The organism is Alkalimonas collagenimarina, assembly GCF_030717845.1.
In the GTDB taxonomy this organism is placed as follows: Bacteria; Pseudomonadota; Gammaproteobacteria; order Enterobacterales; family Alteromonadaceae; genus Alkalimonas; species Alkalimonas collagenimarina.
Map to the genome: position 1 here is coordinate 55,644 of NZ_JAUZVZ010000014.1, position 52,532 is coordinate 108,175.

At 48.9% G+C, this 52,532-nt stretch carries 52 protein-coding genes and 1 riboswitch (1 of these 53 only partly in view); of the genes, 26 read left to right on the top strand and 26 right to left on the bottom strand.

Annotated features, from left to right (window positions below; genetic code table 11):
- On the bottom strand, positions 1–410 hold the 5' portion of the coding sequence (locus tag Q3O60_RS11130; protein ID WP_305894008.1) for a hypothetical protein. Its footprint begins 22 nt before the window's first position; only the first 410 of its 432 coding nucleotides appear in the window; its start codon is at positions 408–410; its stop codon lies beyond the left edge, outside the window.
- Positions 411–486: 76 nt separating this feature from the next.
- Entirely contained in the window at positions 487–981 is a 495-nt protein-coding gene (locus tag Q3O60_RS11135; RefSeq protein ID WP_305894009.1) for an SEL1-like repeat protein, read from the bottom strand.
- A 187-nt stretch (positions 982–1,168) separates the two neighbouring features.
- Here Q3O60_RS11135 and Q3O60_RS11140 point away from each other — a divergent pair, with 187 nt between their 5' ends.
- Positions 1,169–1,876, top strand: coding sequence for a DUF3581 family protein (locus Q3O60_RS11140; protein WP_305894010.1), 708 nt, complete (start codon positions 1,169–1,171; stop codon positions 1,874–1,876).
- A 1-nt stretch (position 1,877) separates the two neighbouring features.
- Here Q3O60_RS11140 and wecA read toward each other — a convergent pair whose 3' ends face one another.
- Complete coding sequence (gene wecA / locus Q3O60_RS11145) at positions 1,878–2,945, bottom strand: UDP-N-acetylglucosamine--undecaprenyl-phosphate N-acetylglucosaminephosphotransferase (protein WP_305894011.1); 1,068 nt, start codon at positions 2,943–2,945, stop codon at positions 1,878–1,880.
- Positions 2,946–3,057: 112 nt separating this feature from the next.
- Here wecA and Q3O60_RS11150 point away from each other — a divergent pair, with 112 nt between their 5' ends.
- Genes Q3O60_RS11150 through Q3O60_RS11170 form a run of 5 tightly spaced genes read left to right on the top strand, consistent with a single transcriptional unit; the run spans position 3,058 to position 7,734 of the window.
- Positions 3,058–4,110, top strand: a complete 1,053-nt coding sequence (locus Q3O60_RS11150) for a glycosyltransferase family 4 protein (RefSeq protein ID WP_305894060.1) — start codon at positions 3,058–3,060, stop codon at positions 4,108–4,110.
- On the top strand, positions 4,107–4,835 hold the full coding sequence (locus Q3O60_RS11155) for a WecB/TagA/CpsF family glycosyltransferase (RefSeq protein WP_305894012.1): 729 nt from the start codon (positions 4,107–4,109) through the stop codon (positions 4,833–4,835). Before Q3O60_RS11150 ends, Q3O60_RS11155 begins: the two co-directional genes overlap by 4 nt.
- Positions 4,832–5,743 carry a glycosyltransferase gene (locus Q3O60_RS11160; protein WP_305894013.1) on the top strand — a complete coding sequence of 304 codons (912 nt, stop codon included), beginning with the start codon at positions 4,832–4,834 and terminating at the stop codon, positions 5,741–5,743. Before Q3O60_RS11155 ends, Q3O60_RS11160 begins: the two co-directional genes overlap by 4 nt.
- Positions 5,744–5,762: 19 nt before the next feature.
- Positions 5,763–7,025 carry an O-antigen ligase family protein gene (locus Q3O60_RS11165; protein ID WP_305894014.1) on the top strand — a complete coding sequence of 421 codons (1,263 nt, stop codon included), beginning with the start codon at positions 5,763–5,765 and terminating at the stop codon, positions 7,023–7,025.
- Positions 7,018–7,734 carry a YdcF family protein gene (locus tag Q3O60_RS11170; protein WP_305894015.1) on the top strand — a complete coding sequence of 239 codons (717 nt, stop codon included), beginning with the start codon at positions 7,018–7,020 and terminating at the stop codon, positions 7,732–7,734. Before Q3O60_RS11165 ends, Q3O60_RS11170 begins: the two co-directional genes overlap by 8 nt.
- Positions 7,735–7,770: 36 nt before the next feature.
- Here Q3O60_RS11170 and fur read toward each other — a convergent pair whose 3' ends face one another.
- A complete protein-coding gene (fur, locus tag Q3O60_RS11175) occupies positions 7,771–8,208 on the bottom strand; it encodes a ferric iron uptake transcriptional regulator (protein WP_305894016.1) in 438 nt (145 codons plus the stop codon).
- A gap of 169 nt (positions 8,209–8,377) precedes the next feature.
- On the opposite strand from fur, the gene Q3O60_RS11180 reads away from it, so the two are divergent.
- A complete protein-coding gene (locus tag Q3O60_RS11180; RefSeq protein WP_305894017.1) occupies positions 8,378–8,842 on the top strand; it encodes a DUF4442 domain-containing protein in 465 nt (154 codons plus the stop codon).
- Between the two features lie 50 nt (positions 8,843–8,892).
- Here the strand turns inward: Q3O60_RS11180 and fldA are convergent, their stop codons facing one another.
- From fldA to Q3O60_RS11200, 4 genes are all read right to left on the bottom strand, one after another.
- Entirely contained in the window at positions 8,893–9,423 is a 531-nt protein-coding gene (gene fldA / locus Q3O60_RS11185; RefSeq protein ID WP_305894018.1) for a flavodoxin FldA, read from the bottom strand.
- Positions 9,424–9,435: 12 nt separating this feature from the next.
- Positions 9,436–9,708 (bottom strand): LexA regulated protein, encoded by a 273-nt coding sequence (ybfE, locus tag Q3O60_RS11190; RefSeq protein ID WP_305894019.1) that lies wholly within the window; start codon positions 9,706–9,708, stop codon positions 9,436–9,438.
- Positions 9,708–9,926, bottom strand: coding sequence for a DUF2788 domain-containing protein (locus Q3O60_RS11195; protein ID WP_369812661.1), 219 nt, complete (start codon positions 9,924–9,926; stop codon positions 9,708–9,710). The genes ybfE and Q3O60_RS11195 overlap by 1 nt, the downstream gene beginning before the upstream one ends.
- Positions 9,927–10,002: 76 nt before the next feature.
- Positions 10,003–10,770, bottom strand: a complete 768-nt coding sequence (locus Q3O60_RS11200) for an alpha/beta fold hydrolase (protein WP_305894020.1) — start codon at positions 10,768–10,770, stop codon at positions 10,003–10,005.
- Positions 10,771–10,917: 147 nt separating this feature from the next.
- Here Q3O60_RS11200 and seqA point away from each other — a divergent pair, with 147 nt between their 5' ends.
- The 4 genes from seqA to Q3O60_RS11220 all read left to right on the top strand — a co-directional run bounded on the left by seqA (position 10,918) and on the right by Q3O60_RS11220 (position 17,716).
- A complete protein-coding gene (gene seqA / locus Q3O60_RS11205) occupies positions 10,918–11,451 on the top strand; it encodes a replication initiation negative regulator SeqA (RefSeq protein WP_305894021.1) in 534 nt (177 codons plus the stop codon).
- A 10-nt stretch (positions 11,452–11,461) separates the two neighbouring features.
- Positions 11,462–13,111 (top strand): phosphoglucomutase (alpha-D-glucose-1,6-bisphosphate-dependent), encoded by a 1,650-nt coding sequence (gene pgm, locus Q3O60_RS11210; RefSeq protein ID WP_305894022.1) that lies wholly within the window; start codon positions 11,462–11,464, stop codon positions 13,109–13,111.
- A 179-nt stretch (positions 13,112–13,290) separates the two neighbouring features.
- On the top strand, positions 13,291–15,777 hold the full coding sequence (locus tag Q3O60_RS11215; RefSeq protein ID WP_305894023.1) for a glycogen/starch/alpha-glucan phosphorylase: 2,487 nt from the start codon (positions 13,291–13,293) through the stop codon (positions 15,775–15,777).
- Positions 15,778–16,000: 223 nt separating this feature from the next.
- Positions 16,001–17,716 (top strand): potassium/proton antiporter, encoded by a 1,716-nt coding sequence (locus Q3O60_RS11220; RefSeq protein ID WP_305894024.1) that lies wholly within the window; start codon positions 16,001–16,003, stop codon positions 17,714–17,716.
- A 31-nt stretch (positions 17,717–17,747) separates the two neighbouring features.
- Here Q3O60_RS11220 and rnk read toward each other — a convergent pair whose 3' ends face one another.
- The 4 genes from rnk to Q3O60_RS11240 all read right to left on the bottom strand — a co-directional run bounded on the left by rnk (position 17,748) and on the right by Q3O60_RS11240 (position 21,535).
- Complete coding sequence (rnk, locus tag Q3O60_RS11225; RefSeq protein WP_305894025.1) at positions 17,748–18,158, bottom strand: nucleoside diphosphate kinase regulator; 411 nt, start codon at positions 18,156–18,158, stop codon at positions 17,748–17,750.
- A 169-nt stretch (positions 18,159–18,327) separates the two neighbouring features.
- Positions 18,328–18,681, bottom strand: a complete 354-nt coding sequence (locus Q3O60_RS11230) for a YdbL family probable chaperone protein (protein ID WP_305894026.1) — start codon at positions 18,679–18,681, stop codon at positions 18,328–18,330.
- 10 nt (positions 18,682–18,691) lie between these two features.
- On the bottom strand, positions 18,692–18,886 hold the full coding sequence (locus Q3O60_RS11235) for a YnbE family lipoprotein (RefSeq protein ID WP_305894027.1): 195 nt from the start codon (positions 18,884–18,886) through the stop codon (positions 18,692–18,694).
- 21 nt (positions 18,887–18,907) lie between these two features.
- Complete coding sequence (locus Q3O60_RS11240; RefSeq protein ID WP_305894028.1) at positions 18,908–21,535, bottom strand: intermembrane phospholipid transport protein YdbH family protein; 2,628 nt, start codon at positions 21,533–21,535, stop codon at positions 18,908–18,910.
- A gap of 299 nt (positions 21,536–21,834) precedes the next feature.
- On the opposite strand from Q3O60_RS11240, the gene Q3O60_RS11245 reads away from it, so the two are divergent.
- The gene (locus Q3O60_RS11245) at positions 21,835–24,693 is read left to right on the top strand and encodes a M16 family metallopeptidase (RefSeq protein WP_369812662.1); all 2,859 of its coding nucleotides are present in this window, start codon (positions 21,835–21,837) and stop codon (positions 24,691–24,693) included.
- Between the two features lie 96 nt (positions 24,694–24,789).
- Here the strand turns inward: Q3O60_RS11245 and Q3O60_RS11250 are convergent, their stop codons facing one another.
- From Q3O60_RS11250 to upp, 4 genes are all read right to left on the bottom strand, one after another.
- Positions 24,790–25,890 (bottom strand): copper resistance protein NlpE N-terminal domain-containing protein, encoded by a 1,101-nt coding sequence (locus Q3O60_RS11250; protein ID WP_305894030.1) that lies wholly within the window; start codon positions 25,888–25,890, stop codon positions 24,790–24,792.
- An 89-nt stretch (positions 25,891–25,979) separates the two neighbouring features.
- Complete coding sequence (locus tag Q3O60_RS11255) at positions 25,980–26,864, bottom strand: alpha/beta hydrolase (RefSeq protein ID WP_305894031.1); 885 nt, start codon at positions 26,862–26,864, stop codon at positions 25,980–25,982.
- 73 nt (positions 26,865–26,937) lie between these two features.
- Positions 26,938–27,432 (bottom strand): hypothetical protein, encoded by a 495-nt coding sequence (locus tag Q3O60_RS11260; protein WP_305894032.1) that lies wholly within the window; start codon positions 27,430–27,432, stop codon positions 26,938–26,940.
- A gap of 182 nt (positions 27,433–27,614) precedes the next feature.
- The gene (upp, locus tag Q3O60_RS11265) at positions 27,615–28,241 is read right to left on the bottom strand and encodes a uracil phosphoribosyltransferase (RefSeq protein ID WP_305894033.1); all 627 of its coding nucleotides are present in this window, start codon (positions 28,239–28,241) and stop codon (positions 27,615–27,617) included.
- A 134-nt stretch (positions 28,242–28,375) separates the two neighbouring features.
- On the opposite strand from upp, the gene Q3O60_RS11270 reads away from it, so the two are divergent.
- A complete protein-coding gene (locus tag Q3O60_RS11270) occupies positions 28,376–28,816 on the top strand; it encodes a DUF2059 domain-containing protein (RefSeq protein ID WP_305894034.1) in 441 nt (146 codons plus the stop codon).
- Positions 28,817–28,993: 177 nt separating this feature from the next.
- Here Q3O60_RS11270 and thiH read toward each other — a convergent pair whose 3' ends face one another.
- From thiH to thiC, 5 genes are read right to left on the bottom strand one after another with little or no spacing between them, the layout of a single operon-like run.
- Positions 28,994–30,142 carry a 2-iminoacetate synthase ThiH gene (gene thiH, locus Q3O60_RS11275; protein ID WP_305894035.1) on the bottom strand — a complete coding sequence of 383 codons (1,149 nt, stop codon included), beginning with the start codon at positions 30,140–30,142 and terminating at the stop codon, positions 28,994–28,996.
- Positions 30,139–30,918 carry a thiazole synthase gene (locus Q3O60_RS11280; protein WP_305894036.1) on the bottom strand — a complete coding sequence of 260 codons (780 nt, stop codon included), beginning with the start codon at positions 30,916–30,918 and terminating at the stop codon, positions 30,139–30,141. The genes thiH and Q3O60_RS11280 overlap by 4 nt, the downstream gene beginning before the upstream one ends.
- A gap of 1 nt (position 30,919) precedes the next feature.
- Positions 30,920–31,120 carry a sulfur carrier protein ThiS gene (gene thiS / locus Q3O60_RS11285; RefSeq protein ID WP_305894037.1) on the bottom strand — a complete coding sequence of 67 codons (201 nt, stop codon included), beginning with the start codon at positions 31,118–31,120 and terminating at the stop codon, positions 30,920–30,922.
- Positions 31,104–32,681, bottom strand: a complete 1,578-nt coding sequence (thiE, locus tag Q3O60_RS11290) for a thiamine phosphate synthase (RefSeq protein ID WP_305894038.1) — start codon at positions 32,679–32,681, stop codon at positions 31,104–31,106. Before thiE ends, thiS begins: the two co-directional genes overlap by 17 nt.
- Positions 32,671–34,488 (bottom strand): phosphomethylpyrimidine synthase ThiC, encoded by a 1,818-nt coding sequence (thiC, locus tag Q3O60_RS11295; RefSeq protein ID WP_305894039.1) that lies wholly within the window; start codon positions 34,486–34,488, stop codon positions 32,671–32,673. Before thiC ends, thiE begins: the two co-directional genes overlap by 11 nt.
- 142 nt (positions 34,489–34,630) lie before the next feature.
- Positions 34,631–34,752, bottom strand: a riboswitch (TPP riboswitch).
- A gap of 231 nt (positions 34,753–34,983) precedes the next feature.
- Between thiC and Q3O60_RS11300 the strand changes: the two genes are divergently transcribed.
- Positions 34,984–35,229 (top strand): DUF4282 domain-containing protein, encoded by a 246-nt coding sequence (locus Q3O60_RS11300; RefSeq protein WP_305894040.1) that lies wholly within the window; start codon positions 34,984–34,986, stop codon positions 35,227–35,229.
- A gap of 72 nt (positions 35,230–35,301) precedes the next feature.
- On the opposite strand, the gene sbcB is transcribed toward Q3O60_RS11300, so the two are convergent.
- Positions 35,302–36,735, bottom strand: a complete 1,434-nt coding sequence (sbcB, locus tag Q3O60_RS11305; RefSeq protein ID WP_305894041.1) for an exodeoxyribonuclease I — start codon at positions 36,733–36,735, stop codon at positions 35,302–35,304.
- A gap of 167 nt (positions 36,736–36,902) precedes the next feature.
- On the opposite strand from sbcB, the gene Q3O60_RS11310 reads away from it, so the two are divergent.
- From Q3O60_RS11310 to Q3O60_RS11325, 4 genes are all read left to right on the top strand, one after another.
- The gene (locus tag Q3O60_RS11310) at positions 36,903–37,193 is read left to right on the top strand and encodes a YkgJ family cysteine cluster protein (protein WP_305894042.1); all 291 of its coding nucleotides are present in this window, start codon (positions 36,903–36,905) and stop codon (positions 37,191–37,193) included.
- Positions 37,171–38,343 carry a GNAT family N-acetyltransferase gene (locus Q3O60_RS11315; protein ID WP_305894043.1) on the top strand — a complete coding sequence of 391 codons (1,173 nt, stop codon included), beginning with the start codon at positions 37,171–37,173 and terminating at the stop codon, positions 38,341–38,343. Before Q3O60_RS11310 ends, Q3O60_RS11315 begins: the two co-directional genes overlap by 23 nt.
- A gap of 88 nt (positions 38,344–38,431) precedes the next feature.
- The gene (locus tag Q3O60_RS11320) at positions 38,432–38,689 is read left to right on the top strand and encodes a type II toxin-antitoxin system Phd/YefM family antitoxin (protein ID WP_305894044.1); all 258 of its coding nucleotides are present in this window, start codon (positions 38,432–38,434) and stop codon (positions 38,687–38,689) included.
- A complete protein-coding gene (locus Q3O60_RS11325; RefSeq protein WP_305894045.1) occupies positions 38,677–38,988 on the top strand; it encodes a type II toxin-antitoxin system RelE/ParE family toxin in 312 nt (103 codons plus the stop codon). Before Q3O60_RS11320 ends, Q3O60_RS11325 begins: the two co-directional genes overlap by 13 nt.
- 43 nt (positions 38,989–39,031) lie before the next feature.
- Here the strand turns inward: Q3O60_RS11325 and Q3O60_RS11330 are convergent, their stop codons facing one another.
- Complete coding sequence (locus Q3O60_RS11330) at positions 39,032–39,646, bottom strand: DUF938 domain-containing protein (protein WP_305894046.1); 615 nt, start codon at positions 39,644–39,646, stop codon at positions 39,032–39,034.
- Positions 39,647–39,718: 72 nt separating this feature from the next.
- On the bottom strand, positions 39,719–40,819 hold the full coding sequence (locus Q3O60_RS11335; protein ID WP_305894047.1) for an alkane 1-monooxygenase: 1,101 nt from the start codon (positions 40,817–40,819) through the stop codon (positions 39,719–39,721).
- Between the two features lie 163 nt (positions 40,820–40,982).
- Here Q3O60_RS11335 and Q3O60_RS11340 point away from each other — a divergent pair, with 163 nt between their 5' ends.
- From Q3O60_RS11340 to Q3O60_RS11370, 7 genes are all read left to right on the top strand, one after another.
- Entirely contained in the window at positions 40,983–42,023 is a 1,041-nt protein-coding gene (locus tag Q3O60_RS11340; RefSeq protein ID WP_305894048.1) for an AraC family transcriptional regulator, read from the top strand.
- 72 nt (positions 42,024–42,095) lie between these two features.
- Entirely contained in the window at positions 42,096–42,602 is a 507-nt protein-coding gene (locus Q3O60_RS11345; RefSeq protein ID WP_305894049.1) for a TspO/MBR family protein, read from the top strand.
- A 27-nt stretch (positions 42,603–42,629) separates the two neighbouring features.
- Positions 42,630–43,403 (top strand): MipA/OmpV family protein, encoded by a 774-nt coding sequence (locus tag Q3O60_RS11350; RefSeq protein WP_305894050.1) that lies wholly within the window; start codon positions 42,630–42,632, stop codon positions 43,401–43,403.
- Between the two features lie 224 nt (positions 43,404–43,627).
- Positions 43,628–44,635 carry an isoaspartyl peptidase/L-asparaginase family protein gene (locus Q3O60_RS11355; RefSeq protein ID WP_305894051.1) on the top strand — a complete coding sequence of 336 codons (1,008 nt, stop codon included), beginning with the start codon at positions 43,628–43,630 and terminating at the stop codon, positions 44,633–44,635.
- Between the two features lie 118 nt (positions 44,636–44,753).
- On the top strand, positions 44,754–45,173 hold the full coding sequence (locus tag Q3O60_RS11360) for a CBS domain-containing protein (RefSeq protein WP_305894052.1): 420 nt from the start codon (positions 44,754–44,756) through the stop codon (positions 45,171–45,173).
- 55 nt (positions 45,174–45,228) lie between these two features.
- Positions 45,229–49,116 carry an ATP-dependent RNA helicase HrpA gene (gene hrpA / locus Q3O60_RS11365; RefSeq protein ID WP_305894053.1) on the top strand — a complete coding sequence of 1,296 codons (3,888 nt, stop codon included), beginning with the start codon at positions 45,229–45,231 and terminating at the stop codon, positions 49,114–49,116.
- Between the two features lie 100 nt (positions 49,117–49,216).
- Positions 49,217–49,516, top strand: a complete 300-nt coding sequence (locus Q3O60_RS11370) for a PilZ domain-containing protein (RefSeq protein WP_305894054.1) — start codon at positions 49,217–49,219, stop codon at positions 49,514–49,516.
- A 35-nt stretch (positions 49,517–49,551) separates the two neighbouring features.
- On the opposite strand, the gene Q3O60_RS11375 is transcribed toward Q3O60_RS11370, so the two are convergent.
- Together Q3O60_RS11375 and Q3O60_RS11380 are read right to left on the bottom strand one after the other, a co-directional pair.
- Positions 49,552–50,145, bottom strand: coding sequence for a YceI family protein (locus Q3O60_RS11375; protein WP_305894055.1), 594 nt, complete (start codon positions 50,143–50,145; stop codon positions 49,552–49,554).
- A gap of 125 nt (positions 50,146–50,270) precedes the next feature.
- Positions 50,271–51,488: a class I SAM-dependent rRNA methyltransferase gene (locus tag Q3O60_RS11380; RefSeq protein ID WP_305894056.1), complete on the bottom strand. Its 1,218-nt coding sequence runs from the start codon at positions 51,486–51,488 to the stop codon at positions 50,271–50,273.
- A gap of 259 nt (positions 51,489–51,747) precedes the next feature.
- Here Q3O60_RS11380 and Q3O60_RS11385 point away from each other — a divergent pair, with 259 nt between their 5' ends.
- Positions 51,748–52,470: a GntR family transcriptional regulator gene (locus Q3O60_RS11385; protein ID WP_305894057.1), complete on the top strand. Its 723-nt coding sequence runs from the start codon at positions 51,748–51,750 to the stop codon at positions 52,468–52,470.
- The last annotated feature ends 62 nt before the right edge of the window (positions 52,471–52,532 follow it).

Below are 52,532 nucleotides of genomic sequence, written 5' to 3' on the forward strand. Positions count from 1 at the left end.
GCATGGCTGAACCAATAAACTGTGCAGCCATAATGCTTCGCCAGCGAAGTTAACTCATAGTGCTCTGCCGTACTAAGCAGCTCGCCAAAGCTAATAATGGTGCTGCAGGTGCCTGCCAGAATAGCTTTTTTCAGCGTATCAGCCAGGTGATGGATCTGTTTCCGGTGAATAAGTAGGGTTCGATTTTGTTGTGCCGCCTCAGCTTCAGCCAGTACCTTCAATGATTCACTTTCAGGAGCCAGAATTAAGGTCCAGCCCCGATCAGCCTGGTGGCGCTCAAACAGGGCAGTAAGTTGTTGGCTGGTGGTGGTCGCGGCCTGTTGTTGGCAATAATGAAACCCGGGACCTTGCTGATAGAACCCCTGATGACTTGACGCTGAAGGGATCATGCTATTCGTTGAACGACTCATAGAAACTCCTGACTGTTGTTTTGTACAGTGTATGGATATACAGTAGTTGTTGCCCGAGTAAAAATCAAGCATTTTTTTACAATACAGCCATGCGTCTGTCTTCGATGTATTCATACCGTTCAGCAGCAAGCTCTGTGGCTTGCTGAACCAGAGTTTCTGAGAGTTGTTGTTGCAACGATTTGACAAGTTTTAGTGCGGCATCCTCACGCTGTTTGGCCGCTAATAGTAGCCAGCAGTAGGCATGCTTCGCTGAAGCGGGTAGCCCTTGACCTTTTAAAAACATCAAACCTAAATAATACTGCGCCTTACTATGACCAAGCAGGGCAGTCTGACGAAATAAACGAGCGGCATGGTGATAGTCTTTTTCGGCGTAACTTTTTAAGGCTTGAGTTAAAATCGTCTTGCATTGTTCGGATAAGGCAGGGGCTTGCAGCATCCTCGGCAACAACATGCCGCTGTCTTTAACAATGGCGTTTAACAGTTGTTGGTGCTCCAACAGCTTATCTTCCAGCTCAGCAAGACTGAGCTTTTTCATGGCGGCCAAATGTTGTCGGCTTGTTTTCAAGGTCATTGCATGGTCTCTTCATACCTATTATGGGATCACGACGATGAAAGGAGATCAATCATGGACGTATGTTTGCTGTTTTGACCAGATGCATAACTCCTGCCAAAAATAAAAATTAGTACTGGCAAGACCAATATACTGGAAAATTGAGGTAGACTAAGTTAGATTTTTTGCCATCTAACACGGAACTTTCATGTTTTTGACGCCATACATTACCCGGCAGGGTGAAGAGTTTTCTTTCAGTCGCGCTCAGGCGAGTAATTTTGCAAAGAAAATTGCCAGTGACTTTAATCCATTGCATGATGAAGATGCGAAGCGCTTTTGTGTCCCCGGTGACTTGATGTTTGCCTGGTTTGCTAGCCAGTACGGTATTAGTGAGCAGTTATGCTGCACATTTTCGGGTATGGTTGCATCGGATATCTGGTTGCATTTTAGCCAGCAGGGCGATGAGATTCATATTTGTGATCGACAAGATAAAGTCTATTTATCTCTTCGTCAGCAGGGTAAGGTCATTCGGGATGAAGCCCTGATCGAATCGATTGTGACCGATTATGTCCGTTTTTCTGGTCAGAATTTTCCGCATATCTTGCAACCATTAATGCAACAGCATGACGTGATGATCCATACCCAACGGCCCATGGTGATTTATGAAAGTATGGCCCTGCATTTGGATCAGTTGCCAACGGAGTTGCCAGACCTGGCCTTGACACAAAGCAGCTTAGAAGTCACAGGTCGGCGTGGCAATGTTGCTCTGGACTTTAGCTTAAGCAGCCATGGCAAGAGCATTGGTCATGGCCGTAAACATATGATCTTGAGTAATTTATCGCCCTATGATGGGGATGCGATGCAAGCTATGATCAATGAGTACGATCGTCGTAAGGCTTTGTTTTTCTCAGCTTAGACTAGCTTGAACTTCTGTCATGCCTTCTACGTTTTCGTAACGCCGACAATAAGCGCCAGATATGGGCTATCAGGTAGTAGTAGAAGGCTGCTAACGCGAGAAACAACAATAATACCAGCCCTTCAGGTAATAGCAGGTATTCAGCCAAAGCGCCTATGCTGGCACAAATACCAGCCAAACCTGCGATCAGCATCAAAGCCTGACGCGAGTTAAGTCCCATCCGCAATGAAATATGATGCAGATGTTCTCGGTCGGCTTTAAAAGGAGACTGTCCTTTACGAAGCCGCCGGATCATGATTACGGCCATGTCTAACAGTGGAATGGCAATGATCCACAGTGCTGTCACTGGGCGGAAGCTACTCGCCGGACTTTGGCTGCCTTGCAACAATAGCCAGATGACTGTCAAACCAATGAGCATGCTACCAGCATCGCCGAGAAAGACTTTTCGTAGACCAAACCATTGCAGATTAGCAGCCAGATAAGGGATTAATGCCATCATCATCAACAGAGGTATGATCGCCAGTTCTTGTTGCCCCCACATCAGCATAAAAAAGCTGAGCATGGCCATGCAGATAAAACTAAGAGTTCCGGCCAGACCATCAATACCATCGGTCATATTAAATGCATTGATGGCGGCGATGACTGCAATCACCGTTAAAGGCGGTCCAAACCAGCCTAAATCGATGGACCCCGCACCAAATAGGTTGCCCAGATGCGCCAGATGCAAGTCGAGACTCAGCATCATGGCAATGGCCACTATGGATTGAACCAGCAAACGAATACTGACGGATAAATCCAGTGCATCGTCAAAAGCACCTAATACCACAATGACGGCAGCACAGCCAATAAACTGCCAGTGAGCGATTGAGCTGATGTCATGACTTAGCAAGCCTGCAGCTAAGCCTGTAAAAAGGGCAAGGCCACCAATCAAAGGAATTTTGCCTTGATGCTGCTTTCTGCCTTTGGGAATATCGATCAATTGCAAACGGCTCGCGACGGGGCGGAGTATCCACAGCATTATGGATGTGATCAGCAGAGTCGTTAAAAAAGGCCAAAGAGGCAGGTACATAGGATCCCTTTTTTTGGTAAGCTGTTGTCATGGTTCAGCTTACAGTCATTAGCCTGTCGCTACGCTGAACAAACCTAGCCAACTTTAGATGAAGAATGAGCGAACCATTTTGATGCAAATCTTGCTGATCAGCAATATGGGGCCCAAACCATCGGCCCCAGTACAAGGGCAGTTTATTGAACAGCAGCGTCGTGCCTTGCCCATGAAAACGGATTATCATTTCATGCGCTGGCATCAGGATACGTTATTAAATCGTTGTTTTAAATACCCGGTATGGGCACTGTCTTTTTTCTGGCGTTACCTGTGCCGACGAAAAACCTATCAATTGCTGCATGTTCATTTTTATTACCCAACCATTTGGCTGGCCATCCTTTATAAAGTACTGCGCAATCGCAAGGCGATTATTGTGGTGACGTGCCATGGCAGCGATATTTACCATTATCAGCCAGCAAGCTTCGCTTATCGCTGGTGCACGCGCTGGGTGGACCACTGGATCTTTACAAGTTCAGCCTTGCAGCAGCGGTTTAGCCAACCCGTTCGTTCTGCTTGTGTCCTCTCTGCCGGTATTGCTGCCGACTTTGCCGATGTTGAGCCACTCTCTTGGAGGGAAAAAGACATTGATCTGTTGTTTGTGGGGAGTCTGGATCACAATAAAGGGCTGGACCGATTAAAACGATTGCTGCCGCAACTGGCTCAGCGTCAAGTGGTGATTATCGGACAGGGCGCGATGCAGCACGAAGTGGAAGGCTGGACCAAGCAGTACCCAACCATACGCTGGCTGCCGATGCAGTCGCAAACCCAGCTGATCAGTTGGTACCGACGAAGTAAGGTACTGCTGAGTTTATCAAGGCAGGAATCCTTTGGTTTGGTGATGACCGAGGCGCTGGCTTGTTCAACCCCCGTTATAGCAACGGTTACGGATGGCTCAACAGCTCAATTGCAGGCTGAATATGGTGTGCTTATTCCTCAATATGAGCAGGAAGACGAGCTTATAGTTCGCTTAGAACAGACATTGCAGCAGTTTTGGCAGTTGCCGGAGCCAAGCTATCAAGCCATGCAACAGCATGGTCGTTGTTACGCAGAGGGGCAGCTGTTATCGGTCATAGCTCAAAAAGTAGCCCAGCTGTATCAACAGCTGGCAGTCATCAAGGATACCGCGGTATGACAAAGGATAATGTAGATTCGGTGCTTATTGGTCCGTTGCAGATCGGTGCTTATCAGGACCAGCAGCAACTGCTCGAAACCATCGTCGATCAGCAAGGTTTTGTGTTTGCGGGTTCAGCCATTGCTATTAATCCGGAAAAAATCATGACGGCACGCCAAGATAGTTCGGTTGCCAGCATGTTGCAGCAGGCTGAAATCCGCTATGCTGATGGTATCGGTGTGGTGGCCGTGATGCGGCAACGTTTGAAGCGGCCGATCCAACGGATCCCCGGCTGTGAGCTATGGCAAGCCTTAATGCTTCGTTGCGCTGAATTTAAGGTGCCGGTGTATCTGGTGGGCGCTAAGCCTGAAGTTTTGGCGCAAACCAAAGCGAAGTTACAGCAGCAGCATGTGCATGTGGTGGGAGCAACCGATGGGTACTTCGGCGATGAACAGCAGGTCATTGAGTCCATAAAGCAAAGTGGGGCTCAAGTGATATCCGTAGCGATGGGATCTCCGAAGCAGGAGCAATTTATTGATCGCTGCAAACAGCAATTGCCTGCTTGCTTTTTTATGGGAGTAGGGGGCAGCTACGATGTGTTTACGGGCAATGTAAAACGAGCCCCGGCTATCTGGTGCAAACTCCACCTTGAGTGGGCCTATCGTTTGCTAAGTCAGCCCAGCCGTGTTGGTCGGCAGGGTAAGTTATTTCATTATCTATGGCTGGTACTTCGAGGACGCTTATGAATAGCGACAGTAACATGGCTGAGCAACCCCCTTTCATCACGGTATACATGCCAACCCACAATCGCTGGCGTATGGCGGTCAGTGCCATTGAGTCGGTATTGGCACAAGACTACCCTCACTTTGAGTTGATTGTGGTGGATGATGGCTCCACCGATCAGAGCTGGCAGGAGCTGAATCAGCGCTACGGCAGCGAGGAAAAAATATCGCTGCTCCGCCATGAACAAAGTCGCGGCGCCTGTGCTGCCCGTAATACCGCGATAGCGATAGCAAAAGGTGAATTTGTCACTGGTTTGGATGACGATGATGTTTTCTATCCGCATCGGTTATCCAGCCTGTTAGCGGCCTATCAACCAGAAGATTCGATGGTATGCTCAGGTTACTTGTGGCATTACGGCAAAGTGAGTAAGACATGCTATGCCAGCGATGAGATGGTTGATCTTCAAACCTTACTCGATGTTCACAATTTATCGAATCAAGCCTTGGTACCAACCCGCTTTATGCAGGAGTTAGGTGGCTTTGATGAACAACTGGCTGCATTTCAAGATTACGATATGTGGGTGCGGGTTGTTGCCCGGTTTGGGCCTGCCCGACGCATTGCCGAGATCAGTTATCAGGTGAATGCCGGACACGAAGCCGGGCGAATTACTGGCTCACCGAAACGATTGCAGGCTCATGATGACTTTGTAAAGAAACATCAACCGCAGATGACGGAGCGCAATAGACAAAATCAGCGTTTTTACCGGCATAGTATGCAGCAGTTACCAATGTCACTTCCACAATTAGTGGCTACCTGCCGCTTTGGCTTGATCCGGCTTAAAATCCGCTATTATCTCAAAATGAAGTTGAGTTGGTTAAGCCAGTTGCGACTGCGGCTGCTGCAAAAGGGCTGGCGAGGTTTCTTTGGCTGATTACTCCGTAGCTTGCCGAATGCCTGCTTGGTGCAAAGTCATTTTTCTTTGTGCCTCTTGTTATTTGCTGCTTGATATTACCCAAGGCGCCTTGTCTGCCGCAGACTGGCTGCACTGGCCGTTATCGGTGGTGTATAAGGCGATACTGTTGTTGTGCATGCTCGGCGTGATCTGGCAGGTTGAATCTCGCCGTTGGCTCTCACTATGCCTACTGCTAGTCCCTGTCATCATGCTTGTGGGGCCGGCCTTGAGCCAGCATCTGTATCAGCCTGTCTTGCCTTTTAGTCAAGATGCTATTTTAGCAGGCAAGCTGATGGCTCCAGCCATCGTTTTATTGTGCTTTTGGCATTATGCCCGGCAACAACCGGAGGATGCGCAGGCTATGTTGCAGTTGATCATGCATATTAGCTCGGTAGCCTTATTGTTTAGTTTTGTATTTGGCTTTATGGGGTTTGGCTATGCGGCTTATAGTCCAATGGATCAGATAGAGCTGGCGGCACTGGGTAGCAGCGGGTTTTTGCGAGCTGCTAATGAGGTATCTGCTTTGCTACTGGTACTGACTGCCTTTCAATTGCACCAAAGCTGGCAACGCTATCGTGGGCTTTATGTGCTGTTAAGTACGGTGGCATTATTTTGTGCGCTGCAGTTACTGACTAAGACGGCCCTGCTCGGTGTGGTGAGCATCATCCTTTTCGTTCCTTTATTGCATCTGAGAGCTGCAACGCGCAAAAAAGGGCTCTGGTGGATGGGGATTAGCGTGCTGCTGTTGCTTGTTTTAAGCCCCTGGTGGCTTCAACCAGTGCTGACAGGATTGGGGTTGTATGACAAGCTAAGCTGGGTGTATCAGGAAAAAGGCATGATCGGTCTGATCTTATCATCGCGTGATCTTTATATGCAGCACATTTGGCAAGCTTTTCGTGAACAGTTTGCCATCTGGCATCAGTGGCTTGGAGTTGGTCAGGCTGGTATTCAATTGCATGTCAGAAAATACTTTGCTGAATCCGATGCATTTGATGTGATGGTATTTTTTGGTGTGGTAGGTATGAGCTGGCTGCTTTGCTTGGTAGCATTTCTACTGTGGCTCGGTTGGCGTTGCCGTGGGGCGGCAGAGGGGCGTATTGTCCTGATGTTAAATCTGATGCTCGTGTTACTTGCTCTGGTTGCTGGCCATGTGCTGACATCTGGCATGCTCTGGTTGCCATGGATGATGTGGAATGCCTGGTTGTTAAGTGTTGCCAAACGCTCATTTACACCATCTGAAAAGGAGCTGGCACATGACTGACTTTATTCAACTGGCATTGTACCCACAGAATTTATTTTTGTACGGTTTGCTGCTAGCGGCTATCGCCTACCGTAAAAAGGGTTTATGGCTGTTATTTTTGTGGTTTTATCTTCTCGGCAACAGCTTTCTCGCCAATCAAGTTCGCAGCTGGCAACAACAGCAGATACAACCAGCCACGACGTTAAACCAAGACCGTTCTCGTGAGCCTGGCACTCTGGTGGTGATGGGGTGCGGTGGTTCCCCCAGTTCTTTACCTGCCTGCGCCCGTAACCGGTTAGATCATGTCGTAACCTTGCTAGCAGATAAGCCTCAACCCTCAGGCATTGTTATTACAACCAGACACTGTACGCCTTATACCGACTACTTGTTACAGCAGGGGATCAGTGGTGTGATCGATTGCTTTGATGGTGGCGACAATACCTACCAGGAGTTTTATCAATTGGCTGAGCGCTTTACTCAAGTGCAGCCATTGTTATTTGTCAGTAGCGATTATCATGGCTGGCGGATACAACGTTTGATTGAGCAACATCAATTGAATGGTGAGTTTTTAGCAGCGAGTACAGCGACCTTTAGGCCGCTGAATTGTCCATGGCATTGCTGGTTGACAGTTAATTTGAGCAATTACGACTTTTATGCCAAGCTGACGACTGAATGGTTTAGTTACGCCAGCTACCGGCTTAGTAAGCGTTGGCTCGATTGGCAGGAGTGACCCGACGGCCAACGGCGTTTTCTGGCAGGCTTGTATTTAATTGTCTGTATTGTGCGGGCAGCTATTTTTTTGCTCGCATTCGCCATACAAGTACAAACTATGGTTGGTGAGCTTCAAGCCATTGCGGTTCGCAATTTCCAGCTGTTTGCGTTCAATGGTATCGTCTTCAAACTCAATCACACGACCACAATTTAAGCAGACAAGATGGTCATGGTGGCTGGAGCCTGTCAATTCAAATACCGACTTACCGCCTTCAAAGTGATGGCGTGTTAAGATACCAGCATCATCAAACTGGTTCAGTACCCGATACACGGTCGCCAAACCAATATCCTCGCCAAGATCGAGCAATAATTTATAAACATCCTCTGCACTGATATGCTGGTTATTCGGATCCTGCAAAATCTCCAGAATTTTAACTCGGGGCAGGGTGACTTTCAGGCCAGCTTTGCGAAGTTCAGTATTATTATCAGTCATAAGATGCTTCTGTTGCTACTAGATACCATCGATTATAAAGCCATTGCAGCTTTTATCAAATGCTAAATGGATTGACTGCTCAGGCTCTATGCAATCGCTTTTGCATGCTTGGTGTTTTATTGTCATTATCGTACAATACCTTATCAGGTCATACCAGTGGGCGCGAGTTATGCAATGGGCAATGAAACCAAGGTTCTTACAGTTTGTACTAAACTGTTGGCCGCCTTTTTTATTCAGTGGCATTAAGGTTGAACGGATCAGGGATGATTTTTGTTATGTGCGCGTCAAGCTGAAATCGCGGCCATGGACCAAAAACATCAATCGAACTCAATTTGGCGGCTCGATGTTTGCGATGACCGATCCAATCTACCCATTGATGGTGATGGGCGCGCTGGGGCCGGATTACCATGTTTGGGATAAAAAAGCAGATATCGATTTTATTGCACCGGGTCGCGGAGTGCTAACGGCCGAATTCTGGCTATCGGATAGTGTGTTACAGGCTATTAAAGCCGCGACGGACGACGGAGATAAACACTTTCCTGAGTTTCTGGTACATATCAAAGACAAGCAGGGCAATATAGTGTGTGAAGTAAACCGGACGATTTATGTGCGCAAGAAAAAGAGTTGTCGTTAGGGCAGTTGTTGCTAAACAGGGCATGCATGGCATGCCCTTGTTCTTATAGCTTATAGACCTTCCAGCTCTTTTAAACACATTTCTTCGTAGACTTGTTTGCACCAGTCTTTCACCCGCTGCTCGGTCAGCTCGGGTTGACGATCTTCATCAATACCCAGCCCGACAAAATGGTCATCATCTGCCATGGCTTTTGATGCAACAAAGTCATAGCCTGCAATCGGCCAGTTGCCAACCAAAATAGCACCTTTTGGCTCAATGATGTCACGCAGGGTACCCATTGCATCCAAAAAGTATTCTGCATAATCTTCTTGATCGCCGCAGCCAAAAATAGCAACCAGTTTGTTATTGAAGTCGATGGCTTCAAGATCGGGAAAGAAATCATCCCAATCGCACTGTGCCTCACCGTAATACCAGGTTGGAATCCCCAGCAGCAGCAAATCAAACTCAGCAATATCTTCTTTACTGCTTTTGGCGATATCTCGTACTTCTACCAGATGCTTGCCCAGCTCTTTCTGGATCATTTTGGCGATGTGCTCCGTGTTACCGGTATCACTGCCGAAAAAAATACCTACTGTTGCCATGAATGTTGCCTTTTACTTAACTAAAACGGTGGTTAAAATATGCTCTAAATAAGCGCTGCGCGTCATTTTCTGCTGATTGGCTGCGCCCGATAAACGGTCGTACAGCTCAGCTGACAATTTAAACTCTATACGCTTCAAGCCCTTTTCCCGATCGCGTTTAATCTGATTGCGCTTATTAAACTTTAACTGCTCTTGCCGGGGCAGCGGATTGGTACGCGGCCGGCCTGGACGTTTTTCCAGTGCGAATAGATCGGGCGTAGTGCGGTCGTTATTGCTTTTTGCCATTACCCCAAGCCTTGGGTTTCATAAAAAAACTGGATCACGCCTTTAGCAATAAAACCAGCACAGCCAGCAAACAAGACGATCCAGACGAAGACCCTGCCGAATAGTGGCACCTGGCCTTTTTTTAGTACATCCTGAATAGCCATGCCAATAAAGAAGAATAGCACCGCTAATCCAACCCACAGCGCTAACGACTCGTACAGCTCAATATCATGACCCATAATGCTCACACTGGTGAAAAAAAATCGCGCGCACTATAGCATAAATTTGGCTGACTTTTATTGTTTTATCACAAAATCACGCTTGGTTCTTCTGCAAAAAATCCAATACCAGCTTGTTAAAGGCTGCCGGTTTCTCGGCATGCAGCCAATGGCCGGCACCGTGAATGATTTTTGCCCCGGCTTTTGGAAACAACTGCCGAATAGGTTCTTGATGCTCAGGCAGGATGTAATCGGAGTTGGCGCCTTTAATAAACAACACTGGTTTTTCATAGCTGCTCGTGCTTTCAGGGGCTTTTAAAACCTCTGGGTAACAAGCTGCAATCGCTGGTAAATGGCAGCGCCAGACAAAGCGATCATCGTGCTTTTGTAGATTCTTCAGTAAAAACTGCCGAACCCCTTTTTCCGTAATGGTGCGCGCTAGTTGCTGGTCCGCGTCACTGCGTTGTGTGATTTGATCGATGTCTACACTTTGCATCGCCTTGATGATGCTATCGTGGCGTGAATCATAGACCACTGGCGCAATATCAGCCACGACCAGTGCTTGCACACGCTCAGGCTGCTCCAACGCCAGTTGCATGGCAACTTTTCCTCCCATGGAGTGACCAAGCAGGAAAAATGCCTCGATATCAGCAGGCAGGGTGTCGAGTACATCGGCAGCCATTTGCGAGTACGTCATGCTATCGCTATGTGGCGATTGACCGTGATTACGTAAATCCATACTAATGACGGTAAAATCGGCCTCTGCTGCTCTGGCAATTCCCGCCAAATTATCTTGGCTACCGAACAAACCATGCAGTAATACCAAGCAAGGCCCAGAGCCTCGTTGTTCGTAGTGAAGTTTCATGAAGGATCCGTTTTATCTTACTGTGCTTGTACTTTAAACTGTGTCAGGTATATATGGTAACAGAACTCCAATTGAGGATGATACCAAGCTGGTATCTGGCAGGCGGGATTTGTATACTACTCTGAATTATTGAAACAGGCTTAACGCATGAAAACTATCGAAATTGATGATGATTTATACCAATACATAGCCAGCCAAACCCAGCAAATTGGCGAAGGTGCTTCAGAGATTTTACGGCGTTTATTGCTTGGTTCCGCCACTGCGGAGGTGCCACCACCAGAAGAAACTGCTGAGCAGCCGTCATCTCCTGCACCGTCGCCAAAGGCAGCAAGCACACCAGTAACCGGACGTATTTTTGATCGTATCAGCCGGCAAGACTTGCAAGCTGAGTCGAGTATTGTCGGGCGGTTTTTACTTATTCTATCGGCCTTGGCTAAAACGCATCCGACGCAGTTCAGTGCGGTTTTGGATATTAAAGGTCGCGATCGTCAGTACTTTGGACGTAGCGAAAGTGAGTTGCTGCAATCGGGTAGTAGCACCAACCCCAAGGCCATACCCGATACTGATTTTTGGGTGATGACCAACTCCAACACCACCCGTAAAAAGATGATGCTGACAGAAGTGGCGCTTACACTTGGCTACACGGAAGCAGAAGCGGAACAAATTCGCGATATGGTATAAGGAAACCGCAATGTCAATTCATCCCCAAGCAGGACAAGTCGCCACAGCCGAGCAGTTGGTCAATGTTTGTCAGTTGCTGACAAGCTACTACGAACTAAAGCCAGATGTGCAGCAAGCCAGTCATCAAGTCAGCTTTGGTACATCAGGCCATCGGGGCAGTGCTCTGGCGCATTCCTTTAATGAAGCACATATTCTGGCTATTACTCAGGCTATGGTCGAGTATCGTCAGCAAGCGGGTATTACAGGCCCTGTCTTTGTGGGAAAAGACACCCACGCCTTATCTGAGCCTGCCTTTGCCTCTGTGGTTCAAGTGTTGGTGGCCAACGGCGTTGAGATATACATTCAGCAAGATGCTGGTTTTACGCCGACTCCAGTGATTTCACATGCTATTTTATGCTTTAACAAAGCCAACAGTGTGCAAGCCGACGGTTTGGTGATTACGCCTTCGCATAACCCACCGCAAGATGGTGGCATTAAATACAATCCGCCGCATGGTGGCCCGGCCGATACTGATGTGACCAATGCAATTCAGCAACGTGCTAATGCGCTTATGGCCAAAGGCTTAACCGATGTCAAACGCATTGATTTTGAACAAGCCTTGGCATCGCCACTTTGCCATCAATACGATTACATCGGCCCTTATGTCGATGATCTTGCCAATGTGGTGGATATGGCAGCTATCGCTAAAGCTGGCATCCGCATTGCGGTTGATCCTTTAGGTGGCTCAGGTATTGCGTATTGGCCGGTGATCGCTGAGCGCTATGGCTTAGATTTAACGGTCGTCAATACCAAGTTGGACCCAACTTTTGGCTTTATGCCATTGGACAAAGACGGGGTCATCCGCATGGACTGCTCCTCTGCTTATTCGATGAGCAGCCTGATCCAGTTAAAAGATCAGTACGACATCGCTATAGGCAATGATCCGGATTTTGATCGCCACGGCATTGTGACCCGAAGTGGCGGCCTGATGAACCCGAACCATTACCTGGCTGTGGCCATAAACTATTTATTGAGCAATCGCCCGGATTGGTCCACTGACCTGAAAATTGGCAAAACGCTGGTATCAAGCGCCTTGATCGACCGGGTAGTCGCGGCCCGTGGCCGCAACTTGTTCGAAGTGCCGGTTGGCTTTAAATGGTTTGTCGATGGCATGCATCAAGGCACAGTGGCCTTTGGTGGTGAAGAGAGCGCGGGAGCCAGCTTCCTGCGCTTTGATGGCACGGTCTGGAGTACCGATAAAGATGGCTTTATTCTGGGCCTTTTGGCAGCAGAGATTCTGGCCACTACCGGAGTCGACCCATACCAACAATATCAGGCATTAACCAAAGAACTGGGCAACCCACTGTACCGACGGTTGGATGCCGCCGCTACGCCGGAGCAAAAGCAGGCGTTAAAGCAATTGGATGTTAACAGCGTCACACAAACGACGCTGGCCGGGGATGCCATTCAGGCGGTGATGACCGAAGCACCGGGCAATCAGGCTGGTATTGGCGGAGTAAAAGTGGTGACTGCCAACGGTTGGTTTGCGGCCCGGCCATCTGGTACGGAAAATACCTACAAGATTTATCTGGAAAGTTTTGTCGATGGCAAGCATTTGGCACTGCTGGAAGCCGATGCCAAGGCTTTTGTTGAGCAGGTTTTTGCCGCCAGTACCGCTTGAACGGTCATTAACCTGTAATAATATTACGATATTTCATTGTCAATGGCACTGCAAACGTATTCCCTCCTTGTTTTTTGTAATATTTTTACATCTAATAGGAGGAAATATTTCACTTGTCTGCATCTGGCGAATGACTAAGCTTAGATGGGCAGGTGATTCACTAACCAACAGGATTGGCAATGACTAAGAAACAGACCAAATCGCTTGTGGCCGCTATTGAGTCACAGCCTACCGCTGAGCAATTAAAAGAGCGCATCATCCGTCATCTGCATGCCAGTTTAGGCACCGACGTCAACAAAGCCAGTGCACAAGCCTGGTGGCGCGCTACCTGTGCCGCTGTTAACGAAGTGGTTTATGATGGCCTTCGAACCACTCAGCGTGCCCATTATGAGCAAGATACCCGCGCCGTACACTATTTTAGCCTTGAATACCTGATGGGCCGCCTGTTCAGCAACAATTTACATAACTTAGGATTGTATGCGCAGGCTAAACAGGCGTTGTCGGAGCTGGGACACGATATCGCTGAGCTGGAAGATCAAGAAGAAGATATGGCGCTCGGCAATGGTGGCTTAGGTCGTTTGGCTGCGTGTTTTATCGACTCACTTGCCACGATGAACTTGCCAGCTATCGGCTATGGCATTCATTACGAGCATGGTTTGTTTCAACAAGCTTTTCAAAATGGCCGGCAAATAGAGCGGCCCGATAGCTGGCGTGAATACGGCAACCCATGGGAAATTTGCCGGCCAGAGTCCGTACAGGAAATATCGGTTTATGGCTATGTTGAAACCGTATACGACTTGCAGGGCCAAATGAAAAAAGTGTGGCACCCGGGGCGTATCATTAAAGGTGTGCCATGGGATATTCCGGTGGTTGGTTATCAGGGCAGCTCTGTCAACGTGTTGCGTTTGTGGGAAAGCCGGGCCAGTGACTTCTTTAACTGGGATGTGTTTAACTCGGGCGGTTATGTTGATGCGTCTCGTGAGAACATCGAAGCCGAAACGATTTCCAAAGTATTGTATCCAAATGATGATACTGACGCCGGCAAAGAGCTACGTTTAATTCAACAGTACTTTTTCTGCTCTTGCTCTTTAAAAGATATCATCCGCCGCTATAAGCGTTCGCATGGCGATGATTGGAGCCAGTTCCCTGCGCAGGTGGTGATCCAATTAAATGATACTCACCCAGCGGTTGCTATCCCAGAGCTGATGCGTATTTTGGTCGATAGAGCCGATATGCAATGGGATGAAGCCTGGGCCATTTGTCAGCAGGTCTTTGCGTACACCAACCATACCTTATTACCAGAAGCACTGGAAAGCTGGTCGGTTCGGTTGTTTGAAAAAGTGTTACCACGGCATCTGGAAATCATTTACGAAATCAACCGTCGCTTCTTGCTGGAGCAAGTGGATGTACTTTGGCCTGGCGATAATGACAAGAAGCGTAAATTATCCATTATTGAAGAAGGTCACAACCCGATGGTGCGAATGGGCCACTTGTCTGTGGTGGGATCCTTTCGTGTCAATGGAGTGGCGGAAGTGCATTCGAAACTGGTGCAATCGGATCTGTTCCCTGAGATGGTGGCGTTATGGCCAGATAAGTTCACCAATGTCACCAATGGTGTCACTCCGCGTCGCTGGTTGAAAGCCTGTAATCCCCGTCTTTCCTCTATGCTTGATCGTTTGGTTGGCACCACCTGGCCGACCAACTTGAAAGAGTTAGCAAAGCTGGCTGACTTTGCCGATGATGCCAGAGTACAAGATGATTTTATGGCCATCAAACAGCAAAACAAAGCAGACTTGGCCAAGGTTATTAAAGAACTGACCGGTATTGCGGTGGATCCGTCCGCGATTTTTGATATTCAGATTAAACGCTTGCATGAATACAAACGTCAGCACCTGAATCTGCTGCATATACTGGCGTTGTATCGCCGCATTCTGCAAAACCCGGATTACGACATGGTACCGCGCGTCTTTATTTTTGGTGCCAAAGCAGCACCTGGCTACAAGTTGGCGAAAGAGATTATCTATGCCATCAATAAAGTGGGTGAAAAAATCAACCACGATAAGCGGGTGAAAGATCGCATTAAAGTCGTCTTTATGCCGAATTACCGGGTGACACTGGCGGAAAAAATGATCCCGGCAGCGGATGTGTCCGAGCAAATCTCTACTGCAGGCAAAGAAGCCTCGGGTACTGGCAACATGAAGCTAGCATTAAATGGTGCTATTACCGTGGGTACACTGGATGGTGCCAACATTGAGATTGCAGAAGAAGTGGGCGATGACAATATCTCTATCTTTGGTTTAACCGTGGATGAAGTAAAAGCGCTGCGGGCAGAAGGTTATGACAGTCATGACTACTACCACCAGAATCCGGAAATCAAAGCGGTGCTGGATTGGCTGGAAACCGATTACTTTACGCCCGGTAAACCTGGCGAACTGGCATCCATCAAGCATAGTTTATTGGAAGGTGGCGATCCTTACCTGGTATTGGCCGATTTTGAGTCGTATCAAGCCGCACAGCAAAAAATCGATGGCTGGTATCGTGATCAAGCTGGCTGGGCGAAAAAAGCCATCATGAACACTGCCTGTGTTGGCAAGTTCACCTCGGATCGGTCGATCCAGGATTATGTGGACCGGGTCTGGCAATTGAAACCGTGTCAGGTTAAATAAGTAGACAGCCTCCTTGATGGAGGCTTTTTTATATCTATGTCTTTGAAGCATAATTCATATTTTTGTCACGAGCTTCCAGTGGTATACTTCGTATCCTAACAGCATATAAAAAATATCTCGGGTTATAGGTATTGCCCGACAGAAGGTGGGCTAGTCAGTTATTGCGGCTAGGGTTATCAATTGAAGCTATGTTCTGGTTGGCTAATTATTATAATGGGTATTTATGTTTCTGATTGATCAGCTGATACTGCTTGGAGCAGTCTTAGTTTTATTAGGAATTTTATCGAGTAAACTGTCGGCTCGTCTTGGTATGCCAATGCTGGTGTTTTTTTTGCTGATTGGAATGCTGGCTGGTGAAGAAGGTCTTGGCCGTGTGGTGTTTGACAGCCCTGAGTATGCCCATGCCATGGGAACTTTGGCTTTGGCGCTAATTTTGTTTGACGGTGGTTTGCAAACACCGTTCAAAGCGATTAAGCAGGTGTGGAAGCCAGCGTCACTGATGGCTACTTTTGGCGTTTTTTTTACAGCGATCATTACCGGTTATGCTGCCAGCTTTGTGCTGCCAATTACTATTTGGGAAGGCATGTTATTAGGAGCTATCGTTGGTTCGACTGATGCTGCAGCGGTATTTTCATTGCTGCGTAATGCTGGAATCAACCTGAGCCTCCGTTTGAAATCAACATTAGAAATTGAAAGTGCATCCAATGATCCAATGGCGATTTTTCTCACCATAGCTTTATTGGAAATTATAGTTAATCAACTAGAACCAGGTATCGGCTTGTTGCAGCTTTTTGTTCTGCAGATGGGTGGAGGGGTATTGGTAGGATTGCTTGTGGGTTTTCTAACCATCAAGTTGGTAAATCGAATTCATTTGCAGACCGGTGGTTTGTACCCTGTGTTGGTAACCAGTGCAGGCTTACTTGCTTTTGGACTTGCTGCAAACTTGGGTGGTAGTGGCTTTTTGGCAGTTTTTATATGCGGTGTGATGATTGGCAATGAGCGTATTGCTTTCCAGAAAACCACCTTTTTATTCCATGATGGCCTGGCTTGGCTCAGTCAAATCACGATGTTCGTTATGTTAGGACTTTTAATCAATCCAAGTTCACTTTTGGAGGTGTGGTGGCAGGGGTTATTGATTGCTGCGGTGTTGATTTTTATCGCTCGACCATTAGTAGTGTTCCCGCTGCTTAAACCATTTGGATTTAATCTTCGTGAACTTACTCTTGTCTCCTGGGTTGGATTGCGAGGCTCAGTGCCAATCATTTTGGCTATTTTCCCTCTAATGTATGGTTTACCGAATGCAGACCTGATGTTTACTGTGGTATTTTTTGTTGTATTGATTTCGGCAACTTTGCAAGGTTCGACATTACCCTGGGTGGCAAAACGCCTACGGTTGCTTGAAGATGTACCCGCTAAACCAGCGGCAACGCTGGAGATCACTTCTTTAGGTGATGTGGATGCAGAAATTGTCGAATACACCTTATCACCGAGATCAAGAGCCGTTGATCGTCGTTTGGCCAGAATGGCTTTACCGGAAGGCGTGGTAGTTGCCATGATCACCCGTTCTGACAACGTGATCCCACCAAGAGGTTCAACAGTGTTACAGGCTGGAGATAATTTGTTTGTTGTAGTAAAGCACCAGTTTAAACCAATGCTTGAGCAAGTATTTTCAGAGCGCGGTTTTACCGCCAGCAATTTTCCCAAGGAGTTACGATTGAAAGGTGCGAGTACAGTCAGTGATATTGAATGGTGCTATGAACTTGATTTTCCGCATGAGTTATCCGATCTTACATTGGAAGATCTGGCGAAAAAATCGTTACCTGACCAGTTGGCAGAGAAAGAGGAGTTCAGTATTGGGTCAACGGTGATACGGGTTGATGAGTTGGTAGGTAATCGTGTTACAACTGTTACACTTAAACCTGCTAATTCTGAAGCTTAAGGCAGCATAAGCTACCTTAAGCTTGCTGAAACTAACGGTGGTACTCGCCTTTGCGCTCTGGTTGATCGACCAGTTCAATAATTTCAACCTGATCCAGCTGACCACCCGGCATCGGCCAATCGATGTGCTGCCCCACCGATAAACCAATTAAAGCGGCACCAACCGGTGCAAAAATCGAGAGGCCATCGCTGATTGCCTCAAGCTCATGCGGGTAACATAGTGTTTTCTCAAACTCTTTACCGCTGCTTTTTAGCTTAAAGCGAACTTTTGAATGCATCGTTACTACATCTGCTGGGACTTGCTCTGGTTCCACTAAGGTGGCACGCTCCATTTCCAGCAACAATTGCTCATGAACCGGGCTTAATTCTTTGACTTTTGCCAACAGGCCATCAAGGCGATCGTAGTCCACACTTGAAAGAATAATCGCAGGTTGGTCCGACATGGTTATCTCCTGTCACATAAAAAAACCGCCTGCAGAACAGGCGGAGGATAAACACTATATTGGACCAATGATGGAAAATAGCAAGAGCTCTTAAATAAAACATATTAAATGTTTAGCTGAGGATACAACAAGCCATCGGCAGGCTTATCTGCCGATGGGGTAGGCAAGCTTAACGTTTTCTAACCCATTGGCCATCCAGCAAAATAAACTGACCGGTGGGTGTACGTTCAATAGCTCGCTGTCCTGCACGAGCTTCAACATCAGCTACGGCAATGTTATTGTCGCGTGCAATACGTGCATATTCAGCGCGGCGGGCATCGTTAATCAGCTCGACGATCTGACGATTTTCAGCACTATCCTGAACGGTGCCAAGGTATCCATTAATTTGTTCACCAATTAGCCCTTGCTCTTTGGCCGGACCCAGAGCATTCATGGCTTGCTGTAAATTCATGGCCAGTACAGGCATTGCAATCAGCAACAGTAGGCATGCCATCAGGGTGCGAAAAGATGCGGATGTTTTCATGGTGCTCTCCTTAAAATAAGCCACTGGAATCACTGAACAACTGATCAAGTTCACGGTCTACCCGGATCAAGATTTCATGCTCAATTTTCACATTCAGATTGATGGTAATGGGTTCACTGGGCGCCGCTACTTGCACGGTCGGCGTGCAAGCAGTCAGAGCGAATAAGCCCAACGATATGAGCGGTACAACGATTTTGTGATGCATGGTGTTTCCTCCCTAGAGCCGCTACGGTTGCTGTAACCGTTGCTGGATCCGTTTTTGTATAACGTCATTTAATTGATTGGTCAGCTGTAAACTGGTGATTAGTGCCGGAATATCTTCCTCCAGGGTAATGTTAAAATGAACAGGCCGTCCTTGCTCCAAACTTGGATTACGGCCTTGCAGCCGCAATGCTAAAATCAATTTGCCATCTGGAGTGTAGCTGACTTCAGTATCCAGTACGGTGTAGTGAAAATCATCCAGCGCATTGATAATTAACTTCATACCCGGGTTACTGGCTGCCATGCCCTGAGCTTGTGGCGAGCGATAACTGAGCTGGCCACCAGGCTCTGCTGCCTTAAGTTGCCCTTGAACCACCTCAAAGCCTTTACCCGACAGAACCAGTGGCACCTGACCATTGATCAAGCCTTGACCGGTAAGATCAGAGGTTGGATGCTGGGTCAGCAGTTGCTGCAAATCAAGCTGTTCAATCTGAAGTAACAATGTCCATTCGGACTGGCTGAGATCGTAGCTTTGCTGTGGCAGACTAACACGGCCATTAAATAGCCCCAGTTGGTTTTCTAGCAGTTGCAGACGGCCAGACAACGGGGTATCCCAATAGGCCTGATACTGAGCAGCTACGCTCAATGGTCCGGCTACGATGCCTTGTTCTATCTGCTCTATCTTCAAGCCGGGCGTTGTTATTTGCAACTGCTCGGTATCGGCTTCAAGTAGAAGTTGGCTACTCAGGCTGGTAAAGGTAGTGGTGTCATAAAAACCACTCACATCGACTAGATTGCTGTCGCTATGAAGTTGCCAACTGGCATCACTCAATGACAAGCTAAGCTGTCCCTGATGACGAATTCTGCCGCGCTGTAAAGTAAGTAGCTCAGGCCAGTCAGCCATCGTGGTTGCTAAGGTATTGCCCGCCAGGAGAAAAATATCAGCCAGTTGCCATTCCAGCTGTAGCTGTGTCGAATTGGCAGTAAGCTTCTGCTGCAATTCAAGGCCAGAAGAAAGCTCCAGCATACCCCCAATATCTGCTTGCCATTGGTGAGGGCTTTGAACAGCAGATAGCTTGCCTTGCCAGTGCCAGTCTAGCGGCTTTAGCAATGGGTGTTGCAGCTGTTCGGCATGGATGCTGTGTTGACTATTCATCTGGAGCTGCGTTTGTTCGGTACCGATATCCGCTAGCTGCAAGCTTACTTCCTGCCACAGCCACTCCAGGCGAGGCACTAGCAGTTCTAGTTCAGCATTCGACAAGGCTGCTTGGAGACGAATTGGTTTTTTGCTTTGTAATGAGAGTGCTTTGCCAGAGAGGTAACCGGTTAGTTCTGCATCTAGTTGTAACGCATTCAGTTTCCAGTCGTCGATTTGAAGCTGGTTTTGCCGTAGCTTTACCTGCAGCTGCTCAATGGTGGCATGCTGTTTTAACAGGTCTAGTTCAAAAGCGGCGACCAGCTGATAGTGTTGATCAGCCGAAAAGAGGCGTAGTTGAAGTGGCAAGGCTTCCAGGCTTAACGCCGTACTTTGTTGGCTGCTCAGGCTCCAGTAGAAACTTTGCGGCTTCACGCCACTTTGATGAAGTGCCTCAGGCCACGCCAACTCAGTCAATTGTCCACCTGCGGCTAACCTAAAAGGCGCTAACTGTCCCTGATGGAATTGCGCTTCAGCCTGTATTTCGGCAGTCAGTAAGCCAATGGTGGGTAAATACATTGGACTTGGGCTACTGAGCTGCAACTGCCAATCACCAGTCAATTGCTGCCATGCTTGCTGAGTCAGTTCTGCCGGCACCACAAACTGCCAGTTGCTGCTGGCGGAAACGGGTTGTTGGAACTGCTCCAGCCAAGAGTCGGGTAACTCAAGTTGCCATCGCTCGAGTTGGCTGAGCAGCCAGTCGGGCAGGGGCTGAACCATTAGATCCAACTCGCCTTGCCATTGGGTTTGCTCCATGATTTCAGCTGTGGCTTGTCCTGTCAGGACATTCTCTGTTGATGCATCTTCCGTTGAGTTGTATTGTACCAAGGCACTGTCAAACTGTAGTTCCAACCAGTCGGCAACACTCAATTGCAGCGCCAGCTCCGGCCATTCTTGCTGCAACCGATAGACAAGATGCACCTTTATTTGTTCATTCATCGATTGGCTGGGATCCTGCAGCTGCAGTTGCGCGGTTAGATTGTCATCTTGAGTTAATTGCAGGCTACCTGCATATAAGCAACGACTGCCGCCGCAGGGTAAGTCCATCTCAAGTTGCGAAATTCGTGTTTGCTGTGGTAGCCAGGCAGGCCACTGCCAGTCTTGGGGTAACTGCCATTGCGCTTTATCTGCTGTTGTTGTTTCAGTAGGCGTAGGAAAGTTAGCTAGCTGCATCACCAACTGTTGCAGTTCAAGCACTTGCAATTGAGGGCGGAAATTTTGCCACAGCCAGCTTAGCTGAACATCCTGTAACTGCACATTCAACGGTTGTTGTTCCAGCATTATTTCAAAGTGCAGGTAGTCCAGTTGCAGCTGTTTCCAACCAATGGATTGGATCTGATAGTCTAACTGCTGTACGGGAAGTTGTTTGATTTGATGTTGCAGCCAAAAGAACAGGGCCAGCAGCAAAAAAAGCAGCACGGTAAGTGTCAAACTGGCAATCCGTAGAAATCGACGCATAGCAACCCATAATCGATTGATTCAATTCAGCATACCTATAAGATTCTGAACAGGCAATGAACTAAAGCTGAAACTCAGTTGTACTTTGTTACACATTGTAACCTTAACAACTTAAAAGCTCTGTGATTAAATAATTGCGATTTTGTAAGCCCGCCACTGTGATCATCGAGCGTGGTTAAGTACAGCAATGGAGCGCAGTGCTGTGGTAGCGCAGTATGCTTTCTTTATTGAACTATCGTCATTAAACCGTCGTTATTGAATCTGCTTTTATTGTGTAGTCTGTTTAAACTGAGAATAGTATGGAGAGCCCTTTGAAATTATCCAAATTAAACATCGCCCTTGTGGTTGCTGCCGGTATCACGGCTTGTAGTAGCCAGCAAGCACCGAGTGGTTCGTTGCCAGCCGGTGTAACCTTTATTGAGCAGCATCAACCCCAAGGTGATGTTGTAGCCATTCCGTATCAGAAGTTTGAATTGGCCAATGGACTGACAGTCATTGTGCATGAAGATCACTCCGATCCTTTAGTACACGTCGATGTGACCTACCATGTCGGCTCTGCGCGTGAAGAGTTAGGCAAGTCTGGTTTTGCTCATTTCTTTGAGCACATGATGTTTCAAGGCTCTGAAAACGTGGCGGATGAAGAGCATTTTCGTATTGTAACTGAGGCAGGAGGTACCTTAAATGGCACCACCAATGCTGATCGCACCAATTACTTTCAGACGGTACCGGTCAATCAACTGGAAAAAATGTTGTGGTTAGAAGCCGACCGTATGGGCTTCTTTCTTGATGCCGTGACCCAAGAGCAATTTGATATTCAGCAGGCGACGGTTAAAAATGAGCGTGGCCAGATGGTTGATAACCGCCCTTATGGTCGTTTATGGGAGCGCGTGTCTCAGGCTAAGTATGAGTTCGGCCATCCTTACTCATGGCCAGTGATCGGCCATATGGATGATATCGATCGCACTACCATGGACGATTTGAAAAACTTTTTCCTGCGTTGGTACGGCCCTAACAATGCCACTCTGACCATTGGTGGGGCGGTGACCACGAAAGAAGTGCTTGAGTTAGCAGAAAAATACTTCGGCTCCATCCCTCGCGGGCCTGAAGTAGAGGCTATGGCTAAATCACCGGCGCAACTGCAGGAAAATCGCTATATTTCGATGGAAGATAACGTGCATTTACCACTGGTATTTATCAGTGTGCCTACGGTCTATGCTGGCCACCCTGATGCACCGGCACTCAATGTGTTGGCTGATATTCTTGGATCCGGCAATAACTCCATGTTGTATCAAAGCTTGGTTCGGCCAAGCCTTGCTGTGCAAGCAAGCGCAGGGCACAACTGCATGGAGTTGGCGTGTAATTTCACTATGATGGCATTGGCTCATCCGGCAGCGGGTAAAAACTTGGCTGATATTGAAGCCATTATCCGGCAGAATCTGGCGGCGATAGAAGAGCGGGGAGTCAATGATGATGATTTAAATCGGGCCATTGCCGCCATTGAAGCACGCAGTATTTTTGGTTTGCAAAGTGTAGCTGGCAAAGTGAGCCAATTGGCTTATAACCAAACCTTTTTTAACCAACCTGATCGTATTGCTGATATTTTACAAGCTTATCAATCGGTGACTGAAGACGATGTCATGCGTGTGTATCGCCAGTATGTGCAAGATAAGCCAGGTGTCATTATGAGTGTGGTGCCGCGCGGCCAGACACACTTGATTGCTGCGGAAGATAATTATACTCCTCGTGTTTATGATCCTGAGGTGGATGGAACTGAATCGAAGTTAGCTGATTTGCCGATGCGCCGTGCCACCGATACGTTCGATCGCAGCATTCAACCTGAAGCTGCGGCCAATCCTGCAGTGATGGTGCCAGATACCTGGAGCATGACCCTGGCCAATGGCATCGAGGTGCTGGCCACTGAGAATGATGAAACACCGACCAGTTCACTATTGCTGAAGATCCCAGCCGGAAGCTATTACAACACAACTGAGCAGGCGGGTCTGGCATCTATGCTGGCGTCGATGCTGAACGAAAGCACTGAAAATTACAGCACTGAAGACATGAGTATGGCGCTTGAGTTGCTGGGGAGTTCTGTGCGGATCAGTGCTGGTGATAAAGATATTAATGTCTTTGTTTCCAGCTTAACATCGAATTTGCCTCAAACACTGGCGCTAGTGGAAGAGAAGCTGCGTCGTCCTGCCTTTACTGAGGAAGACTTCAATCGTCTTAAACAACAACAATTGCAAGGTCTTGAGCACAGTTTGAAAGATGGTGGCTACCTGGCTAGTAACGCTTATCGCCAATTGATGTATGGTGATCATAGTATGGCGATGCCGAGTGGTGGCACCATCGATACCATCACTGACATGACGTTGCAGGATGTTCAGGCGTTTTATCAACAACAGTTTAAACCAGCTGGCGGTTCACTCATCGCTGTGAGTAACTTATCACAGTCTGAGTTGACTCCTGTTTTAACCAGCTTCTTAAGTGATTGGCAAGGCAGTGCCGAGTCTTTGGCCTTTGAAGCGCCTTGGCCTGAAGTCGATACAGCAACGGTATATTTAGTGCACAAAGACGACTCGCCTCACTCAGAAATCCGTATCGGTCGTCGCGCACTAACGCGCGATCTAACCGGTGATTTTTATGAGGCTTACTTGATGAACTTTGTCCTGGGAGGCAACTTCAACAGCCGGATCAACCTAAACTTGCGCGAAGATAAAGGCTATACCTATGGCGCCCGAAGTGGTTTCTCAGGCAATGAATTTGCTGGTGTCTTTACCGCATCTGCTTCGGTACGTGCTGATGTCACTGCGGCATCCATTGAAGAGTTTATCTATGAACTAAACCGTTTTCGCACCGATGGTATTACGGATGAGGAACTGGCCTTTATGCGCAGCGCAGTGAATCAATCCGAAGCGTTACGTTATGAAACACCGAATGCCAAGCTAGGTTTTATGGCTCAGATGCAGGAGTTTAATGCCGGCCCTGAGTTCACCCGTGAGCGTAACCACATAGTCGAAACCATTAGTCAGCAGCGCATTAATGAGTTGGCGGCTCAGTATCTTGATCCAGCAGAGATGGTCATTGTGGTCGTGGGCGATGTGGAGTTGGTGCGTCCTCAGCTGGAAGCACTGGGTTACCCCATAGTCGAAATGTAAAACTGTAGAGATGTAAAACTTCAGGAATGCAGTTTTATATCGCATAAAAAACGCCGGGCAGACTGCCCGGCGTTTTTGTTATAGCTTCATCAGCGCTTAATTAGCGGCTGGCAGCAATTGCATAATGACTTCATTATTTTTAAATAGCTGTAAGGCATTGCCGTTTACTTCGGCCCGATCCGCTTCTTGCAAACCTTGGGTAAACTCGCTCTCAATAAGGCTACTTTCTTCACAGTGTTTACGTGTCATGGCCAATGAACTGACCTGCAGTGTATTGGCTCGCTGACGATAACTGGCATGAAAGTTATTGCAGCCAGAAAAGCCATACAAGGTGTTGTTATCACGAAACAGCACACGCACATTCAGTTGTTGTGGCACATAACGGTCGGCTAATTTTTCTGCACGCCATACCACCCCTTGTACAGAGCCCGGGGCATGAAATTCAGGACACTTTGCGCCCGGCCAAAATTGCTCAAACTGATCAATAAACAGGGTTTTGCTATCCTGCCCATTGCCGATACGTCCGGTCAGGGTGGCTACTACCGCTTCGCCTTGTAAGGCTTCATCTTGACGATAGTTACGCAGCATCGGCATGTGATGTTGTGTCATGGCGACGCTATGGCGCTCTCCGGTTTCACAATGGGTAAAGCTGGCTTCATCACCATTGACACGGTATAAGCCAAGCATGGGGCGCCGTGTATCAATGCTTTGCAATCGATCGCTGCGATCCAGATGGTAATTCATGCTGGAAACAATAGGTTTACTGGCCATATCGAGCATGGTTAAGCGGCGATTACTGACAAACTGGAAGGTTGGAAGCGTGTGCTGCTGGTTCATCAGGTGCAAGGTGCGTTGTTCCAGCAGCCAGGTGCCCTTGACCAGTAAGATCTGATTGCGTTCTAAGTATTCCTGACGAATTTCAAAACGGCCATCCCGATACAAATTCAGATGAAAAGCAATGCCCGGGCAGTCGGCACAAGGCAAGGTTCCCGTGAAGCTCATATCCTGATCGATGAAAATCATCTCAAAGTCAGTGGCCAACGACTGAGTGACATCATTATTCGCCACTTCATCGATATCGGTCTGCTCGATAGGAACCACGGTGCTGGTGCCCTCAGGTGATGGCTTCATGCTTGGCTGCATGGAACACGCTGACAGCAATGCGGTGACAAAAAGACCGCTAGCAATTTTTTTCATGGGATGAACTCCAGATTGTCCCTATAACAGAATTGAGGCAATTATATACCCAAGTCGCCTCAAGATGCGAGCTTGAGGACTCAGGTTGCTTAGGTGGTTTTTATCGTCTTTAGTTTCGTGAGAATGCGCTCAGCTGTCCGCTTGGGAGCCTCCTGCATAAAGCAATGCCCACCGTGAACTTGCTGCACATCCAGTGCTGGATTTAACTGCTGCCAACGTTGAACCGCTTTACCAACAAAGGGATAGCTGCGATCACCATACAGCACCGTGGTGGGCGCGCATGGCAAAGCTAACTGTTGCCATAATCCTTTAGGGTAACTACCAAAGATTTCTGCTTCTCGCGAGGGCTGGCACTTCAGGCTTATGCCATGGTCCGATGAAGCCATGGCATGATCGATGTAAGCGGCTAATGCATCCGGATGCCACTCTTTAAACAAAGCACGTTGCTGCAAATACTGCCGTGCTTGCTGTTGATCAGGCCAATGCTGGCGGCGGCGCAGTGCTTTACGTGCGTAGGGATTGCGCTTGTACAGTCGAACCATACTGAGTGCCTGCATGCTGGTTAGCATGGCTGGGGTAAATAGCACCGGATCCAATAGAATCACCTGCTTAAACTGGTCCGGGTAGGCGGCGTTATTCAATGCGGTCAGCACGCCTCCGAAGCTATGACCAATTGCGGCATGAGGGACATCGGCAAAAAGGTGACGATGCGCCTGCCAAGCTTGATGAGCCAATTCAGCACTTTCATTCCAACCGACGAACGGGCCACCGTGATCGCTGTCACCGTGCCCCTGAGCATCCGATAAAAATAAGTCAAAATCATCGGTCAGCAACTGCAACATGGGTTGATACATGCGGCTGCAAAAACCATTGCCATGCAACACATGTAAGACTGGTTTTCCGCTTGGTTTGGTATGGTAACCACGAATGGTAAAGCCATAGTGGGTATGAAAAGACCAGGGAAGTAAATTCACGTTTGCTTACATCAAATAAACCGTAGATGGCGGCACGATGCCAGCTTTTCCATCGTACCGCAAGTGTCAAAAACTAAACTTTTTCTGTGTTGATGGCGTGTTCAGCCATGCGCTCAGCTCCAGCTTTAATGAGCTGCTGTTGCTGATCCTGCAGAGCGTCAAGTTTAGCCAGATCCGACTCGGAAGGATCTTCCAATGCTAAAATAGCATCAATTTCTTCCTGCAGTTCTTCATATTTTTCTCGATCAAAACCAACCTTCGCATCGGTCATCGCTTGCATGATTTGGCCGAGATAATCCTCTTGTACTGCAGGGGGCTCGGGTAGGGTGCCATCGGGTCGGTAGGTAAGATTTAAGCCATCACTCATCTGAGCAGGCAGGGTCAAAGTGACTCGATCGGGTTCAGGGATCGGTGTTGGCCGAGGTGGCTCAACCGGTTGTGGCTGAATGTCATGCTTTTCTTTTAGCTTTGAAATGGGCAAGGGTTGAATGCTTTGATCGCGCCCTTCCAACAGCCGCTGCTTGAGTGCGCTGGGGTCTGTATCCGGGCCATATGGTGAAATTAGCATAATGAGTGCTCCATGTTAGGTACTGCATGGTGAATAAGAACAACTTGTGAAATTAAAGTGATGCAAAGGGTGAGCCAGATCGCCAAATAAGGCGTCGATGCGATCACATCGCTTAAAAAGCAATCAGCTACTGCGCGTTGTTTCCTACTACTGGCACTTTTTTGCCGTTTGGCCGCTTGAAATTATTTGGTACCAAACAGTTTATCACCAGCATCACCAAGGCCCGGCAAAATATAGCCTTGTTTATTCAATTGCTGATCAATGGCTGCAGTGTATAGCTCGATATCGGGGTGTGCGCTGGCCAGGGCTGCAATTCCTTCCGGAGCTGCCACAAGTACCAAGGCTTTGATATGCTGGCAGCCTTGTTGCTTCAATAAATCGATGGTGGCAATCATCGAGCCACCAGTCGCCAGCATGGGATCGACCACAATAGCCAGACGCTGTTCAATCTTTGGCGCCAGTTTGTGGAAGTAGGGCACAGGTTGCAGAGTATCTTCATCCCGGTAAATGCCCACTACACTGATACGGGCACTGGGTAAGTGCTCCAGTACGCCATCCATCATACCTAGCCCTGCTCGTAAGATAGGCACGACGGTGACTTTTTTGCCCTGAATTTGTTCAATCGCTACTGGCCCATTCCAGCCAGTAATGGTAATGCTTTCCAGTGGTAAATCGGTGGTCGCTTCATAGGTAAGCAAACTACCAATTTCGCGTGCCAACTCTCGAAAGTGCTTAGTACTGATATCAGCAGCACGGAGTAGCCCTATTTTGTGACGAACCAGTGGGTGTTTTACTTCAACGATCTTCATGGATGGTTTTGCCTCTACTGATGTTATACCCAAGCAATTGTTATTGAAATGATAGCTGATTTTGTTTTAAAACATTGCCTATGATGAGCTGATCAGTTATTTTTTCCAATTAAAACATTTATTTTGGAGCAATTATGTTAAAAAAATCATTGGCTTTGAGTGTGATGCTGCTGTGTTTTCCGTTAAAAGCAGAGCCAGTTCATGAGTTGCTGGATGTGTTTGGTGGTAAAGATCAAATTACACAGATGCAAGTGCAAATGGTGCAGGCTATGTCTGCTTCTAATCCGATGTTGGCGCAATACGAGCCAGTACTGGTTGAGTGGACTCGCACGTATATGAGTTGGGATGAAATGAAAGGCCCGATGGCAGAGCTGTATAAAAAACATTTTAGCGATGACGAAATCAAAGAACTGTTGGTGTTTTATCGCTCACCGGTAGGCAGCAAAAGCGTTGATTTAATGCCGCAATTGTTTGCTGAGGGCGCCCAAATTGGCATGAACATGGCTCAGAAATACCAACCACAGCTGCTGGAAATGCTACAAGAAGCCGGTCTGGATCTGGGGCAAGGCAATTAATTCACCGGAAAACATCATTGTGCCCTAACCATCAACCTGTCGTTCGGGCGCATGATTGCATCCTAAAATCCAAATCGGTGCCTGTGGGGCGCAATCATGCGCCCCTCCGGATGGTGGGTGAAATCTTACCCCTGATGTAGGGGCGCATGATTGCGCCCAAATTATTACGCCGATTAATTAAGTTTCACGCCCTAAATACAAGTCCCAGTCTTTTAACACGGGTGCCAACCCCAATTGTTGCAGACGTTGCTGGTATTGAACCGGGCTGCGGTTGTCATCAATACTGAATTGCTCCAATGCTTCCGGATCCACCGCGTAACCACCTGGCCGGGTACTGGAACCGGCACTGCTGCTGGTGATAGCAATAGGGACCAATTGATCGCGTAGCCCGGCTCGTTCGCGGGTGGATAAGCTGATCTCCAGGCTTGGTGATAACAGCCGAAACGCGCAGATCAGTTGCACAAAGTGTTTATCCTGCAGCGGGTGTTGCACCTCAATGCCGCCGGAACAGGGGCGAATCCGGGGCACCGATAAAGAATAACGGCTGCGCCAATAGCGTTGTTGCATGTACAGCAGATGCATGGCCAAAAAGGTAGCATCGGTGCGCCAGTTGGCTAAACCAAATAAAACACCCAGACCAATTTTATCGACACCTGCCTGACCCAAACGATCCGGGCACTCCAGCCGCCAGCGAATATCAGCTTTTTGTCCCTTCAGATGATAGTGCTGATAACTCGGTTGATGGTAGCTTTCCTGATACACCATCACGGCATCGACCCCGAGTTGGCGTAGTTCGACATAATCGGCCTGATGCAGTGGCTGCACCTCTAACATCACACTGCTGAAATAGCGACGGATCAGTGGCAGCATCTGGCGAAAGTAGGGCATGCCGACCTTGCGCTCGTGTTCACCAGTGACCACCAGTACTTGGTCTATCCCCATGTTTTTCAAAGCCTGACATTCTTGCTCTGTCTCTGCTGCCGTTAATACCCGTCGTTTGACCTTTTGACTCATCGAAAAGCCACAATAACTGCACTCGTTGGCGCACAAGTTGGATAAATACAAGGGCGCAAATAGTTGTTGGGTATGACCAAAGCGCTGTCTGGTCAACTGCTGTGCGGTAGTAGCCAGCTCTACCAGCAGTGGTTCGGCGGCTGGCGAGAGCAAGGCTTGAAAATCAGTCAGTTTGAGCTGGCTGTTGTGACTGATGCTGCGTTGTGCTTTATGCAGCGCGACTTCGACATCCTCCCGCTTAAATGCCATGCTATGCATCTGCACATCATGCCAGTCTTGTTGCTGCCAAAGGGCATAAAAATCTGGCGTCACAAAGCCTCCAGAAATTCAGTCATGGGGCTGGAGGCTACTGCGCTGCTACCCTCGGATCCGCCCTTATTTGCTAAACCATGCTGTCTGGCCAAAGCTCCGGCCTGACAGGCCAAGCGAAAGGCCTGCGCCATTTGTACCGGATCATCGGCACTGGCAATGGCGGTATTGACCAGTACGGCAGATGCGCCCATCTCCAGAGCCTGGCACGCATGAGAAGGAGCACCCAGGCCGGCATCGACAATCACTGGTACATTGGCTTGCTCAATTATAAGCTCCAGCATTGCCAGTGTTTGTAGCCCTTGATTGGAGCCAATGGGTGCGCCTAATGGCATCACAGCAGCACAACCTACATCTTCTAACCGCTTGCACAGAACGGGATCGGCAGAGCAGTAAGGCAATACGACGAATCCGCGTTTGACCAGCTCGGTAGCGGCAGTCAGTGTTTCGATAGGATCGGGCATTAAATAACGTGGATCCGGGTGGATCTCCAGCTTTAGCCAATGGGTATCTAACGCCTCCCGTGCCAATTCAGCAGCAAAAATGGCTTCTGCTGCTGTTTTTGCGCCAGAGGTATTCGGTAACAGGCGCACACCAAGTTGCTGTAGCGGGGCCAAAATATCATCATTTTTTTGCTGTAAATTTAGCCGCTTTAATGCCAGCGTGACCAGCTCGGTACCTGATGCTTTAACGGTCTCCGTGAGTTGTCTGGCGCTGGCAAACTTGCCGGTGCCCATCAATAAGTGACTATGTAGTGTGATGTCGGCAATGGTGAACATATTAGCCTCCGGTGACAATTTGAAAGGCAACCACTTGATCATCTGGCTGCAACGCATGCTCTGACCATAACCGTTTGGCAATTACTTGTTGATTCACCGCCAGAGCCAGCCCATTGGGGTTGATATCCAGTTGCTGAACCAATTGTTGTAAAGTGCACTGGTGGTCACATTGCTGAGGTTGTTGATTAACGATGATACGCACGCTGTTGCTCCCATTGTTGCTTAAAGGAATGCAGTGCCTCTGAAGGACTATTGGCCCTGGTGATGGCGCTGACCATGGCAACCCCGTGCACACCGGTCTGACAGACTTGTGCGAATCGATGGTGATCAATGCCACCAATAGCGACAGTGGGGGTACCACCACATAAGGCGATGCTATCGGCCAAGCGCTTCACCCCCTGAGGTTTGGAAGGCATCTGCTTGGTGTCTGTTGGGAAAATATGTCCTAATGCAATGTAAGAGGGCTGCAGTTGCAGCGCCCTTGCCAGCTCAAAGGGGCCATGGCTGGATAAGCCAAGTCGTAATCCTGCTGCCTGAATCGCTGACAAATCAGCAGTTTCTAAATCTTGCTGCCCTAAATGTACGCCATAGGCGCCATGCTCAATTGCCAGTTGCCAATAGTCGTTAATAAACAAACGGACACCATACTTTTTAGCCAGGGCGATGGCTTCCATGATGGCAAGCTCGATATCACCATCGCTGCCTGTTTTGATGCGTAACTGGATACAGCCAGGCTTAAGCGGCAGTAACTGTTGCAGCATGTCAACACTATCAATGACCGGATATACGCCTGGCTCCGAGCTTAGCACGGCAAAAGGAGATGATACTGCTAGTGGCGGTTGTTCCATCTGAATGCGAGGTAACACATGACCTGAGCAGGGCCAACCATCATGGCCTAAAGCCCCCGGGCCTGACCCGGTGGCATAGCCTGCAGCAATACTTTGCTGAATATAGGCCCGCGCCAGTACCAAGGCATCCTCCATCACGTAGCCTTGAGCCAAAAAAGCGCTGATGGCGCTGGAGAGCACACAGCCAGTGCCATGTTGGTGCGGGCTATTGAGTCGTTTGCTGTGCATGCTGAAGTTGAGGCTGTCACTAAAAAAGTAATCAGCCACCTCTGGGTGGGATTGCATGATTGCGCCAGAACAAACCAACCCATCATCATGGCTATCAGTAGCATGACCACCTTTCACCAGAACCGCTTGTGAGCCCAGAGCCTGCAATAAAGCCACTTGCTCAGCGATAGGGGCATCTGGCCGGGCACTGAGTTGAGCCAATTCAGGCAGATTGGGCGTGATAAGATCGATAAAAGGCAGCAAAGCGCGCCAGCCATCCAGCAATGCATCATGCCCCACTTGATAGCCACTGCTACTGGCCAGCACCGGATCAGCTACTACCTGCACGGCATGCTGCTCTTTGTATTGCTTTAGCCAGTTGATTAGCCAGTGAATCGCATTGGCATCGGCCAGCATGCCAATCTTAATGACGGTGGCAGGTAAGTCGTCCGTCAATGCGTTCAGTTGTGCTTGTAGCATCTCAATGGAAACCGGCTCCAGCCGCTCTAAAGCCAAAGAGTTTTGGGCAGTAATTCCGGTGACTACAGTGCAGCCATGACAGCCAAGATCATGCAGTGTGAGCAGATCGGCCTGAAGGCCTGCGCCACCGCCGGAATCAGAGGCAGCCAGACTCCATACGATGGGTCTGGCTGTGCTCATGGCATGCAGGGGGCATGGCGCCTGCAATGGTATTGATTTAGCCTGCATCGATGGCTTCCTCAGCGATTTGTTGATTTAACCGCATCGAGCAAAACTTAGGGCCACACATGGAGCAAAAGGCTTCGTCATCGGCACCTTCATGGCTCAGGGTTTCATCGTGATAGGCTTTAGCAGTAAAAGGATCCAGCGATAAATTGTATTGGTCCTTCCAACGAAACTCGTATCGCGCTTTGGATAACGCATTATCACGTAACTGCGCAGCGGGGTGTCCTTTCGCCAGATCGGCAGCATGCGCGGCAATGGTGTAGGCGATCAGCCCTTGTTTTACGTCTTCTTTATTGGGCAAGCCCAAATGCTCTTTCGGCGTGACATAACACAACATGGCACAGCCATACCAGCCAATCATGGCCGCGCCAATGCCCGAAGTGATGTGGTCGTAGCCAGGCGCTATGTCGGTGGTCAGTGGGCCCAGGGTATAAAACGGTGCTTCGTGGCAGCGCTTCAGCTGTTCAGTCATGTTTTCTTCAATCAATTGCATCGGCACATGACCAGGGCCTTCAATCATGACTTGCACATCGTATTGCCAGGCGATTTTGGTCAGCTCACCCAGAGTACGCAGTTCAGCAAATTGCGCTTCATCATTGGCATCGGCAATGCTGCCGGGCCGTAAGCCATCGCCAAGCGATAACGAAATATCGTAGGCAGCACACAGCTGACAAATTTCTTCAAAATGCTGGTACAAGAAGCTCTGCTGGTTAAATATGCGGCACCATTGCGCCATGATGGCACCGCCACGCGAGACGATTCCGGTTACGCGTTTCGATGTCAGCGCTATGTATTCCTGCAAAACACCAGCATGAATAGTAAAGTAATCAACACCTTGCTCTGCTTGCTCGATCAAGGTGTCTTTGAAAACCTGCCAGTTCAGCTGCTCTACATTACCATTCACTTTTTCCAGCGCTTGGTAGATAGGGACGGTTCCTATAGGCACCGGACTGTTGCGCAAAATCCATTCACGGGTTTGATGAATGCGACGACCGGTCGATAAATCCATCACGGTGTCAGCTCCCCAGCGGGTTGACCACACCAGCTTTTCTACTTCTTCTTCAATGCTGGAACTGACCGAGGAGTTGCCAATGTTGGCATTCACTTTTACCTTGAAGTTACGGCCAATGATCATGGGTTCAGCTTCTGGGTGGTTGATATTAGCCGGAATAATGGCACGACCCCCGGCTACTTCCTGACGGACAAATTCTGCGGTGATCACTTTCGGCGTTCGAGCGCCAAAACTGTGACCTCGATGTGTGCGAACGCCATCGCTAGCCGGCTCTGTGCTATGGCCCATATTCTCACGTAGGGCAATGTACTGCATCTCTGGGGTGATGATACCGGCACGAGCATAGTGCAGCTGGGTCACCGTTTTGCCAGCTTTGGCGCGCAGCGGCTGATGATTAAACTCGGTATGCCACTCATCCAGTGATATCTCTTGATAGGGGGGCAGTGGTGATGCTTCCACATCGGCTCGTTGTTGGATCCAGTTCAGTCGCAGCTTGGGCAAGCCTTTTAGCACATCCAGTGATTGTTCCGGGTCACCGTACGGGCCGGAAGTATCATAGACATTCAGTGGTGCGTTTTCTCGCAGGGTGCCATCTTTTTGTTGGGTGGGGTGCAGTTGAATACTGCGTACTGGCACCTGAATATCGCTTTGCTCGTCCTGCAGGTAACGCCTGACCGAGTTCGGAAAGGTTTCACCTTGCAACTGGCTGATATAGGCTTGTGCCCGGGCCCGCAGTTCACGTTTCGAAAGCGGTTGTTGGGTCTTTGTTGATGTATTGGATGATGTTTGGTTAGACATAGCAAGCTCCGTATCAATGAATGAGGTTGCTTGTCTGGAGTGGGGGCAGAACAGAAGGCGCAGCATCGCAGGCACGTTTGGTAAATGGTCAACGGCTTACGACAATGGCTGGTACGTTACTCATACAATCATGACAATATGAACAGTAACGCATCTTGTTCCCTTCGCAGGTATTATCCTGAATCAGGTTCCACGGATCTCGCACTAGCGATCTCAGCTCCTTCTGTTGCATAAGCAACCAGAGGGGCACTCCGACAAGTTATCTTGCAAGTTACCTTAGCATATAATTTTAGCTTGGTAGGGCAACTTGATGACGGCCAGTATACGAAATGATGGATGGAATGCAAGCAGAGCTGATTCGGGTTCGCTGAACCCGGGTATATGCTCATGTACATTTTTACTTGCATTTTTATAGTGATGTCATATGGTTAACCTGACAGTGATGTCGCCATCAGTACCATGATGATCAATAACAACAAAGCGAGGAACGAAAGGATGAAAGATATTTTATTTTTTGACAGCATGCTCACACCCAAGATTATTACCTTTGTCTATTGGCTGCTGTTGCTTGGGGTCTTACTCAGCGGTTTGGGGACTATGTTTACCACCAGCTTTTTTGCCGGCCTTGGTATTTTGATTTTTGGAGCCATCGGGGTTCGCATTTGGTGTGAGCTGTTGATTGTGTTGTTTAAAATTCATGAAAACCTGCGTAGGCTGGCAGATAAAGATCAGCCGCTTTAAGCCCCCGGGGCAGCGAAGCCATACTTCGCTGCCGCTTTATTTTCAATAATCACTCTGGCGGCTCAAGCGAGGTTATAGCTGCTCAGCATAGTGATACAGTGCTTTTAAAATCCGCATTGCCCGTTCATCATGCTGGTGTTCCTGCGCGCACTGCTCCAACTGCTGATGAAAGCCTTCTAAGGTCAGTGGTGGTTGATCCAGTCCCTCAGCCAGGCGCTCAACACAATACTGCTGCCATTGCAGCATCTCTTGCTCATTTAAACTGGCCGGGTAGTTGCGTGCACGAAAACGAAACAGCAGCTGATTCAAACGATCATCACTAAATAGCGGCGGGCTTGCTTCCAATTGCACTGGGTTTAATTGATGCAGTTGCTGCATTTTGTTTTGGTCTTCTTTGGATAAAAAGCCTTGGTACAGCTGATAATCCGGGTTGCTCTCTGGTGGGAAATCTTCGGCTTCACTAAACAACGCTACTGCCTTTTGTTGTAGCTCTCGATGCGCTAGTAATATATCGAGATGCTTGCGGCACAAGCTGCGATCAATGCCCAGGGTATCGGCGCGTTGTTCACTCAATGTTTTTGCTGGTGCCAGCACCGGGCATTTATTCAAATGAATGAGCTTGATGCCAAGCCGTTGCTCACCTTCTGCTAAATCGGCCGTTTTCATGTACAGCTTTTGCCGCAAGGTGGCCGTATCCAGCTCCAACATCGGCGTTGGGTCTGCCAGCAAATTGTAGGCAATGACAGCGTTTTTATTGGTAGGATGAAACGCCAGGGGCACCACCCAACTGACACAACCCTGAGCGGCAGGAAACTTGGATGACACATGCACCAGTGGGGTTAAGTTAGCCGGGTCAATGTATTTGGCCAATGCTTGCTTTTTGCGGTGTTCGAACAAAAACTGAAACAGCTTGGGTTGCTTGGTACGGATCAGCTTGGCAATGGCAATGGTGGCATACACATCGGATAATGCATCATGCGCTTGCTCATGCTCCAGCCCGTTGGCTTTACTCAGGTGTTCGAGCTTAAAACTAGGGCTACCATCGTCCCGTAGTGGCCATTCTATGCCTTCTGGCCGTAACGCGTAACAAGCGCGTACCATGTCGATGATGTCCCAGCGGCTATTGCCATGCTGCCATTCGCGGCCGTAAGGTTCATAAAAATTACGGTACAGGCTATGGCGGGTGACTTCATCATCAAACCGAATGCTGTTGTAGCCCAAAACGCAGGTATCGGGTTCGGAAAAGCGCTGCAAAATACGCCCCATAAACTCTACTTCTGGCAGACCTCGTTGTTGGCACACTTGCGGTGTGATACCAGTGATCAAAGCCGCTTGCGGGTGCGGCAAATAATCCGGCGCCAACTGGCAATACCACATATCGGGTTTACCTATCGGGTTAAAATCCGCATCGGTACGAATACCGGCAAACTGAGATGGGCGATCGCGCTTTGGATCGGCGCCCCAGGTTTCAAAATCGTAGAAGTAAAAGGTCGCTTGTTGGCTCACTATGGGTTTCCTGCGTTGATAAGGGGTCGACGCTATGGTTTAAACGTAATGATTGAAGTGTATCAGCTCAAAGGTGAATGCGTCGATGGCTGTATCTTGTAAATGAGTTTCGAGATCAACTCTATTTTAGCGTAAACTAACCACATTGTTGGTTGCTGAAGCATGCGATGACCATTGAAATACAAAATGTACCGGTTGCAGAGGTAGCCTGCAGCAACTGTCAGGCGTGCTGTTGCCGTTTGGAAGTGATGCTAATTAGTGAAACCGGCGTGCCAAAGCAGCACATTGCAGTGGACTACTGGGGTGGTGAAACCATGCTGCGTTTAGCCGATGGCTGGTGCTCGGCGTTGGATCGAAAAACCATGCAATGCAGCATCTATGAAAACCGTCCCTGGATCTGCCGGGAATTTGAAATGGGCTCCTATGAATGTCTGCATGAACGCTCAGCAAACCGCTAACGAAACGCCTTACCAGCTGAAGTGCGTTGGCTCATTGACTGAGATCGCAGCCGAAGCATGGAATGCCTTATTCCCAGCCGATTATCCTTTTACCCAGCATGCTTTTTTACTGGCCTTAGAGCAGGGGGGCAGTATTGGTAGAAAAACGGGCTGGCTACCACAGTATCTATTGCTGTGGCGTGAGCACACCTTAATAGCAGCCATGCCTGCCTATATAAAATTGCATTCTTACGGTGAGTACCTGTTTGATTGGTCTATTGCTGAAGCCTACCAACAGCACGGACTGGGTTACTACCCAAAGCTGGTGCTGGCGATCCCTTTTACACCAGCCGAAGGGCCGCGCATTGGTCTGCATGCCGATACCTCTGGCCAACAGGTCATGGGCTTACTGCAAGCCGGCATGCAACAGCTGGTCGAGCGTTATCAGCTTAGCAATGTGCAATGCCTGTATCCTGATCCTAAGCAGCAAAGTTGGTGGGCTGAGCAGGGCTACTTGCAGCGCTATGATGTGCAGTTTCAATGGCTCAACAACGGCTATAAGAGCTTTAGCGATTTTCTGGCAGCCTTTACCTCACGTAAGCGTAAGCAGATACGAAAAGAACGTGCCCGGGTAGCAGAGCAGGGTATCAGCATCCGCACCCTGCAAGGGACTGAGCTGGATGACGCCTTTTGGCAGCAGTTCGTACGGTTCTATCAGCAAACCTATCTGAAGCGATCGGGCCATTTGGGGTACTTAACTGCCGATACTTTTCAGCGCTGGGGCCAGCATATGCGTGATAGCATCGTGGTATTTGCAGCCTATCATCAGCAGCAATTGATTGCTGCCTCGCTGTGTTTTCGTTCTGAGCAAACCCTGTATGGTCGTTACTGGGGCTGCGCAGCAGAGTATGACTTTTTGCACTTCGAAACCTGCTACTACGCTGGCATCGAGTATTGCATCGCACACCAGCTTGCGAAATTCGATGCCGGCGCTCAGGGTGAGCACAAGTTACAACGCGGCTTTGAGCCGGTGCTACGCAGTGGATTCTACCGCTTTCAAGCCAGCCCGTTGTCTGCAGCGATTGAACGGTATTGTCTCGATGAACAGCAGATGCTTAAGCGCTACATGGACGATGCCAAACAGCAGTTGCCTTATCGGTTAAGTGATTAGTGGAGGTCATTCTCTAGCCGCTTCAAACCTTGCTAAACACAAAGTGATAGAATAGTATCACTTTGTGTGCTTTTTTGGAGCTGCTGTTATGAAAGTTGAATTAGTGACCTCACTTAAACGTCAAGCGACTAAGATCCTGGCGGATCTACATTATACCAAAGAGCCGGTATTGATTACCGAGCATGGCAAACCCTCTGCATACCTTATCGATGTCGACGATTACGAAGCGATGCAAAATCGCCTAACGATCCTTGAAGGGATTGCTCGTGGTGAGCGTGCCATAGCTACTGACAAGGTAGTGAGTCATAACGAAGCTAAAGACAAAATGTCAAAATGGCTGAAGTAGTATGGACTGAACCTGCTTTATCGGATCTTAACGATATCGCTGAGTACATTGCACTTGAAAATGCATTCGCTGCCAAGCAGTTGGTTCAAACGCTTTTCAGCAAAGTTGAACGTTTAGCCGATTTCCCTGATTCAGGTCGTGTGCCGCCGGAGCTTGAACACTTGAATTACCGGGAAGTTGTCGTGAAACCTAGCCGTGTTTTCTATAAGCATGATGGGGATAAAGTTTATATTCTTTATGTTATGCGCTCTGAAAGAGATTTGCGCAGGTTTTTGCTCAGCACCCCCTCCAAAATATAAACATGATGAGATTGCTCAAGCTGGCTCGAATATCGGCAACCCACTAACGCCTGAAATGCAGCAAGCGGTTGTTTGCTGGCATGCTGTGATCGGCTTGTAGCTGAAAGCCAATCGCTGCCGCTAATTCCAAAATCGCTTCCTGATCGCGGATCCCCATGCCGGGGTCGCGTTGCTGCAAACTGTGATGAAAGTGATGGTTGCTCTCGCTGGTGAACTGGCCCTGATAGTTAAATGGACCATAAATACATAACTCTGCTTGGCTGGCTGCCAGACTATCCAGCCGCTGAAAAAACTGCTGCACCACCTGCCACGACATAATGTGCAAGGTATTGGCCGTAAATACTCCATCTGCTGCTGGCTCTGACCAGTCGCTTTGTCGAATATCCAGTGGCAGCGCGGCAGGAAGGTTATCGGCTGCTTGGTGCTTTAAACGGCGCTGTAAATCGGCCAGGTAGGCTGGTTGGTCGCTGCATTGCCAAACCAATTGTGGCAGTTGGCTGGCAAAGTAAACGGCATGTTGGCCAGTACCGCTACCGACTTCGAGCACGCGTTTGCAATGTGCAAAAGCAGGCTTTATCACCGATAGGATCGGCGCTTTGTTGTTTTCACAAGCTTGCGAGTAAGGCAAGTCCGCTGGAAATTGGAAACTATTGTGCATCAGAAAAACCATGCCGGTTGCTACAAAGGCAACCAGCATACCTGAAAAACAGCCTGGTATTCTAATCCTAATCTAAAGCTGGTCTGTTTCTGCGTACTGTTGATCCCATTGCTTTAGCTTTGGCGCCATAAAGCGAAACCAGAGCGGTGGTATCAGTGCCAGCAGCATGGAGCCAAGGTAGCCGGTGGGTAAACTTGGTGCTTCAGGGTAGGCTTTGAGTTGATAAAACGGCAGTTGCGCCCGGGCGTGATGGTGTGAGTGCCGGGTGAGGTTAAAGCTAGCCCAGCTGCTGATGCGCTTGGTGGTATTCCAACTATGGTAGGGCCGTACGGGTGTATTAGGCTGACGAACGATGCCGTAATGCTCAATGTAATTGACCACTTCAAGCGTGGTTTTGGCCAGTAAAGCACAGAGCGTAAACAGCAGCAGGCCCTGCCAATCAGCCAGCACATAGGCCAGCATACTGAGTAGCAACGACATCATTATGCCGCGTAAAAAACGATTGTGGTGACCCACTGTTGATTGCTTAAGGCGCGTTAAACGTTGCTGCTCGATGGCCCAGGCACTTTTGTTGCCAAGCAGGGTGGATAACAGAATATGCCGGTAGACACTTCGTCCTCGTGGCGCAGTGGCGGGGTCGCGCTTGGTACCTACATAGCGATGGTGCCCATACACATGCTCAATGGCAAAAGAGCTATCCCAGCTAAATGCTAACAACCAGCGGCCAACCAGCATCGCCATCCGATCTGAGGTACGGTGCGTGAGTTCGTGTGCAGGCACAGTACCGACCATGGCAATCAGCAAGCCAGCACCCAAGCCAACCGGTACAAAGTGCCACCATTGATTGGCATTTCGAGCAGACAAGGCATCAAAGCCAGTCCACTGCTGTATCCATTGGCCATAGCCAAACAGATCCGTGCTGGCTACACTCCAGAGTAATGCAGCAAAAATAAGCAAGATAAATAGCAATGAGCTGTACAGCAGTAGGTTGAGCAGCCAAGGTTGTTGATACTCGGGCTCACTGTGATCATCACCAGCCAGCAGATCGCCAAATACCACCACCGTTACCACAGACACCAGCCCAAGCGACATCCAATAAGTACCCAGCGTGATACCGATCAAGAAGGGCAGGGTCAGGACATGAAACAAACTGAATTTGGCATAGTGAAACATCAGGTCAATCCACGGATTATGAGTTAGGTTAAGCCTAAGGCGAGAATGATGAAAGCGATATGGCATTAGCAGACAGCTTCTGGTCATTTTAGGCCAGATAGTTAGTTTCCCCCGGCTAATGCGTTACACTCAGAAGATAGGGGTGATGAAGGCAAAGGATACGATGACCAAACGAAGCGTCACGAATGAAGTGTATTTGCCGCGACATTACCTGCGAAACCTACTCGACCTGGTGAAAAGCCGTGGCGGCAACCCCAGCGCTATACTGGCTGCTGCAGGCTTATCTATACAGGATACCGGGCAATTGAATGCATCGCTCAGTTGGCCACAATTTCAAGCCATTATTCGTAGCAGTTGTGCAGAAACTCAAGAGCCTGCTTTGGGTTTGTATCTGGGCAGCCAGCTTACTATCACCACACATGGCCTGTTGGGGTTGGCCACCATGAGCAGTCGCAACCTGCAGGAAGGGATTGAACTGCTTTGCAAGTTTACATCGACCCGAAGTCCCTTGCTGCGTGTCAGTATGCAGCGGCATCAGCGCAGTGTGTATCTGGTGCTCACCGAGTTGCACCCATTGGCGGATATCCGTCTTTTTGTTGTTGAAACTTTTACCGTGGCCTTGCATGCCATGCTGGAGTTTGTGTCCGGTCATCAGTACCGGATACAGCAAGTCGAATTGGCCTTTCAACAGCCGCAGCACAGTGAGCTTTATCAGGCTTTCTTCCCTTGCAAGGTAGGCTTTGAGAAAGCTGAACATAAGTTGATTTTTTCGGTTGATGATTTAGCGCTGGCATCGCCATGGGCCGATCAGCAGGTCAAAGCACAATTGACTGCCCAGTGTGAGCAAGAGCTGCAGCATTGGCAGCAGCAACAAAGCATGGCTGGTTTAATTCGCCTGATGCTAGGCCGAACCAAGGGCCGTATCCCTGGTATTGAACAGGTCGCGGCGGAGTTTGCCGTCTCCAGTCGCACGCTGCGACGACGTCTGGCTGAAGAGGACACCAGTTATCAATGTCTGGTAGATGATTGGCGTCAGCAGATGGCGTCACAGTATTTGCTCACTACGGCATTACCAGTACAACAAATTGGTTATTTGCTCGGCTATGCGGATGCGGCGAACTTTGGGCGTGCGTTTCGCCGCCAACAAGGGATAGCCCCACAGCAATTTCGCGAACAGCAAACCAGACAAATTATGAGCAAGTGATCGAAGTGGGCGGTAGAGCGTAACTACTCGTAACATCTTTTTACGTTATGAATTGAAAGGATTTGCTAACCTATGGCGACAAGCATGGTTCGTTATTCGTGGTGGCAACAGGGAAGCGCTTTATTGCTGTTGTTGCTCATCACTTATTTGGCTGCGGCCATTGGTAGTATTGGCTCTTTGAATGCCCCACAGTTTTATCGTGAGCTGCAGTTGCCTGAATGGGCTCCTCCTGGTTGGCTATTCGGTCCGGTTTGGAGCCTGCTTTATACCTTGATGGCTGTTGCGGCCTGGTTGGTATGGCGCAGTGGCGCTTTTAGCCAAACGGCCAGAGCATTGCAGCTGTATGGTATGCATTTGGTTGTTAACGCGCTCTGGAGCTGGTTGTTCTTTGCCTGGTATCAGGGTGCTGGTGCTCTGGTTAATATTGTGTTGTTGTGGCTGTTGATCCTTATGACCATACGGTTGTTTTGGTCGCACAGCCGATTAGCAGCAGTGCTGTTATTGCCTTACCTGTTATGGGTTAGTTTTGCCACTGTGCTGAACTGGAGCATTTGGCAATTAAACCCTGCTTTATTGTAATCAAACCATTTTAATCAAGGCTTCGCTATGACTTCTCGATATCTACCATGGTCTCTAAGTGCCATGGTCATCACGCTCAGCAGTTTTACGGTGCATGCTGATGCAACAAACCAGCAAGTTCGCACAGAGCCTCGCGGCTTTATCTATGGGGTTGGTGTGGGCTTGAATCAGGAGCTGTACCAAGATTATCGCCGTCGTGTGGTGCCTATCCCTATTGTTGGTTATCGCGGTGAGCGGTTGTCGGTGTATGGCCCCTTTGTGAGTTTCGATGTCATAAAAGATGAGCATATGACGGTATCACTGCGATTAGCACCGCGCTTTGCCGGTGTCGATGAATCCGACAGCCCGGTTTTTGCTGGCATGGAAAAGCGTAAAACATCGATGGATGTTGGAGCTGGCATTCAATTGAATAACCAAAACTGGCGTTATGAAGTAGCTATACTTGCTGATGCATTAAATAACTCCAATGGCTATGAAATTAGCTCATCCGTCGGTTACTTTTATCAGACGGGCCCATTTTTTATCGAGCCGAAGCTCAGCCTGTATCACTCGGATAGCAAGTTAGTCGATTACTACTATGGTGTTCGCCCAGACGAAGCTACTGCACAGCGGCCTGCTTATCGGGCAGGTAGTGTGATCAATTACGGGGCAGGCGTATCCTTCGCTACCCCTATCTTTGCCGGTGGTATGACGCGTTTAGGGTTAGAGCACCGCTGGTACGGTGATAGCATTGCAGACAGTCCTCTTACCGACAGACGCCGGGGCTTTCAGATGTTTTTCTCTTACAGTCGGTTTTTTTGATAAAAAAAGCGCCGGCAAGCGGCGCTAAAATGTCAGCAGACAAGGTTGGTGTCTGATCGTTCGAAAGAACGCTTGGATCATAGCGCCTTGGTGATAACACAGCCTTGATCCATCGCAAGTTATTTTTCAGCACGCGTATAAAATATCAAACGCATTCATTTGTCAGTGCGCGCTAAATCGGTTACAAATGGGGGATTCATAACAACAACAGGGTACACCTACTTATGCGACTTTCATTGATTGCAGCCAGTCTGGCTGTAGGACTTTCTTCAACAGCTTGGGCTGACAGCCCTATTGGTTTAGTGATCCATGGCGGTGCTGGCACCATCGACCGGGCGAGTATGACGGCTGAACAAGAGCAAGCCTACCATGCGGTGTTGCGTGATGCGGTAGAGCAGGGCTATGAAGTGCTCGCCAACGGCGGTACCAGTGTTGAAGCCACACTGAAAGCTGTCACCATCATGGAAGACTCACCACTATTTAATGCCGGTAAAGGTGCTGTGTACACCTGGGATGAGCACCATGAACTGGATGCATCCATTATGGAGGGCGCCAATTTGAATGCAGGTGCAGTGGCGGGGGTAACTAACGTCAAGAATCCTATTTTGCTGGCTGAAAAAATTATGACCGAATCGGTACATGTGATGCTGGCGGGCGCGGGAGCCGAGCAGTTTGCCAAAGAACAGCAACTGGAGCTGGTCGATAACAGCTACTTTAATACCGAGTTTCGTTACGAAGCGCTACAACGCATGAAAGCCGCTGAACAAGCCTTGCCCCATCAGGCCCATGTACGGGATCCCAATTGGAATATGGGCACTGTTGGTGCGGTGGCCATCGATAAAGCAGGCAATCTGGCGGCAGCAACCTCGACCGGTGGGATGACGGGCAAACGCTATGGCCGGGTTGGGGATGTACCGGTGATTGGGGCCGGTAACTATGCCGATAACAGCAGCTGTGCGGTATCCGGCACCGGCCATGGCGAGTACTTTATTCGCTTTAATGTGGCGTCCGATATTTGTGCCCGGGTCAAGTACCAAGGGATCTCTGCTGTTGAAGCGGCTGAGCAGGTGGTGCATGGCCAGATGCATGCGGCCGGTGGCACCGGCGGCGTGATAGTAGTCGATGCCAAAGGTGAATTGAGCTGGACCTTTAATACCCAAGGTATGTATCGCGCTATGCGCAGTAACACTCAAGATACCGTCACTGCTATTTTTGCCGACAGTGAAGAATAATCTGCGGGTTTTCAGCGCGATAGGCTCGTATGAGTTGTAAAAATATCGCGCTGAAATAGCAGCAAATGACTCAGAATGAGCTAGGCTTAAGGTGAGTGTTGTAGTCATTGGGGGAATTATGGATTTATTAAAAATTGGCGATTACATGAACACCCATCCAGTCACGTTTCAAGCTGAGATGACGGTAGAGTTGGCAGCGGATCGCCTGACCATCAGTAATCAAACCGGTGGGCCTGTCGTCGATACGCGCAATAAAGTGATTGGCTTTGTCTCGGAGCAAGATTGCTTGGCGTTAATGCTCAAGTCGGCTTATCACGACCAGCAAGTGGCGCATGTCAGTGATATTATGCAAACGGAGGTGCTGACGGTAAAAGCATATGACAGTATTATAGATCTTGCCCAGACCATGTTAAAAACCAAACCAAAACTATATCCGGTGGTCGATGACGATGGCCATCTGCTTGGCATTATTACCCGAACTCATGTGCTGGCGGCGATTGATAAAGAAATGAATTCGCATTATCGCAAAGTGGTGTAATCTTTTGACTGAACTTGCTAGCATAGCGCCCTCATTCTGTTGAGGGCGTTTTCTTTTGTCTGACTCCAACTCCGTCTCGCTATCAAAGTGCCATGCTCGCTTAACGCATGCCATGCAAAAAGATCAATATCGCTTGCGTAAACGCTTGCATGGCTTAAAAAAAATTACCGATGACAACAAAAGAGCCAAGGCTTTAACTCGTATAGCTGAAGAGCTAGAGAGATCCTGTGCGCTACGTGCGCTTCGCGCCGCTAAAACGCTTGATTTAAATTACCCGGCTGAACTGCCGGTGGTCGGCAAAAAAGACGACATCAAAGCTGCCATTGCTAAGCATCAATTGGTGGTGATCGCAGGCGAAACTGGTTCCGGCAAAACCACGCAGATCCCCAAGATCTGTTTGGAGTTAGGCCGGGGTGTAGCTGGTATGATAGGCCATACTCAACCCCGACGTTTAGCCGCCCGAAGTGTAAGCAATCGCATCGCAGAAGAGCTGAGCTGTGAGCAAGGCAAAGAGGTCGGCTTTAAAATCCGCTTTGGTGATCACACCTCCGAGCATACTCTGGTGAAGTTGATGACCGACGGGGTATTGCTGGCAGAAATGCAGCAGGATCGCTTTTTAAACCAATACGACACCATTATTATTGACGAAGCGCATGAGCGCAGCCTTAATATTGATTTTTTACTTGGCTATTTAAAACAGCTGCTACCGAAACGGCCTGATCTCAAGGTGATCATCACTTCGGCCACCATTGATCCGCAACGCTTTTCCAAGCACTTTAATGATGCGCCGGTGATTGAGGTATCAGGGCGTACCTATCCGGTGGAAGTACGTTACCGGCCGGGGCTGGAGCAAGAAGATAAAGATCGTGATCAGCTGCAGGGGTTATTTGATGCTGTAGAAGAGCTGTACCGAGAGCCACCGGGCGATATTCTGGTATTTCTTAACGGCGAGCGGGAAATTCGTGATACGGCCGATGCACTGCAAAAACTCAATTTACCGCATACCGAAATTCTGCCGTTGTATTCACGGCTGAGTGCTGGCGAGCAAAATAGAGTGTTTCAGTCGCATCCGGGCCGGCGCATCGTGCTCGCCACCAATGTGGCCGAAACCTCGTTAACCGTCCCTGGCATTCGTTACGTGATTGACCCTGGCACCGCCCGTATTTCTCGTTACAGTTATCGCTCTAAAGTACAGCAGTTGCCAATCGAGGCCATCAGTCAGGCCAGTGCCAATCAGCGTAAAGGCCGATGTGGACGTGTTGCGGCGGGTATTTGTATTCGGTTGTACAGCGAAGAGGATTTTCTGGCGCGGCCGGAGTTTACTGATCCGGAAATTCTACGAACTAACTTAGCCTCGGTCATTCTGCAAATGTTGTCGTTGCGCTTGGGTAGCATCGATGATTTCCCTTTTTTACAGCGTCCGGACAGCCGTTTCGTCAACGATGGCATTAAATTACTGGAAGAGCTAAGCGCAGTTGATATCAAACGCCGGCATGGCCAGCTTCAAATGACGCCGCTGGGTCAACAGCTGGCTCGTTTGCCGATTGACCCACGACTGGCGCGTATGTTGCTGGAGGCGCCTAAACAGCAAGCGGTGCAAGAAGTGCTGGTGATAGTGGCGGCTTTATCGATTCAGGACCCGCGCGAGCGCCCACTGGAGAAACAACAAAAAGCTGATGAGCTGCACAGTCGGTTTGCCGATCAAGACTCCGATTTTGTCAGTTATCTTAAACTGTGGCAGTACCTGCAACAGCAGCAGGACGAGTTGAGCCAGAATCAGTTCCGCAAACTGTGTAAAACTGAGTTGCTGAACTACCTGCGGGTCCGGGAGTGGCAAGATTTGTATTATCAGCTGCAGCAACTGATGCAAGAGCTGGGCTTTACCGTCAATCAACAAGTGGCCGACTATGCGTCCATTCATCGCAGCTTGCTGGCGGGGTTGTTGGGGCAAATAGGCAGCAAAGATGCCGATGCCGATTACCTTGGTCCGCGGCAAACTCGCTTTTACGCCTTTCCTGGCAGCCATTTATTTAAACGAAAACCCAAGTGGGTCATGGCCTCAGAGTGGGTGGAGACCTCCAAGCTGTATGCCCGGACCTTAGCGAAGATTGAGCCCGAATGGATTGAGCCTCTGGCCGGGCACCTGGTGAGCCGCAGCTACAGCGAACCGCACTGGCAGAAAAAGCGCGGTGCTGTCATCGCCTTTGAGCAAGTCAGCTTGTATGGCGTGATAGTGGTGGCCAAACGGCCAGTGCAATTTAGTAAAATTGATGTAGCGACCAGTCATCAGATCTTTATCCGCGAGGCGCTGGTGCATGAACAACTGGGCTTGAACGAAGCCTTCTTAGCCCATAACCGGTTGCTGCTGGATGAAGTCATCGCGCTGGAAGATAAGAGCCGCCGCCGCGATATTTTGGTGGATGAAGAAGACTTGGTGGCATTTTATGCCGAAAAAGTACCGCTGGATGCTAACAATCGCAATGATTTTGCCAAGTGGTGGAAGTTGCAGCGCAAAGTCGATAAGCAGTTCCTGAATTTTGACCCTGAGCAATTGCGTAAGCGCGATGCCGATTTAGATGCTGGCCGTTTTCCTGAGATCTGGCGTCAGGGTAATTTGAAGTTGCCGCTGGAGTATCATTTCGCGCCGGGAGAAGTCGATGATGGGGTGAGTGTATTACTACCGCTGGCATTGCTCAATCAAATCGACGATGTTGGCTTTGACTGGCTGATCCCAGGTTTATTGCATGAGCTACTGGTAGCGCTCATCAAGTCACTACCAAAGCAGTACCGCCGCCAATTTGTACCAGCCCCCAATTACGCCGATGCGCTGTTGCAAGCGCTGGTACCGGGGCAGGGCAAGTTACTGGATGCCATCACCAATCAGTTGCGGCGCATGTCGGGCAGCACTATCCCTGATGATGCCTGGGATCTGAGCAGTATACCGCCGCATTTAACGATGAATTTTAAGGTGACAGACGCCAAAGGCAAGGTGCTTAAGCAGGGGCGATCGCTTGCTCTGTTGAAGCAGCAATTGCAAGGCGATGTGCAGCAAACCTTAAGCGAGGTAGCAGAGCCTGATATCGAGCAGCAACAGATCACTGAATGGAGCTTTGGTCACTTACCTGCCGAGTACGTGCAGTTGCAAGCGGGGTATGAGATCAAAGCCTATCCTGCTTTGGTGGACGATAAGGACTCCGTCTCGATTAAACTACTCGATCATGCTGAGCAAGCACGGCAAACCACCTTACTTGGCCTTCGTCGTTTGGTGCTGCTGAATATCCCGTCGCCGGTAAAATATCTGCAGGATTCATTGCCCAATAAAGCCAAACTAGGGCTGTATTTTAATCCCTTTGGTAAGGTGATGGAGCTGATTGATGATTGCATCGCCGCAGCGGTGGATGCCATGCTGACCGAGCAGCCTTTACCGACCAATCAAAGTGAGTTTCTGGCTATTAAAGAGCGGGTGCGCGCAGAGCTTGGTGAGCAGGTGCTGGCCATTGCGCTAAAAGTAGAGCAAATTTTATCGCAGGCACATGCCATTCAAAAACGTTTAAAAGGCAAGGTCGATTTAGCTCATGTGCAAGCGCAAGCCGAAGTAAAACAGCATCTGGAGCAGTTGCTTTTCAAAGGCTTTGTTAGCCAGCATGGCGCCAAGCGGCTGGATGATATCCTGCGTTATGTCAAAGCGATGGAAAAACGGTTAGAAAAGCTGCCGATCGATCCGCATCGCGATCGCTTGATGATGCATGAGTATCAGCGTGCTGAAGAGGCCTGGCAGCAACTGAAAGGCCAGTACCAGACAGCCGCTGTGGTACCGCAACCGGTTGCTGATATTCGCTGGATGATAGAAGAATTAAAGGTGTCGTTATTTGCACAGACGTTGGGTACCGCCTATCCGATTTCATTAAAGCGAGTGCTGCACGCCATCGCGGAACTGAAATAGCCGCTTTACAGCTACAGTGGAAAGATTTATAACTAACATTGAGATTTATCACTAAGCCAGTGAGAATTACCACTAAGCAGGGACCAGCCCGGGGGAAGCGATGTTAAACCAAAGCGATAATCGGCATTTTTACCGCATGATGGTTAATGCAGATGTACAATTATTTATAAATGATCCTGAAGCAGGGCGCAGTGTTGATGGCATTTGCCGCGATTTGAGTGCATCAGGCATGTCGGTCGATGTCAACGAGCCACTCGAAATTGGCACCATGATACGGGTGAAGCTCGAATCGGCCAACAACAGCGTGCCACCACTGGACGCCACTGCAAAAGTGATGCGCTGTGGCCAGGAGAATAACGACTGTTACCAGCTCGGTCTGGCCTTTATTGATATGAATTAACTAGTCGCCATGGGGGTAAACCCCATGGTGCTTTGTTATTGGCTAAAGCGCACACTAAAGGTCACTGGCACCATCGGGTTGATGTTTTGCAGTGCTGCCAGATCACGCAATCGGTTCAAACCGTCTACCAAACCAAATTGTTCTGCGTTGAGCATAACAGGCGCTTGCGTGTTGACCAGCAGGCTGTCGTCAGCTAACCGGGTAACCAGCACTTCAGCCGATACCGTGACGGTTTGCTCAACAATCGTCAGTTGCAGCGGTACCCGCATACTTTTGCTGTTATTAACCGCTAAATCAGCCACTATCGTCGGATCAACCTGACCTGTTGCGGTGATTAACGGGTAATCATCGGCTTTTAGCAAATATTGCCATATTCGATCATCACGCATAAAAATATGGGTGGCTAAGCCAGAAACCGGAATTTCGATGCTGAGGGCTCCATCGCTGGCCCAGCTGCCTTTGAGTGTGGTGAACTGATTCACTTCAGCTACAGTATCATTTTTTAATGAAACAAAATCCAACCGGGATTGCTCTGAATCTAACTGCCAATCATCAGCCGAGAGCGAGGCACTGAGCATTGATGCAGTCATCATCACTACTGCCACGGAAGCATAAACAAATGTTTTCATGAAAGTCCTGAGTAATGGAGTGAAAAAAGGGTCGTTAGCATAGCATTTGGCAGAAAAGAGAAACACCCTGAAAAAGTGTGGATTTCAGGGTGTTTATCGTATTTTAAAGCCTGTCTGCACTTTTGTTAGGGCAAGTAGCAAACCAAGCCTTTTAAGTAATGGCCTTCCGGATAGTAGCTTGCCACCGGATGATCGCTGGCTTGTTGCAAGCGCTCAATAAATTGGCAATCGCGATGTGCATCTAGCGCAGCATCGGCCACTACTTTTTGAAACAAGCTATCTTCCATCAGACCAGAGCAGGAGAAGGTCAGCAGCAAACCACCCGGTTTGACCAACTGCATGGCCACCCGGTTAATGTCTTTGTAACCCCGGCAAGCGCCCATCAGTTGTGATTTGTTGTCGGCAAATTTTGGCGGGTCGAGGATCAACAGATCAAACTGCTTGCCTTCCTCTTTGTATTGGCGCAGCAGTTTAAACACATCTTGTTTCACATGACTGACTTGATCACGATTCAGGCCGTTTAGCTCGGTATGGCGTTCAGATAGTGCCAGAGCCGTATCAGACATATCAACATTGGTGACGTGACGAGCGCCGCCTTGCAAAGCAGCAACACCAAAGGTACCGGTGTAACTAAAGCAATTCAGTACTGTTTTTCCATTGGCGAGCGCGCGTACTTTGCTGCGGTTATCACGTTGATCCAGATAAAAACCGGTTTTATGGCCTTCAGCCACATCGACTAATACCGTCATGCCATGCTCCCGCATCGCTACTTCGGTGCTATCCAGTGGCTTGTGCAACCAGCCTGAGCGAGGCTCTAAACCTTCTTTTTTACGGACATCCACATCCGAGCGCTCATAAATACTGCACTCTGGATACAGAGCGACCAGAGCAGCCACAATTTTTTTTCTATTGGCCTCAGCACCTGCTGATAACAACTGACACACCAATACATCGGCGTAGCGATCAATGGTAATGCCCGGCAGAGCATCCGACTCTGCCGCGACTAGACGATAGCCGCTGGTATCCTGGCCGGCAAACAGCTGTTCACGCAGTGTGGCAGCCTTAGCTATGCGACGCTGAAAGAACTCAGCGTTGATCAGTTCGTGCTGATCGGTGCTCCATAAGCGCAAACGAATTTGAGATTTTGGTGAGTAAGACGCCCGGCATAACCACGTTTGATCGAAGCTGACCACATCGACGGTATCGCCCGCATTCGGCGTGCCTTTGACGGCATGCACGGCTTTGGAGAATATCCATGGGTGGCGGCGGTTTAAGGCTTTTTCCCGATCTTTTGCCAGCGTCACGATAGGGTAATTGGGAGTCTTGCTGTTTACTTCGGTCATAGAGCTCATCTGGCTGAGTGGTAATGGGCGCTATTGTAGTCGAAAAGCGCGGCTAGATCAGTTTTTCTTAGTGACTCTGCACTGTATGCCAGGCGACTGCCAGACAAAACCCGATACTCTGGTGTTAGCCGGGGAGAGCCGACTGTCAACTCAGCTCTACAACTTTGGTGTTATTGTCGACAATATGTATTGCCACCAGCTTGACAAAGCATGTATAACCTTCTAAAACATCAATATCTGAAATTTATGTCGACAATCCATGCCTGAACATCATTCGACTCAAAACAATACGCCTGAAAACCATAGGGTGCAAAGTCCCGGCTGGCGAGTTCCTGTTACAGCGGCTGATCGGGTGTTGCTGGAAATACAGCGCGCTATTGTCGAAGGTGAGATAGCCGCTGGCAGTAAAATTAGTGAGCCTGAGCTGGCGCGGCGCTTTGATTTAAGCCGGGCGCCGCTGCGCGAAGCGCTGGCACGGCTAGAGCGCTGCCATTTGATTGAGCGTATTCCTAATGCCGGTGCTCGCGTCGTGACGCTATCCCCTCAGGGTTTAATCTCATTGTATCAATTGCGTGAGACCTTAGAAGGTATGGCGTGTCGCTTGGCCGCGGAGATGATGTCGGATGATGAAATCAGTCAGGTACAGCAATTACTCGATCAGCATCTGACTACGCAGCGGGTGCGTGAAGGGGAAAGTTACTACCAGGAAGCGGGCGATCTTGATTTTCATTATCGCATTATCATTGGTAGTAAAAACCCTTATTTAATCAATATATTATGCGATGAGCTATACTTTCTGGTTCGCATGTATCGCGTGCAGATGGGCATGAATGGCCCCCGGGTATCGCGCGCCTTCGATGAACACAAAGCCATTATCAATGCCATTGCCAATCGCGATGGTGAGTTAGCCGATTTATTGATGCGTCGTCATATCGGCGCGTCGCGACGAAATATCGAATTGCAGCTGCTGCAAGACGCTTGAATGCTCATTAAGCCGACTTTGCAGCACTTTTCGTTCATACAGCAAATAGCTCATACAACAAT

What these genes read in the sequence shown, in the direction of transcription:
- Q3O60_RS11135 (WP_305894009.1), bottom strand. Translation starts at nt 981, where the DNA reads ATGACCTTGAAAACAAGCCGACAACATTTGGCCGCCATGAAAAAGCTC.
- Q3O60_RS11140 (WP_305894010.1), top strand. Translation starts at nt 1,169, where the DNA reads ATGTTTTTGACGCCATACATTACCCGGCAGGGTGAAGAGTTTTCTTTC.
- wecA (WP_305894011.1), bottom strand. Translation starts at nt 2,945, where the DNA reads ATGTACCTGCCTCTTTGGCCTTTTTTAACGACTCTGCTGATCACATCC.
- Q3O60_RS11150 (WP_305894060.1), top strand. Translation starts at nt 3,058, where the DNA reads ATGCAAATCTTGCTGATCAGCAATATGGGGCCCAAACCATCGGCCCCA.
- Q3O60_RS11155 (WP_305894012.1), top strand. Translation starts at nt 4,107, where the DNA reads ATGACAAAGGATAATGTAGATTCGGTGCTTATTGGTCCGTTGCAGATC.
- Q3O60_RS11160 (WP_305894013.1), top strand. Translation starts at nt 4,832, where the DNA reads ATGAATAGCGACAGTAACATGGCTGAGCAACCCCCTTTCATCACGGTA.
- Q3O60_RS11165 (WP_305894014.1), top strand. Translation starts at nt 5,763, where the DNA reads ATGCCTGCTTGGTGCAAAGTCATTTTTCTTTGTGCCTCTTGTTATTTG.
- Q3O60_RS11170 (WP_305894015.1), top strand. Translation starts at nt 7,018, where the DNA reads ATGACTGACTTTATTCAACTGGCATTGTACCCACAGAATTTATTTTTG.
- fur (WP_305894016.1), bottom strand. Translation starts at nt 8,208, where the DNA reads ATGACTGATAATAATACTGAACTTCGCAAAGCTGGCCTGAAAGTCACC.
- Q3O60_RS11180 (WP_305894017.1), top strand. Translation starts at nt 8,378, where the DNA reads ATGCAATGGGCAATGAAACCAAGGTTCTTACAGTTTGTACTAAACTGT.
- fldA (WP_305894018.1), bottom strand. Translation starts at nt 9,423, where the DNA reads ATGGCAACAGTAGGTATTTTTTTCGGCAGTGATACCGGTAACACGGAG.
- ybfE (WP_305894019.1), bottom strand. Translation starts at nt 9,708, where the DNA reads ATGGCAAAAAGCAATAACGACCGCACTACGCCCGATCTATTCGCACTG.
- Q3O60_RS11195 (WP_369812661.1), bottom strand. Translation starts at nt 9,926, where the DNA reads ATGGGTCATGATATTGAGCTGTACGAGTCGTTAGCGCTGTGGGTTGGA.
- Q3O60_RS11200 (WP_305894020.1), bottom strand. Translation starts at nt 10,770, where the DNA reads ATGAAACTTCACTACGAACAACGAGGCTCTGGGCCTTGCTTGGTATTA.
- seqA (WP_305894021.1), top strand. Translation starts at nt 10,918, where the DNA reads ATGAAAACTATCGAAATTGATGATGATTTATACCAATACATAGCCAGC.
- pgm (WP_305894022.1), top strand. Translation starts at nt 11,462, where the DNA reads ATGTCAATTCATCCCCAAGCAGGACAAGTCGCCACAGCCGAGCAGTTG.
- Q3O60_RS11215 (WP_305894023.1), top strand. Translation starts at nt 13,291, where the DNA reads ATGACTAAGAAACAGACCAAATCGCTTGTGGCCGCTATTGAGTCACAG.
- Q3O60_RS11220 (WP_305894024.1), top strand. Translation starts at nt 16,001, where the DNA reads ATGTTTCTGATTGATCAGCTGATACTGCTTGGAGCAGTCTTAGTTTTA.
- rnk (WP_305894025.1), bottom strand. Translation starts at nt 18,158, where the DNA reads ATGTCGGACCAACCTGCGATTATTCTTTCAAGTGTGGACTACGATCGC.
- Q3O60_RS11230 (WP_305894026.1), bottom strand. Translation starts at nt 18,681, where the DNA reads ATGAAAACATCCGCATCTTTTCGCACCCTGATGGCATGCCTACTGTTG.
- Q3O60_RS11235 (WP_305894027.1), bottom strand. Translation starts at nt 18,886, where the DNA reads ATGCATCACAAAATCGTTGTACCGCTCATATCGTTGGGCTTATTCGCT.
- Q3O60_RS11240 (WP_305894028.1), bottom strand. Translation starts at nt 21,535, where the DNA reads ATGCGTCGATTTCTACGGATTGCCAGTTTGACACTTACCGTGCTGCTT.
- Q3O60_RS11245 (WP_369812662.1), top strand. Translation starts at nt 21,835, where the DNA reads ATGGAGAGCCCTTTGAAATTATCCAAATTAAACATCGCCCTTGTGGTT.
- Q3O60_RS11250 (WP_305894030.1), bottom strand. Translation starts at nt 25,890, where the DNA reads ATGAAAAAAATTGCTAGCGGTCTTTTTGTCACCGCATTGCTGTCAGCG.
- Q3O60_RS11260 (WP_305894032.1), bottom strand. Translation starts at nt 27,432, where the DNA reads ATGCTAATTTCACCATATGGCCCGGATACAGACCCCAGCGCACTCAAG.
- upp (WP_305894033.1), bottom strand. Translation starts at nt 28,241, where the DNA reads ATGAAGATCGTTGAAGTAAAACACCCACTGGTTCGTCACAAAATAGGG.
- Q3O60_RS11270 (WP_305894034.1), top strand. Translation starts at nt 28,376, where the DNA reads ATGTTAAAAAAATCATTGGCTTTGAGTGTGATGCTGCTGTGTTTTCCG.
- Q3O60_RS11280 (WP_305894036.1), bottom strand. Translation starts at nt 30,918, where the DNA reads ATGTTCACCATTGCCGACATCACACTACATAGTCACTTATTGATGGGC.
- thiE (WP_305894038.1), bottom strand. Translation starts at nt 32,681, where the DNA reads ATGCAGGCTAAATCAATACCATTGCAGGCGCCATGCCCCCTGCATGCC.
- thiC (WP_305894039.1), bottom strand. Translation starts at nt 34,488, where the DNA reads ATGTCTAACCAAACATCATCCAATACATCAACAAAGACCCAACAACCG.
- Q3O60_RS11300 (WP_305894040.1), top strand. Translation starts at nt 34,984, where the DNA reads ATGAAAGATATTTTATTTTTTGACAGCATGCTCACACCCAAGATTATT.
- Q3O60_RS11310 (WP_305894042.1), top strand. Translation starts at nt 36,903, where the DNA reads ATGACCATTGAAATACAAAATGTACCGGTTGCAGAGGTAGCCTGCAGC.
- Q3O60_RS11315 (WP_305894043.1), top strand. Translation starts at nt 37,171, where the DNA reads ATGAACGCTCAGCAAACCGCTAACGAAACGCCTTACCAGCTGAAGTGC.
- Q3O60_RS11320 (WP_305894044.1), top strand. Translation starts at nt 38,432, where the DNA reads ATGAAAGTTGAATTAGTGACCTCACTTAAACGTCAAGCGACTAAGATC.
- Q3O60_RS11325 (WP_305894045.1), top strand. Translation starts at nt 38,677, where the DNA reads ATGGCTGAAGTAGTATGGACTGAACCTGCTTTATCGGATCTTAACGAT.
- Q3O60_RS11330 (WP_305894046.1), bottom strand. Translation starts at nt 39,646, where the DNA reads ATGCACAATAGTTTCCAATTTCCAGCGGACTTGCCTTACTCGCAAGCT.
- Q3O60_RS11335 (WP_305894047.1), bottom strand. Translation starts at nt 40,819, where the DNA reads ATGTTTCACTATGCCAAATTCAGTTTGTTTCATGTCCTGACCCTGCCC.
- Q3O60_RS11340 (WP_305894048.1), top strand. Translation starts at nt 40,983, where the DNA reads ATGACCAAACGAAGCGTCACGAATGAAGTGTATTTGCCGCGACATTAC.
- Q3O60_RS11345 (WP_305894049.1), top strand. Translation starts at nt 42,096, where the DNA reads ATGGCGACAAGCATGGTTCGTTATTCGTGGTGGCAACAGGGAAGCGCT.
- Q3O60_RS11350 (WP_305894050.1), top strand. Translation starts at nt 42,630, where the DNA reads ATGACTTCTCGATATCTACCATGGTCTCTAAGTGCCATGGTCATCACG.
- Q3O60_RS11355 (WP_305894051.1), top strand. Translation starts at nt 43,628, where the DNA reads ATGCGACTTTCATTGATTGCAGCCAGTCTGGCTGTAGGACTTTCTTCA.
- Q3O60_RS11360 (WP_305894052.1), top strand. Translation starts at nt 44,754, where the DNA reads ATGGATTTATTAAAAATTGGCGATTACATGAACACCCATCCAGTCACG.
- Q3O60_RS11370 (WP_305894054.1), top strand. Translation starts at nt 49,217, where the DNA reads ATGTTAAACCAAAGCGATAATCGGCATTTTTACCGCATGATGGTTAAT.
- Q3O60_RS11375 (WP_305894055.1), bottom strand. Translation starts at nt 50,145, where the DNA reads ATGAAAACATTTGTTTATGCTTCCGTGGCAGTAGTGATGATGACTGCA.
- Q3O60_RS11380 (WP_305894056.1), bottom strand. Translation starts at nt 51,488, where the DNA reads ATGACCGAAGTAAACAGCAAGACTCCCAATTACCCTATCGTGACGCTG.
- Q3O60_RS11385 (WP_305894057.1), top strand. Translation starts at nt 51,748, where the DNA reads ATGCCTGAACATCATTCGACTCAAAACAATACGCCTGAAAACCATAGG.